44 protein-coding genes are annotated in these 56,876 nt (G+C 64.7%); 18 read left to right on the forward strand and 26 right to left on the reverse strand.

Annotated features, from left to right (window positions below):
• Positions 1-274: 274 nt before the first annotated feature.
• The 4 genes from BDO18943_RS32790 to BDO18943_RS32805 all read right to left on the reverse strand — a co-directional run bounded on the left by BDO18943_RS32790 (position 275) and on the right by BDO18943_RS32805 (position 3,672).
• Entirely contained in the window at positions 275-1,645 is a 1,371-nt protein-coding gene (locus tag BDO18943_RS32790) for an MFS transporter (RefSeq protein ID WP_175025556.1), read from the reverse strand.
• A 557-nt stretch (positions 1,646-2,202) separates the two neighbouring features.
• Positions 2,203-2,517, reverse strand: a complete 315-nt coding sequence (locus tag BDO18943_RS32795) for a hypothetical protein (protein ID WP_043183771.1) — start codon at positions 2,515-2,517, stop codon at positions 2,203-2,205.
• Positions 2,518-2,932: 415 nt separating this feature from the next.
• Positions 2,933-3,196, reverse strand: coding sequence for a hypothetical protein (locus BDO18943_RS32800; protein ID WP_175025557.1), 264 nt, complete (start codon positions 3,194-3,196; stop codon positions 2,933-2,935).
• 191 nt (positions 3,197-3,387) lie between these two features.
• Positions 3,388-3,672 (reverse strand): hypothetical protein, encoded by a 285-nt coding sequence (locus BDO18943_RS32805; RefSeq protein ID WP_175025558.1) that lies wholly within the window; start codon positions 3,670-3,672, stop codon positions 3,388-3,390.
• 337 nt (positions 3,673-4,009) lie between these two features.
• On the opposite strand from BDO18943_RS32805, the gene BDO18943_RS32810 reads away from it, so the two are divergent.
• Positions 4,010-4,852, forward strand: a complete 843-nt coding sequence (locus BDO18943_RS32810) for a hypothetical protein (RefSeq protein WP_175025559.1) — start codon at positions 4,010-4,012, stop codon at positions 4,850-4,852.
• 384 nt (positions 4,853-5,236) lie between these two features.
• On the opposite strand, the gene BDO18943_RS32815 is transcribed toward BDO18943_RS32810, so the two are convergent.
• The 8 genes from BDO18943_RS32815 to BDO18943_RS32850 form a co-directional block, all read right to left on the reverse strand.
• A complete protein-coding gene (locus BDO18943_RS32815; RefSeq protein WP_235996250.1) occupies positions 5,237-5,893 on the reverse strand; it encodes a hypothetical protein in 657 nt (218 codons plus the stop codon).
• Position 5,894: 1 nt separating this feature from the next.
• A complete protein-coding gene (locus BDO18943_RS32820) occupies positions 5,895-6,431 on the reverse strand; it encodes a hypothetical protein (protein ID WP_235996251.1) in 537 nt (178 codons plus the stop codon).
• Positions 6,432-6,463: 32 nt separating this feature from the next.
• Positions 6,464-6,778, reverse strand: coding sequence for a hypothetical protein (locus tag BDO18943_RS32825; RefSeq protein WP_175025561.1), 315 nt, complete (start codon positions 6,776-6,778; stop codon positions 6,464-6,466).
• Between the two features lie 873 nt (positions 6,779-7,651).
• Positions 7,652-8,692, reverse strand: coding sequence for a hypothetical protein (locus BDO18943_RS32830; protein ID WP_175025562.1), 1,041 nt, complete (start codon positions 8,690-8,692; stop codon positions 7,652-7,654).
• Between the two features lie 14 nt (positions 8,693-8,706).
• Positions 8,707-9,174 (reverse strand): hypothetical protein, encoded by a 468-nt coding sequence (locus BDO18943_RS32835; RefSeq protein WP_407649935.1) that lies wholly within the window; start codon positions 9,172-9,174, stop codon positions 8,707-8,709.
• Positions 9,171-9,860 (reverse strand): pilus assembly protein, encoded by a 690-nt coding sequence (locus tag BDO18943_RS32840; protein WP_175025564.1) that lies wholly within the window; start codon positions 9,858-9,860, stop codon positions 9,171-9,173. The genes BDO18943_RS32835 and BDO18943_RS32840 overlap by 4 nt, the downstream gene beginning before the upstream one ends.
• 22 nt (positions 9,861-9,882) lie before the next feature.
• Positions 9,883-12,033, reverse strand: a complete 2,151-nt coding sequence (locus tag BDO18943_RS32845) for a TcfC E-set like domain-containing protein (protein WP_175025596.1) — start codon at positions 12,031-12,033, stop codon at positions 9,883-9,885.
• 443 nt (positions 12,034-12,476) lie between these two features.
• Positions 12,477-12,974, reverse strand: a complete 498-nt coding sequence (locus BDO18943_RS32850) for a CS1 type fimbrial major subunit (RefSeq protein ID WP_175025565.1) — start codon at positions 12,972-12,974, stop codon at positions 12,477-12,479.
• A 553-nt stretch (positions 12,975-13,527) separates the two neighbouring features.
• Between BDO18943_RS32850 and BDO18943_RS32855 the strand changes: the two genes are divergently transcribed.
• Together BDO18943_RS32855 and BDO18943_RS32860 are read left to right on the forward strand one after the other, a co-directional pair.
• The gene (locus BDO18943_RS32855; protein ID WP_175025566.1) at positions 13,528-14,421 is read left to right on the forward strand and encodes an EAL domain-containing protein; all 894 of its coding nucleotides are present in this window, start codon (positions 13,528-13,530) and stop codon (positions 14,419-14,421) included.
• Between the two features lie 66 nt (positions 14,422-14,487).
• Positions 14,488-18,144, forward strand: a complete 3,657-nt coding sequence (locus BDO18943_RS32860) for a transporter substrate-binding domain-containing protein (protein ID WP_175025567.1) — start codon at positions 14,488-14,490, stop codon at positions 18,142-18,144.
• A gap of 30 nt (positions 18,145-18,174) precedes the next feature.
• On the opposite strand, the gene BDO18943_RS32865 is transcribed toward BDO18943_RS32860, so the two are convergent.
• Positions 18,175-18,798, reverse strand: a complete 624-nt coding sequence (locus BDO18943_RS32865) for a response regulator transcription factor (protein ID WP_175025568.1) — start codon at positions 18,796-18,798, stop codon at positions 18,175-18,177.
• Positions 18,799-18,900: 102 nt separating this feature from the next.
• The gene (locus BDO18943_RS32870) at positions 18,901-22,227 is read right to left on the reverse strand and encodes a hybrid sensor histidine kinase/response regulator (protein WP_175025569.1); all 3,327 of its coding nucleotides are present in this window, start codon (positions 22,225-22,227) and stop codon (positions 18,901-18,903) included.
• Positions 22,228-23,132: 905 nt separating this feature from the next.
• Here BDO18943_RS32870 and BDO18943_RS32875 point away from each other — a divergent pair.
• Both BDO18943_RS32875 and BDO18943_RS32880 read left to right on the forward strand, forming a co-directional pair.
• Entirely contained in the window at positions 23,133-23,555 is a 423-nt protein-coding gene (locus BDO18943_RS32875; protein ID WP_175025570.1) for an SRPBCC family protein, read from the forward strand.
• The gene (locus BDO18943_RS32880) at positions 23,548-23,979 is read left to right on the forward strand and encodes a MarR family winged helix-turn-helix transcriptional regulator (protein WP_175025571.1); all 432 of its coding nucleotides are present in this window, start codon (positions 23,548-23,550) and stop codon (positions 23,977-23,979) included. Before BDO18943_RS32875 ends, BDO18943_RS32880 begins: the two co-directional genes overlap by 8 nt.
• A gap of 249 nt (positions 23,980-24,228) precedes the next feature.
• On the opposite strand, the gene BDO18943_RS32885 is transcribed toward BDO18943_RS32880, so the two are convergent.
• From BDO18943_RS32885 to BDO18943_RS32900, 4 genes are all read right to left on the reverse strand, one after another.
• Positions 24,229-25,392: a helix-turn-helix domain-containing protein gene (locus tag BDO18943_RS32885; protein ID WP_235996254.1), complete on the reverse strand. Its 1,164-nt coding sequence runs from the start codon at positions 25,390-25,392 to the stop codon at positions 24,229-24,231.
• A gap of 166 nt (positions 25,393-25,558) precedes the next feature.
• The gene (locus BDO18943_RS32890) at positions 25,559-26,686 is read right to left on the reverse strand and encodes an NAD(P)-dependent alcohol dehydrogenase (RefSeq protein ID WP_175025573.1); all 1,128 of its coding nucleotides are present in this window, start codon (positions 26,684-26,686) and stop codon (positions 25,559-25,561) included.
• A gap of 14 nt (positions 26,687-26,700) precedes the next feature.
• The gene (locus BDO18943_RS32895; RefSeq protein ID WP_175025574.1) at positions 26,701-28,173 is read right to left on the reverse strand and encodes a benzaldehyde dehydrogenase; all 1,473 of its coding nucleotides are present in this window, start codon (positions 28,171-28,173) and stop codon (positions 26,701-26,703) included.
• A gap of 507 nt (positions 28,174-28,680) precedes the next feature.
• Positions 28,681-29,112, reverse strand: coding sequence for a carboxymuconolactone decarboxylase family protein (locus BDO18943_RS32900; protein WP_175025575.1), 432 nt, complete (start codon positions 29,110-29,112; stop codon positions 28,681-28,683).
• 434 nt (positions 29,113-29,546) lie between these two features.
• Here BDO18943_RS32900 and BDO18943_RS32905 point away from each other — a divergent pair, with 434 nt between their 5' ends.
• Positions 29,547-30,788 carry a glycosyltransferase family 9 protein gene (locus BDO18943_RS32905; protein WP_175025576.1) on the forward strand — a complete coding sequence of 414 codons (1,242 nt, stop codon included), beginning with the start codon at positions 29,547-29,549 and terminating at the stop codon, positions 30,786-30,788.
• A 168-nt stretch (positions 30,789-30,956) separates the two neighbouring features.
• On the opposite strand, the gene BDO18943_RS32910 is transcribed toward BDO18943_RS32905, so the two are convergent.
• Positions 30,957-32,546 carry a tetratricopeptide repeat protein gene (locus BDO18943_RS32910; RefSeq protein WP_175025577.1) on the reverse strand — a complete coding sequence of 530 codons (1,590 nt, stop codon included), beginning with the start codon at positions 32,544-32,546 and terminating at the stop codon, positions 30,957-30,959.
• Positions 32,547-32,829: 283 nt separating this feature from the next.
• Positions 32,830-36,606 (reverse strand): O-linked N-acetylglucosamine transferase family protein, encoded by a 3,777-nt coding sequence (locus BDO18943_RS32915; protein WP_175025578.1) that lies wholly within the window; start codon positions 36,604-36,606, stop codon positions 32,830-32,832.
• Between the two features lie 124 nt (positions 36,607-36,730).
• On the opposite strand from BDO18943_RS32915, the gene BDO18943_RS42810 reads away from it, so the two are divergent.
• The gene (locus tag BDO18943_RS42810) at positions 36,731-37,342 is read left to right on the forward strand and encodes a hypothetical protein (RefSeq protein ID WP_235996253.1); all 612 of its coding nucleotides are present in this window, start codon (positions 36,731-36,733) and stop codon (positions 37,340-37,342) included.
• Positions 37,343-37,476: 134 nt separating this feature from the next.
• Here the strand turns inward: BDO18943_RS42810 and BDO18943_RS32925 are convergent, their stop codons facing one another.
• Complete coding sequence (locus tag BDO18943_RS32925; RefSeq protein WP_175025579.1) at positions 37,477-38,475, reverse strand: ABC transporter substrate-binding protein; 999 nt, start codon at positions 38,473-38,475, stop codon at positions 37,477-37,479.
• Positions 38,476-38,525: 50 nt separating this feature from the next.
• The gene (locus BDO18943_RS32930) at positions 38,526-38,870 is read right to left on the reverse strand and encodes a DUF3088 domain-containing protein (protein WP_175025580.1); all 345 of its coding nucleotides are present in this window, start codon (positions 38,868-38,870) and stop codon (positions 38,526-38,528) included.
• A 486-nt stretch (positions 38,871-39,356) separates the two neighbouring features.
• On the opposite strand from BDO18943_RS32930, the gene BDO18943_RS32935 reads away from it, so the two are divergent.
• Together BDO18943_RS32935 and BDO18943_RS32940 are read left to right on the forward strand one after the other, a co-directional pair.
• The gene (locus BDO18943_RS32935) at positions 39,357-40,541 is read left to right on the forward strand and encodes a porin (protein WP_175025581.1); all 1,185 of its coding nucleotides are present in this window, start codon (positions 39,357-39,359) and stop codon (positions 40,539-40,541) included.
• Positions 40,542-40,933: 392 nt separating this feature from the next.
• A complete protein-coding gene (locus tag BDO18943_RS32940; RefSeq protein ID WP_175025582.1) occupies positions 40,934-42,121 on the forward strand; it encodes an LLM class flavin-dependent oxidoreductase in 1,188 nt (395 codons plus the stop codon).
• Between the two features lie 39 nt (positions 42,122-42,160).
• Here the strand turns inward: BDO18943_RS32940 and BDO18943_RS32945 are convergent, their stop codons facing one another.
• The 3 genes from BDO18943_RS32945 to BDO18943_RS32955 all read right to left on the reverse strand — a co-directional run bounded on the left by BDO18943_RS32945 (position 42,161) and on the right by BDO18943_RS32955 (position 45,765).
• A complete protein-coding gene (locus BDO18943_RS32945; protein ID WP_175025583.1) occupies positions 42,161-43,378 on the reverse strand; it encodes an acyl-CoA dehydrogenase family protein in 1,218 nt (405 codons plus the stop codon).
• A gap of 765 nt (positions 43,379-44,143) precedes the next feature.
• On the reverse strand, positions 44,144-45,433 hold the full coding sequence (locus BDO18943_RS32950) for a hypothetical protein (protein ID WP_175025584.1): 1,290 nt from the start codon (positions 45,431-45,433) through the stop codon (positions 44,144-44,146).
• A gap of 62 nt (positions 45,434-45,495) precedes the next feature.
• The gene (locus BDO18943_RS32955) at positions 45,496-45,765 is read right to left on the reverse strand and encodes a hypothetical protein (protein ID WP_059888641.1); all 270 of its coding nucleotides are present in this window, start codon (positions 45,763-45,765) and stop codon (positions 45,496-45,498) included.
• Positions 45,766-46,063: 298 nt separating this feature from the next.
• Here BDO18943_RS32955 and BDO18943_RS32960 point away from each other — a divergent pair, with 298 nt between their 5' ends.
• The gene (locus tag BDO18943_RS32960; RefSeq protein WP_175025586.1) at positions 46,064-46,417 is read left to right on the forward strand and encodes a helix-turn-helix domain-containing protein; all 354 of its coding nucleotides are present in this window, start codon (positions 46,064-46,066) and stop codon (positions 46,415-46,417) included.
• A gap of 21 nt (positions 46,418-46,438) precedes the next feature.
• Here the strand turns inward: BDO18943_RS32960 and BDO18943_RS32965 are convergent, their stop codons facing one another.
• Complete coding sequence (locus BDO18943_RS32965; RefSeq protein ID WP_175025587.1) at positions 46,439-47,833, reverse strand: caspase family protein; 1,395 nt, start codon at positions 47,831-47,833, stop codon at positions 46,439-46,441.
• 639 nt (positions 47,834-48,472) lie between these two features.
• Between BDO18943_RS32965 and BDO18943_RS32970 the strand changes: the two genes are divergently transcribed.
• The 8 genes from BDO18943_RS32970 to BDO18943_RS33005 form a co-directional block, all read left to right on the forward strand.
• Entirely contained in the window at positions 48,473-49,987 is a 1,515-nt protein-coding gene (locus tag BDO18943_RS32970; protein ID WP_175025588.1) for a zinc ribbon domain-containing protein, read from the forward strand.
• A gap of 19 nt (positions 49,988-50,006) precedes the next feature.
• Entirely contained in the window at positions 50,007-50,690 is a 684-nt protein-coding gene (locus BDO18943_RS32975; RefSeq protein ID WP_226112300.1) for a hypothetical protein, read from the forward strand.
• A 28-nt stretch (positions 50,691-50,718) separates the two neighbouring features.
• Positions 50,719-51,978: a zinc ribbon domain-containing protein gene (locus BDO18943_RS32980; RefSeq protein ID WP_175025589.1), complete on the forward strand. Its 1,260-nt coding sequence runs from the start codon at positions 50,719-50,721 to the stop codon at positions 51,976-51,978.
• 162 nt (positions 51,979-52,140) lie between these two features.
• Positions 52,141-52,962: a thioredoxin fold domain-containing protein gene (locus BDO18943_RS32985; RefSeq protein WP_175025590.1), complete on the forward strand. Its 822-nt coding sequence runs from the start codon at positions 52,141-52,143 to the stop codon at positions 52,960-52,962.
• Between the two features lie 56 nt (positions 52,963-53,018).
• Complete coding sequence (locus BDO18943_RS32990; RefSeq protein ID WP_175025591.1) at positions 53,019-56,015, forward strand: FtsK/SpoIIIE domain-containing protein; 2,997 nt, start codon at positions 53,019-53,021, stop codon at positions 56,013-56,015.
• Positions 56,015-56,290 carry a hypothetical protein gene (locus BDO18943_RS32995; RefSeq protein ID WP_175025592.1) on the forward strand — a complete coding sequence of 92 codons (276 nt, stop codon included), beginning with the start codon at positions 56,015-56,017 and terminating at the stop codon, positions 56,288-56,290. Before BDO18943_RS32990 ends, BDO18943_RS32995 begins: the two co-directional genes overlap by 1 nt.
• Positions 56,287-56,559 carry a hypothetical protein gene (locus tag BDO18943_RS33000; RefSeq protein ID WP_175025593.1) on the forward strand — a complete coding sequence of 91 codons (273 nt, stop codon included), beginning with the start codon at positions 56,287-56,289 and terminating at the stop codon, positions 56,557-56,559. The genes BDO18943_RS32995 and BDO18943_RS33000 overlap by 4 nt, the downstream gene beginning before the upstream one ends.
• A partial coding sequence (locus BDO18943_RS33005; protein ID WP_175025594.1) for a hypothetical protein occupies positions 56,552-56,876 on the forward strand: 325 nt, incomplete at its 3' end. The genes BDO18943_RS33000 and BDO18943_RS33005, both read left to right, overlap by 8 nt.

The following is a 56,876-nucleotide window of genomic DNA, read 5'->3' on the forward strand; positions in this document are numbered from 1 at the left end:
TTAGGAGCGGAACGCCATGCCCTGTCGCGACTAGATCGGCCTACCCCGGAAAAATGCACTGAAATCAAGGGGACCCCGAACGGCGCAGCATGCATATCGCGCCCCGTCGTCGGACCTGTTCCGGACTGGGCTGCTCGATGTTCTGCGTCGCCCGGCGCCGTCTCGCGGCGCGGCCCAGCCCTGCTTACCGGCCTACCGAAGGCGCCTCGATGCGCCCGTGACGCGATGGGATCGCGGCTGCGGTCGTCATTGCCTGCCTGAGCTGGCTAATTCGTCAAGTCACCGGCGGCGCGTGCCCATGATCCCCCAAGCCCCGAGCGTCGTCGTATTCCCGCGAAATATCCTTGTTCGTATAGTCGCCGAGCTTCGATGCGGCGACCACGCTCAGCACCGCACACACCAGCACGTACGCCGCGATCGCATAGCCCGAGTGGTAGTAGGCAAAAAGCGCCGTTGCGATCAGCGGTGCAGGGCCACCGGCAATGACCGACGCGAGCTGATAACCCATCGACGCGCCGCTATACCGCAACCGCCCCGTGAATGACTCGGCAATCAATGCAGCCTGCGGCCCATACATCATCGAATGCGGGACCAGCGACAACACGATGGCCGCGAAGATCCATACCGGATTCCGGCTATCGACCATCGCGAAGTAGATGAATCCGAACACGCCGACGGCAGCCGCACCGATGATGTACATCTTCCGCCGCCCGATCAGATCCGACACGTGCCCGAACAGCGGAATGGTGAAGAACTCGACCACGGATGCGACCAGCACCGCCGCCAGCAGCAGTTCGCGCGTGACGCCCAGCGCCGTGATCCCGTAAGTGAACACGAACGCCGTATAGATATAGAACGGCGCCTGTTCGGCCATCCGCGCAAACGCCGACAGCACGATGTCCCTCGGCTGCTTGCGCAGCACTTCGAGCATCGGCGTCCTCTCGATCCGATGCTCGGCCAGCAGCTTTGCGAAGATCGGCGTCTCGAGAATATTCAGGCGGATATAGAGCCCGATCGCAACCAGCACGATGCTGAGGAAAAACGGCACGCGCCAGCCCCACGTGAGGAACGCGTTGCCGGAAAGCCAGCTCATGGCCAGCACGGCAAGGTTGGCGAGGAACAATCCCGCAGGCACGCCGAACTGCGGCCACGACGCGACGAAACCGCGATGCGTATTGGTGCGCGCCCACTCCATCGACATCAGGACCGAGCCGCCCCATTCGCCACCCACGCCGACGCCCTGGATGAAGCGCAGGATCGTGAGGATAACGGCGCCCCAGATGCCGATCGCGACGTAGGTCGGAACGAAGGCCACGGCGAACGTGGCGAGCCCCATCAGCAACAGGGTCACGATCAGGGTGGCCTTGCGTCCGATGCGGTCGCCGTAATGGCCGAAGATCGCCGCGCCGACCGGCCGTGCGACAAAGCCGACGGCATAGATCAGGAACGCCTGCAGCGTGCCGACGAGAGGGTGGGATTGCGGGAAATACAGCTTTGCGAAGACCAGGCCGGTGACCGTGCTGTAGAGGAAGAAGTCATACCATTCGATCGTGGTGCCAATCGTGCTGGCGATGACGGCGCGGTGTAACTGGCGCCGGGCTTCCTCGTCGGAGAGGGGCGTGGCCGCGGATTGCATGGCAGCCATTTTGATATCTCCCGGAAAAGGGCGATAGAGAAATCAACCATACGCCCCGCGACAGGTTCCGGCAAGCGGGCGCTGAGAATGGCTATCACGGCGTTCCGACTTTTGTTCAGCGATCCTTAAATATCATAATATGATATTTAATTGTCGTTCGACGCGGAAACGATCGGGGTGGCGTGATGTTCGAACTGGACGCATGTAGATGCCGGGCCGGGATTTCGCGGATCGTTCGACGACCGCACCTGACGCCGTTACGGCTCGCGCTGCGCTCAGACGGCCCGAACCGCTGCCAGCATGTACTCAAACCCTCGGGCTACGACAATTTCAGCTTTGCTCGTAAAACGTAACCTGGATGCAACGTGTAGGGAAAGATGTCGAACGCGTCTCGGTACCCCGCGAAATCCACGGCAGCCGCCCCTGTTTTAACAGCCTTGCAGCTTGATTCAGTCCGACGCGCGGTTCGAACGCGACGCATGTATATCCGAAAGCGTGCACGGGATATTCGGACCCGGCTCCAGACCAGGAACAACTTTCCCGTCGGCGTCCGCTCCGACCACCATTTACGCGTCTTTGAGCCAGGGCATTTCCACGGGTGACACGACCAGTTGCCGGAATTCGCGTTTCAGATCGAAGATGAACCCAACCAGGATCATGGATTCGGCGTAAGGAATCGGAAAAACATGCGGATTTTCCGGACTACGCAGCGGGCGCTCGGGCGTATCCGCAGTCGCCGCGGCGTTCTCGCGAACGCTTTCCAGTTCGTCGGCCATGGCCGGGTCGCCGGCTTTCAGCACGCGGCTACGCAGGTCGCTGAAGGGCTCGATGCGCGCAGCATCTTCATGGTATTCAGGCACTTCATAAACGAACCAGGACATTTTCGTCTCCTATGAGAAGGGGCGCTATTCTAACGCCGCGCGAGGATCCACCGAAAATCGGCCATGGTGTGCGATGGACTCGGGCGCCGCGAGGCAGTCTACCAGCGGCGATCCTCGTCGATCTCCTGACCACGAGTCCGACTCGTTCGCTTTAGAGTTAAGTCTGGTGCGGCGCAAGAGTGATAGGTATCAACCCTGTTAAAAATGTTGATCATAGGTATTATGTCAAATCATGTTTTTGGCGTGGAAGACGGCCCCACAAATGTTTGCTCACGAACAAGAAGACTCTAAATTCTAGGTGGTGAACATGGATCATGTCTTTCATGGCGAGTGATCCTCCACACTATCCTCGTCAGGTCGAGGCGATCCGTTCAGACTCTTGTTCGCGATGGTGGTAAAGCATATTTCATCCCCCTCAGGATGGCGCTCCACGATCTGCTCCGGGTTTGATTATCAAACAATCATCCATAATTTGACTCCTGCATTTATTCGCAAAGTCATTGGCAAGTATTTTGTCTTCGATAAAATTCTTCAATTGGGATTTGGTTATTTCATAATATTCCTCGCAATCAATCGTGCCATTGCTAACTGGAATCGATAGATAGTGCACGCCTGAGTCAAGTCCAACTCCTATCGAGTATCCATCTTCCGAGGAGAAGTAAATATCATTGAATTTCATGCGTACACTTCAGTTGATATCAATTTGATTTTCTGTGCATTTAAAGGAGGATATTCTGCCCGCAATTTCTCATTAAGAATAGAAACTCTATTCATGTGACGGGCACCTGAAATCTCGAAGCACGATCCCTCTGACGAACTTACACACCCGAACGGTTTCATGGGCCCCAGTGCTCAAATGCATTTCACCTCTCAACTAGGCATGCGCATCAGGCACTCGCGTAGGCGCTTGACAAGCTCTGGATCGTTGACGCAATCGACAGGTCGAATTCCGTCGAGTGCCGGCACATTCGAGTCGATCCATTTTTTGGCCGATTTCGGGCCGGCCACCCAATAGATTGTATAAGCAAGATCAATGTGGCCGTTGAGATCGGCAGCCAACTCCTTGACTTCCGGGAGATCGATGTATTTGGAAAATAAACTTGAGAACTTTTCCCAGGATTCGTCTCCTCCGTAGTATTGCTCGAGTTCAATCATTGGAATCCTCCAAATGAAATTGGATTGGTGCCACACGAGTGGCGGGCGAATGGCGCCAAAATTCCATCGTATCCATTCTGGCTTGCCCAAACACTTGGTTGATGAGTGAAATCGTCACGATCCCCAGCGGTGTCTTTCAGGGAGGCCGGGACATCCATCTCTTCTCGAGTCCGCGACCGATGCCACGTCAGCCGCCAACCGCTCTCGCCTCCCGCCGTAACAAGCACGTTATATTCTCCTCCCAGGCAACGCAAAGCAACACGCGTCGCATCGACAGACGACAACCCGTCATCGCCGCATTTCCGACGCGCTTCTTCACCCCGGGAGACCGAGAAAAATGGACCACGCGCAGTACTTCAGCCAAAGTTCGATTCAGGCCGCGAATCTTCGTCTGCATTACCTGACGCAGTTACTGCGTGAGCAGACAGGCTCGATCGTCCAGTACGGCATCCTCCGGGGCCTGCCCATCGGCGTCAGCCATTGGGCGGAAGTCGCGGTGGGCGGCTACCTGCTCGGCACCTACGAGATCGCCGTTTGCGCGATTCTCGAAGCGCTCGGATCGCCCGAAAAGGTGCTGGTCGACCTGGGGGCCGCCGACGGGATTTTCGGCATCGGCCTGGTTCGGAACAACGTCTTCGCCCGCAGCGTGTGTTTCGAAATGGACGAGCAGCGCCGCCAGGCCATCCAGCATCGGGCCGCGGAGATGGGGCTGGCGGACCGGGTCGCCGTGTTCGGCCAGGCCGATCGCAACCTGCCCGTCATCCTGGCGGAGCACGGCGGCGATCCGGCCGAACGGGTCATCCTGTGCGATATCGAGGGCGCGGAGTTCGAGCTGTTCGACAATGCGCTGCTGGAACAGCTTTCCGGCAGCCAGGTCATCATCGAAATCCACGATTTCCTGCTTGCCGACCCGGAGCAAGCCGCACGCGCGTTCGACGAATTGAGCCAGCGCGCCAGCGAGCATTTCCACGTGTACGAGATTCGCGACGGCTTGCGGGACATTCGCAACATCCCGTTGCTGCGCCACTGGTCGGACTGGGACGCATGGCTCATGTGCGTCGAGGCGCGTTACCGGATGATGCGATGGATCTGGCTCGAGCCGAAAAGCCAGCCGCGGCGTACCGGTCATGACATCGACCGGCTGATCCTCGACTATCAACGCCGGATTTTCACCGCCTGATGCACGCGAACGGGCACGCATCGGAACACGGCGCGCCCGGTTGCCACGACATCACACGTACCGCAGGGGTGTCTTTGATTTTTGTGCCGTTCTCCCGTTACGGACACCTGGGGCTGTAGCGGGGCTCACTTGCGGCCCCATGTCATTCTCTTTTTGAATCAGCCGCTTGCCGACTACTGATTTCGATGACGACGTCATGCCGGAATTTTCCACTTTCAAATGGGACAGTTTTGTGGGCCAGGATCACTGGCCAGATCATCAATACAAGCTCAAACCGAATTCATCTTTCCAGCCATGCAAGGAAATTGCGGTCGAATAGTCACCTCGTCAGACCGTATGGATGACCAAACAACCAGTGCAAATGTAAACAGACCCAGGCAGCGGTCAACAAGCTGAATGGCCGGGAATCGCCACGACTCGCCCGTTCAAAGGCAGCGGCAAGCCGGGATACACATTGAAGTCCTCAAGCGGCTGACCATCCACGGTCGCCCCCTTCACCGTGAACCGTACCGTGCCTGTTGCCGTGAGGCGCGCCGCACCGGGCGCCGTGCACGTCACGGACAGTGCCTCGCGTTCGTTTTCCGGCATCTGGCGAACGAGTCCGCTGAATCCCACGCTGATCACAACACTGCCGGCGGTCGCAGTCGTCCGCTCTGCCTGCATCCTGACCACCGGCTTCACGTTCAGCCGATACACGGTTTCCGATGCGACCGGGCGCAAGGGTTTCAACGTGATGGTTTTGGTCTGCCCGGGCGCGAGACTAAACCGGAATGGAAATGCGTACAGCGCCGGATGCGCGCTGTCGCCGACCTCCTCCAGCCTTTCGTCCTTCAGGGGAACACCGGGGTTGAGCAGGCGCGACAGCGAAATCTCGACATACTCCGGGTGCCAGCCGTTGTTGACCACCCGGGCAAACACGGTCCGGTCGCGAACGACCGCCTCCTTCGGTATCAGATCGATCGCGCCCGCAACCGGCAGCGGCATCGACAGGCATGCGATCGCTATCGCGAGCGCCCTCACACCGATCGTAGCGTGAGACATATCACGGCCCCTTCACCACCGGTTCGAACGTGAGCGACAGAACACCGCTGTAGATGCCGACGGTGCTCTTGAAATCGCCGGCCGGCGGTAGAGCAGATACCTTCAGTGTGTAATAGCCGATCGAATCGGTATTGGGGGCGCTCGGCGCGGGGTTCGTGAACGGCTTGCTTTGGCCGACCGCGAGCGGTATCGGTGCGCCGTTTGCCCCCGCCAGCGTGACGGTCGGCGGCTGAAACGCGAGGCTGCCGTTCGCCTGATTGAGAATCTGCAGCGGCGTATCCATGCGAACCTGAAACGTACCGCTGGACGAGGTCACGCGCAACCCGGCCGCCACCTCGTAGGGCGAATTCCGGGCGCCGGCCTGCAGCATTTTCAGCTGCCCGTCGCCGAACCAACCGCCCTGGTTGTCCGTCACCTCGAACGTGTCGCGTGACGCAACGGTCGCCGTGATCGTGCTTGAGGTCTTGCCGTACAAAATGACCAGCGGATTGACCTGCGACGCCGCCACGAGGGGGAGCAAGGCCGACGCGATCAGCACGCACTTCGCCAAGTGATATTTCATACGGAATCCTATGATTTTGTAATGACCGTGAATGTCAGCACATCACTGTAGCTGCCGGCCTTGACGTCATCACTCACGGACGTCGAGAAGGTTGGGATAAAACAATTGCTTGGTCCGTCGCCGAGTGGAACCGAGGTACTGCTGTCGTTCGGCAGCATCGTAGGGGGGGCCACCATGTCGGCTCTGGTCAAGGTGATCCCGTACGGCACCGTCTGTGTGGTGTCTGCCAGATTCTTGAGCAGATAGCGGTTGCCGACCCGGCCGTTTTCGTTATGTGCATCGATAACGAATCGCGCATTCTTGATATTGATATCCCCGAGCACGTTGGTTGTTCTAAAACAAAGCTGCTCCGCGGGAGCGGAAACACTTTCTCGTTGTTGCCACGCGGCAACTCACCCAGGTTCCAGTCGGGCGCCGTCACCGTGAGCTCGATCTGCGGCCGTGGCGGTGGCGGGGTGACGATTGGATCCGCTATAAGCGTGCACCCTCCAGTCGTATCTGCACTGACATACGCGCCCCCTGTGATTTCAGCTATGTCAAACTCGTTTGTGACGTCTGCCGCGCGGATGGACACGGCTGGCCATTCGGCGATTTTCGCCTTCTGTATTCTGGCCGTCACGGTCGCAGAAAATGGGCGCCACTCTACCCAAGGCGTCTTGGGGAGAGACGTCGGGGGGAACTGTAGATTCGTATATATCGCATACTCTGGGAGGGTTGACTGCCTGTCGGTATATCCTACCCCGTTCAACCAAACGTAATCGGCCACAAAAGTGTTCTGTTTCGGGGCTCCTGTTTTGTCATAGGAATAGAACATTACCCCTCGTGCCTGGAAAACCATTGGCCCTCCCGATCCGTTGACGTTAGGCATATAGTCATAGTTAATCGTCACGCCAACAGTGACGGTGCCGTCGCCGTTGTCTTTCCACGAGCACTGACTGTATCCGCTGCTCACATGGGCAACGCCCATATGCCCCACGTCTGCGGAAGCCGACCTTATGACGAGCAACAACAGCACCAGCTTGCCCCATGACACGACGCTGTCACAAGTGCGATCCATAGGTTTTCCCCTCGCTTAATTTCCACCGAGCTGCTAAATCACGATGCCGTAACCCACGGTGATGAACACCGGCGCAGGTATATGGCTTGCGACGCCGCGATCAGCACGCGCTTTGCCATGCGTTGTTTCATACGGAATCCTATGATTTTGAAAATACGGTGAATGTAAGAACATCACTGTAATTGCCGCCCTTTACGTCATTGCCTACTGACGTCGAGAAGGTTGGGATGAAGCAATTTCGCCCAGCGATGAGCGGGACCGAGATACTGCTGTCGTTCGGCAACATCGTCGCGGTGCCTGTAGCGGCGTTGGACAGCTTGATCCAGTACGGCACCGCCTGGGTAGCATCGGCCGCGTTTTTTAACAGATAGTTGACGCCGACCTTGCCGTTTTGGTTATCCGCTCTGATGACGAACTGCACGGTATCGATACCATCGGCCGCGCCCATGGTTTCAAAACAAAGCAGGCTCGCAGGATCGGTGAACATTTTCTGGCTGTCGCCGCGCGGCAGTTCACCGAGGTCCCAGTCTGGCGCAGTCACCTTGAGCACGAGCGTGTCCAGCGGTGGTGGCGGCGGGGGCTTTACGGTTGGATCGAGATACGTGCATCCCCCAGTCCTGTCTGTCGTGACATAGGCTGCCCCCGTGATTTCGCCAACGTCATTGCCGCTTGTGTAGTTTGCTGCTCGAATGGAGACGCCTAGCCAATCGCCAATTCTCGTCTTGGATATCGTTACCGTCACGTTCGCAGTGAACGGGCGTCCGTCCGTCCACGGAGCCTGATCCAGATTCGTGTAGATCGTGTAGTTACCGGGTTGCGCTGCGGTGCCATGCTTTACTCCGTTCATCGTCACGGAACTGGCCGCCAGACTGCTCGATTGAATGTTTCCGTTTTTATCGTAGAGATAGATCTGTATCCCTCGCGAGTAAAAAAAGGCATTCCCGCCATTGCCTGAGGTGGCCACATCCTTGGATGAAGCCTGGTTGAAACCGATCGTCACGCCGAGCGTGACGGTTCCGTTGCCGTTATCGGTCCACGAGCACTGGCTGTAGCCGTTGCTCACGGGGCCCGTTTCGAGAACCCACGCGCTTGCGCATGCCGACCGCATCAGGAGCAACAACAGCAGCACGAGCCTGCCCCACGGCACGACGCTCCATTTTTTGCCAAACGTGCAATCCATCGTTTTTCCCTCGTCTAATTTCCACTCAGCTGATAAATCACGACGCCGTAACCCACGGTGATGAACACCGGAGCGGGCATATCGCCTGCCGGTGGTGCGTCGATGCTGATGCGTTCTCTGGGCCGAAACGTCACGCGCCACACCTGCGTGTGTGGCGGCGTATGGAGTTCCTTCAGCGTCATCCGGTACTTCTGCCCCGGGGACAGCGCGAGACGATCGGGAACGATCAGCAGCCCGGGCGACGCGACGTTGCCGACCGGTACCCGGCGCTCGGGCATCTGCCCCGGATTGGCCACCCATTCCTGCAGCACGTCGAGGTACAGCGACGTGTCCCCGACGTTTTCGACGATCAACTCGCCGCGCGGCTTGCCGGGTTCCAGCGTCAGTTCGGTGCGCGACAGCTTCAGCACGCCCGCGGCCATGCTGGCCGTGCAGCCCAGTGCGACGAGCAGGCCCGGCACCCATAGCTGCCAGCGCGTCATTGCGGGCATTCCAGCGTCTGGGGCTTGCCGTCTACGCTCAGCGTCATGCGCGTGGTATCGAAGTGCTGCGGCGTTCCGGGATACAAGGACACGGATCGCGGCGGCTGCCCGCTTTGCCAGGAGACATCCGTGAACGCTTCGCGCACGTTGCCGGTGTTCTCCAGTGTCAACCCGTGCTGCTCGCAACGATGGGTCCAGCCCGAGCGCTGCTTGCCGGGCGGAGGCATGTGATGAACCAGCACGCCATAGCCGATGGAGACCGACATCGGCGCGGTAATCTTGTCTTTTGGCGCATCGACCACTTTCAGCGACCTGACCGGCACGACGTAAAGCCGGTATACCGCTTCACTTTCCGGTTCCGCCAACGAGGTGAGCGTGATCTCACGCGTCTGGTTGGGGCCCAGCGTCACCTTGTCCGGGCTCGCGAGCACGCCAGGATGATCGAGTTCGCCCAGGTCGACCTTCTTTTCCGGCCGGATGCCGGGGTTCATGACCTTCTGCAAGAAGATGGACAGATAGAGCGGCGCGTCACCCGCGTTCTTCACCGTGACCTTTTGATCGTAGTGGTGGAAAACGCGGGTCGTGGCCGGCATGACCATGAGTTCGCCTTCGGCCCGGGCCTGCAGGGCAGCCGTGAGCAGCAGCCCTGCCAGGATGATCGCGGTGTGTTTGGGTTTGAAATGCATGTCGTCCGTTCGTTTTTTCGAATCACTGGATATCAAGCGGCTTGCAGGGGAAGTCGTTGCCCGCCTCCGTCTTCAGGTCGCACGCGTACTGGCGCCCGTTTCCGTCGACCGTGATACGGCCGAGCAGCTTCTTGCTGACGATGGAGAACAGGCCGTTTCGATGGACCGTGTCGCCGGTCTCGACGATCTTGCCGCTGACCGGCTTTCCTTCGGTATCCTTGAGGAATCCGCTGTAGATCATGTTGATGTCGACCCTCGCCTTGGCCGAATACACCTGCCCTGGGTGGGCTCGCACGATGTTCGCCGGTACTTCGACGTTCATGTCGAATTGCTCGCTGCTGCTCAGCACGCGCGCGAACGGCACGTCGCTATAGGCATTGAGCGGAACCGCATACCGGCTGTTGCCGCCGACAGGACTCCCTTCGACCATGAAACCGTAGTGCGTGCCGGGCAGGTCCGGCGTGGTCAACAGCATCGCGCTGCCGCTTCCGCTGTAGCGGCCGAAGGCAATCCCGTCCTGGTTCGCGGCGACCATGCCGCGATAGTTGAAGGCGAGGTTGCCGGCCGTGTTGTCCTGCCCCAGGTTCAATGTCGCGTCGCCGCGGGTCCCGGAGCGGCTCGCGTACGCGTTCACCGCGTAATTCGACGCGACGCGGCTGCCCGTGACCCCGACGCTCGTCGTGCCGAAGCTGTCCTGGAAATCCTTGCGGTAATCGCCGCTCACCTGCAACTGTCCGCCGGCATTGGCCACGTTGAAGCTCGCCTGGGTCTTCTCGAGCATGATGGTCATGTTGAAATACACGCCGAACCCGTTGTCGTTGCGGGTAAAGCTGCCTTTCTGAACCCCGAGCGCATAGGTGGTCCACAATCCGTTCGGCCGATAGTTCGAGCGAAACTCGAGCTGTTGCGTCGTGCCGAAATCCGACTTGCGGAAGTTGTAGCCGAGGGTCATCCCCCGCCCCACATTGCGGCTGTAGGACACGCTGGTGCTTGGCGTACCCCGATAGAGCCGCGATACGTCATTGCGCAGGTAGACGCTGGCCGCCAGGTTGCCGAGCATGTCGCTTGCCATCGAGAGGTTGGCGTAGCCGCCGACCGCTCGCTCCCCGCCGAGCACGCCGATCGTCGGCGTGAGGTCGAGTGCGCCCAGTTTCATGGGCCGTGTCGCATTGGCCTCGAACGCCCAGTTCCCGCCATGACCGGCGAGCACGGATGCATTCAGGTAGAACTGCTTGAAATTGTGGCTCAGTGCACCTTCCAGCAGCGCACCGCCCTCGCCCATTTCCCGGCCGGCGGTGATACGCCACATATTGCCGCCCCCCGCGGCGGCGAAGTTGACGTTGTTGATATCGCGAGTTTCGGATCGAATCACATTGCCGTTGCGATCGACCAGGCGAATCTCGACCGGGTAATAGCCGCCGGGAAGATCGGCAAAGCTGATTTCGTTGCGGCCGAGAACAGCGGGCCGCCTCATGATCAGCCGGCCGTTGCGATAGAACTCGTAATTGCCTTCCGCGCTCGCGTAGAGAATCAACGAGCCCGCATTGCGTTCGCCCTGCAGGTTGCCCTGGCTGCCGATGGTGACAAACTGGTCGAAACTCGGCGAGAGCAGCGTACTGACCGATCCCGACGTGTAGTCGATGTTGTCCTGGCGGCCGGCCCGGATGTAGGTGCCGGCGAAATTCTTCTGCAGGTAATACGTCGATACGTCCGCCATGCCGCTGCCGGCGCCACGCGAATCGGTGTGGTTCGCATACCAGTTGACGTAGCCGAAGCTGCGCGACGGCAGGCCGACCCAGCTCGCGCCGTTCACATTGAGCGAGCGATAACCGTTGGTGGACGCGCGGAAGTCCACCGACTGGTTGTGGACGATGCCCAGCGTCGTGGCCGGTTCGAGATAATCGTCCCGCGAGTCGCGGATGGAAATCGATCGCCTCAGCTTGTCGACCGAAACGTAGTAGCCGTCGACCTCGACGTCGCAGCCGTTGCTGCATTGTTTGTAGTCGATCCTGGAAATGACCCGCCGGATCGTATTGACGTCGTCGGGTGAAATACCGTTCGCGGCGTATTTGACGGCATCGAAATCAAGCGCGGCTTCCGTCGACGAGTAGCGGATGAACCCGGGCAGCGTTTTGCCATTGAACGTCCCGACGAAATTCGCGCTGCCATCCATTTCGACGGCATTGAATCCGTCGGGGACGCCATACGATACCTTGACTTCCGCCAAAGCGTGCGACGAAAGGATTGCAGCCAAGCTTAACCACATCGGATTAAACTTGAATGGAGCTTGACAAGAGGCCACGCTACGAATTCCCCGGACGATAAATTATATTATTTTTAAATTGAAACGAATAAGAAACGCGAGACGAGGCGCCGGTCGAGTGCTCGAGTCACACGCCGACGTATCGAAACCGATAATCCTCGGAAGACTTTTCTTGAAATGGCGACATCGCAGGCACGACTATCCGGCACCAGGTTGTCCGGGATAGCCGTGCACAAACAACGGATCGGGTGTCAGACGACCAGACGCATCGAAACAGCCGGCCGTCGGTGCGGCGTGAACCCGCCAGCCCGTATCGGCGCTTCTGCGGGAAAAGCGCCGATACGACACATCCGTTACGGCGTCGGCTCGAACAGCATCACGAGATCGCCGCTGTAACTGCCGTTGCGGCTTTCGCCGGCGGGCACCGTCGGGCTATCGACACCGATTTTCAGGTCATACGTCTGGTCGAACGTGCCGGGGTCGACACCCGGGGTCGTCTGCGTGACTTTGGCGGTGCCTTTCGAGAAATCCTTGTCGCCCAGCACGACCGACGGGTTGAGCATCATGTACTTGCCGCTCGTCATTTGCAGCGGCTGAGCGAGCGAGACATTGAAATCCGCCTTCGTCGAATAGACACGGACCTGCAGCGTCTTGCTGAAATGGTTCTGGTGGTAGTCGTCGGCACTCAGTTCTTCCGTCGAGTACCAGGTCGAACCGTCCGGCTTCGAGACGAAAATGGCGTCGTTGATTTGCGCGGTCAGCGTGATCGTCTTCGATACCGGATCGGCGTGGGCCGCACCGACGAGAGCGGCACCCATGCACAGCGCCAGAACGATTTTGGTTGCATTCATTTTTTAAAACCCCGAAAAATTAATTGTAAAAAACAAAAAAGCGTGAGCTTAAAATATTTCTTCAATCCCTCCGATAACAAAACAAGACGAAATAATTTGGTCGCCTTTAATCCGGCTTGCCATGGGGAGCAATTTCCCGGTCGGCCCATTTCTCGATTTGGTCAATATTGTTATTTTATTTAATTCTATTATTTGCCGTCATTATCGGAGGTGGGGTGAAAATGCGAAATGAGACTAATCTGATTGCGGCGCCGATGTATCTGATGTGCGGAGTTGATATGCAAGGGACACGGGAAGACGCGCAAGGTAAGACGACGCGCTTCGGGTGTGATCTGCCATGGAAAGTCTGGGCCGCAATGAGGGCGGGCACTTCCAAGTGAGGTTCCCCATGTGATCGGTAGCGGGGGCAACGAAACCGGCTGCCGGCTCACCGCCATCCACCGCCCTGCTTTCCGCCAGACGGGTTCGATCAGATTTATCTGAATCGAATTGAGATATTTCCCGTCCAATTTGGGATGTGTCTCATGGCAGTGGGACGCGGAGTCCACGGATCATGTTCTCTTTTGGACATTGCCTCGCCGTGCAAAACTCTCCCCCTCCCGACAGCGACATCCGGATCGCGCATCACCATTCGCTTCCTGGGCCAACCACCGGCGAAATCGATCAAGGCCTCGCCAGCAACGCGTTCAGCCCTTACTACCAGCCCATCTTCCGTCTGCTGGACGGTTGCATTTGTGGTGCCGAAGTCCTGGCACGCTGGCACCATCCTCGGTTGGGGCTGCTGACACCCGTCAGCTTCCTGCCGTTGCTGGAGGCTCACCGCCACGCCGACGCACTGTTTGCACGGATGTTCGAACAAGGTCTCGCCTTGCAGCAGGAATTGATGATGAGACGGGCGCCGCCCGTTCGCCTTGCATTCAACGTCCAGCTCGACCAGATCGCGGGCGCGACCTTCGTTGACGACATTCGCGAGGCGTTGGCGAAGACCGGTTTGCCGGCGGCAGGACTCACGTTCGAAGTGATCGAGAGCGGCCCTGGGCTTGCACCCGCGCAACTTGCCCCGCTCCTTGCGAACATGGAGCGGCTGCGCAGCATGGGCTGTGGCCTGGCCATGGACGATCTGGGTCAGGGCCATTCGTCGCTAGCTCGCCTGTGCCGGTATCCATTCAGTCAGTTGAAGCTGGACGCCGTCTTCGTCCGCGCACTCGACCATAGCAGCACGAGTCGCGCCGTGGTGCGGGCAGCGCTATCCCTGGCGCGCGAGCTGGGCATCGAACTGGTCGCCGAGGGGATCGAAACGGACACACAGCGCCGGTGCCTGATCGACATGGGGTGCGAGGTTGGCCAAGGCTTCTTGCTGGCACCTCCATTGCCGCGCGACAAACTTGTGGCACACCTGCGTCGCGACGATACGACCGCTCTATCGGCCAGCTTATTGGCCAGCTGACACACGCCTGCCTTCGGCGCGTCGCGACACGTCAACGACGCGCGCCCTTCATCACGATTCCGAGCGATGTCCACTTTCCGCGCCCCGCTTTTACGCGTATTGCTTGCCTGCGTCCTGGCGATGCTGACGACCGATGCGTGGACACAACGCGCGGACGGTGTGCAAAAGCCGCTGGATAGCCAGCTCCAGCTCGAAAGCCCCGCGGTCCCGCTGTCGGCGCGAGACCGGGACTGGCTTCGGGAAAAGCACACCCTGGCGATCGGCGTGACGGCCCCTGGTGTACCGCCGCTCGATATGCTCCACGGCACGGAATTCGAAGGCGTCACCGCCGACGTGATCGCCCTGATGCGGCAGCAACTGGGCGTGGATGCCGAGATCCGCGTCTTCCCCGACCGCGAGCAGGCATTGCATGCGCTCGAGGGCGGGCGGATCGACCTGCTGGCCAGCACCAGTCGCGCCGATCTGCCTCGCCGGTCGCTCGTCGTGAGCCGTCCCTATGCGTCGGACCAGCCGTCGTTGTTCAGGCGCCAGGGTGACGACCGGCGCCTGCCCGCCGACATGGCGGGCCTGACCGTCGCCATGCCGCAGGACTACCTGCGCGACCTGAGTACGATGCTGCACGCGCGTCATCCGCGCGCGCGGTTCGTGCGCTATCCGTCCCGCGATCAGGCCATGGCGGCGCTCGCTTTCGGCAACGCCGACCTGTACCTGGGCGATCCGCTCTCCGCGTCGTTGCTGATCAACCGCAGCTTCTTCAACTACGTCCGGTTCGAGCGCTTCTATTCGCCCGCCCCGGGCGGGTTCGGGTTCGGCTTCGCCATGCGACGGGACGGTACGCCGCTTGCACGCATCGTCGACGCCGCCATCGCGTCGCTTGGCCAGACGCGGCTCGACCGCATCGCCAAGCGATGGACCGGCGAAAGCGTCATACTGCCGGGCGAGCGCGTGAGCCTCGATACCCACGAACAGCGCTGGGCCATGCGCCACCCGGTGGTCAGGGTGATGGTCAACGACGACTTCGCGCCCATCGCCTTCTTCGATGCCGGCGGGCATTTCAACGGTGTGGTCGCCGACCTGCTGCAGCTGATTTCGCTGCGCACCGGGTTGCGATTCAAGGTCGAGCGCGCAGGCAGCTTCGATAGTCTGACCCGGTCGCTGACTGCCGACCAGGCCGACCTCACCGTGCTCGTCCCGAGCATCGAGCGGGAGGATCGCCTGCGTTTCACGCGCTCGTTCCTCGCGACCTCCTTCGTCCTGATCGCGCGCACGTCGGCGCCGGTGACGGCCGACACCCTCGCCGACATGCCGGGCAAGCGCGTGGCGATCGCCAAGGGGCACATTGCCGCCGAACGGGTCCGCGCCCGCTATCCGAAGGCCCGGATCACCGAGACGTCGACCGGGCTCGATGCGTTGCGCATGGTGGCCGATGGCAAGGCCGATGCCGCGGTGCTGTCGCTGATCACGGCGCGCTACTACATCGCACGGCTCTACGAAGGCAAGCTGTCCGTCAGCGGCATGATCGCGGACGACAGCGCACCGCTTACGTTCGCGATGCGGCGCGGCGACACCGAACTGCAGTCGATCCTGAACAAGGCGCTCCAGACCTATGCGCCGTACGAACTGCAGGCCATTGCCAACCGCTGGCGCCCCAACGCCGCGATGACGGGGCAGACTTGGCGCGACTACCGCCAGACCATTGTCGCGATCGTTGCCAGCGCCGTGGCGCTGATGACGCTCTTCGCGGTCTGGGTCGCCAACTTGCGCCGACAGATCCGCCAGCGCCTGCGCGCGGAGCGCGCGCTGTCCGACCAGTTGCAGTTCATGCGGACCTTCACCGACGGGTTGCCGGACCCCGTCTATGTACGCGATACCGAGGGCCGGCTGCTGTCCTTCAATCGCCGCTACGAAGCGGTGCTCGGCATCACGGCGCACGACGCGCTGGGCAAGACCGCGGCCGCGTTGCCGGCGGGACTGTTCGAAGCTGCCCCCGACGTTCAGGCCTGCTATCTGCGCGCCATCGCCGAGGACAAGCCGCTGCGCCGCGAGCTGGCCGTCAACCTGCGTGGCGAGCAGCGCTGGATCGACCATTGGGTGCAACCGTTCCGTGATGCGTCCGGCGCGATGAAGGGCGTCGTCTGCGGCTGGCAGGACATCACCAGGCAACGGCATATCATCGACGAACTCATGACGGCCCGCAGCCAGGCCGACCAGGCAAGCCGCGCCAAGACGACCTTCCTGGCCACCATGAGCCACGAGATCCGCACCCCGATGAGTGCGGTGATCGGCACGCTGGAATTGGCGCTGCGACACGCGCGCAACGGCGTGTTCGACTATGCCGCGATCGAGACCGCCCACACGGCGGCCAACGGCCTGCTCACGCTGATCAGCGACATCCTGGACATCGTTCGCATCGAGTCGGGCCACCTGAGCCTGACACCGACGCGGGCGAAGCTGCGCGATCTGGCCGAGTCCGTGGCACGCGTCTTCGAGGGACCGGCGCGGCAGAACGGCATTGCGCTGGCGCTGGAAATGGATTCGAGCCTCAACGCCGACGTGCTCGTCGACCCGATGCGCTTCAAGCAGATCCTGTCCAACCTCGTCAGCAACGCGGTCAAGTTCACCGAGCGCGGCTTCGTGCGTATCCGGCTCGGCGGCACCCCCGCCGGCCTGGAGCAGATGCGTGTGTCGCTGTCGGTGGAAGATAGCGGCATCGGCATCGCCGCGGCCGACCAACGGAATCTGTTCCGCCCGTTCTCGCAGGTCAATCCCTCCCGCAAGACCGGTGCGCAGGTGAGCGGCGCGGGTCTGGGTCTGGCGATCTGCCAGTCGCTGTGCGAGATGATGGGCGGCACGCTGGCGCTGCGCAGCGCGGAGGGCAAGGGTACCCGGGTCGACGTGACGCTCATGCTCAACGTGCTGCCACCCAGCCACGGCGCCGACTCCGACGCCGGTGCCGTCATCGCGTCGCCCATACAGTCACATGCCGGCAGCCTGCGCGTGCTGGTGGTGGACGATCATGGCGTCAACCGCCTGCTGCTGTGCCAGCAACTCGCGTTCCTCGGCCATCAGGCCATCGCCGCCAAGGACGGGCGCCAGGCCCTGCGGGCATGGCGTGCCGACCCGTTCGACATCGTCGTCACCGACCGTCACATGCCCGGCATGAACGGCTCGGCCCTGGCGCGTGCGATCCGCCGCGAGGAAGCCGGGCGCGCGCTTGCACCCTGCCTGATCCTGGGCCTGACTGCGGACGCGCGCAAGGACGAGATCGCCGACAGCCTCGCGGCCGGCATGGATGACTGCCTGATCAAGCCGGTTGGCCTCGATGACCTCGACAAGGCACTGCGCGCCCGGCGGCCCGGCGCGGAAGACGCGAATCGCACGGTTGCCGAGCTGATGCAGATGTCCGACGGCAATCCGGAGATGACGCGCCGGCTGATCGACGAGATGCTGCGGGCCAACGCCCAGGATCGGGCGTCGCTGGCGGTACTCGGCGACGCCCTCGACCTACCGGGGCTCGCCATCGTCGCGCATCGCCTCAAAGGCGCCGCCGAGATACTGAAGGCCGACGCGCTGGCGAACTCATGCTCGCAGTTGCGTGTCGCGTGTCGCGTGCCCGGGGTGTCGGCCCTGCACGTGCGCGTCGCCGTCGCGGCGGTCCGGACGCAGATCGACATCCTCGACGATGTGCTCGGGCAACTCCGGTCAACCCTGCCCGTTATCTGACGCGGCGAGCGTCCCGACGGCGCCAAGCGATCAGGCGATGCCGTTGCGCTTCGCGAATTCGACGAGGGCGACGAAGTTCGGTACGTTGAGCTTGCTCATCAGGCGCACGCGATAGGTGCTCACGGTCTTGTGGCTGAGCATCAGGTCCTTGGCGATCTCCTGGTTGCGCATGCCGCGAGCGAGCATGCGCAGCACGGAGACCTCGCGATCGGTCAGGCCGGCCAGCACATGTTCTTCGCTGGCACTGACGCCGCTCTCCTGCAGTTGAAGCAGCGTGCTTTCCGGGAAATAGGTATAGCCCGACAGGACGGCGCGGGCCGCGCCGACCATTTCGGCCAGGTTATCGTCCTTGCAGACAAAACCGGCTGCACCCGCCTGCAGGCAGCGCATCGCGTTGTAAGCATTGCTCGACGTAAGAACGAGAATCTTGACGTTTTGTCCGGTGGCTTTCAGGTGCGAGATCACCGCGAAGCCGTCGATCTTCGGGATCGCGAGGTCGAGGATCAGCAGGTCGGGGGCGTGCTCGCGCACCGCCTGGATGCAGGCGGTGCCGCTGTCGCATTCGGCAACGACGCTGTACCCCTCCTTCTCGAGCATCAGACGCACGCCGAGGCGGACCACCGGATGATCGTCAACGATAATGATTCGGCTCATTTTTTTGGACTCCTTCGTATATTCTTAACTGTGCGAACAGCACCATGGCCAACCCGTTTTCCCTGCCGCTCGGCACACGAGACTTTGCCCCCGGCTCCACTTCTACAAGTGCATCACCGCCGACTCGATTCGCACGACCAGCGTCCGCAGTGCCTGATTGCCGGCCAGCGGTGAGCCGTCGGCCAGCGCCTCCTGCTGTCTGCTGCAGGCGTTTGCGAGCACCTGGCCGCCAACCACCGACAGCCCGCCATGCATACGATGCAGCAGGGCTCGCACTTGCACCGGATCGTCGCGGTGAATAGAAGCTCGAACGGCATCGAGGTCTTCGCGCATCGTAGACACGAATACCTCGCGCATGAGTGCCGGCACCTTCAGCCCGTCGGCGGACGGTGCATGAACGGCGCGCACGTCCGGCGCGTACCCGCCCTTGCGTTGCACGCAGCCGCGCTCGATCGCGTTCGTCGTTTCCGGCCGTACAGCGATTACCGAGCCATTTGCGCGTGCCACCTTGCACAATTTTTCGTGCAGCGTCTGCAAACGCATCGGCTTGGTCAGCCACGCGTTCATGCCCGCGGCGAGGCAGCGCTCGCCCTCGTCGCGCATGGCGTTGGCGGTCACGCCGATGATGGGCAGCGCGGCATCCTGCTCGCGCAAGGCGCTCGCGAGTCGATAGCCATCCAGCACCGGCATGTTTACGTCGGTGAGCACCACGTCGCACGGGCTGGATCGCTGAGCGTGCAACGCCTCTTCGCCGTTGGCCGCCACCGTTACCGTGCAGCCCAGTTGCTCGAGCTGGGCCGTCAGCAGCATGCGGTTGATCGGATTGTCCTCGGCTACCAGCACACGCAGGCCGAGCGGTTGCCACGCCGGCGCAGGCACATCGTCTTCGTCGGCCGACCAGGCACTGCCCGCGGCCACGGCCAGTGCCTCCAGCACGCCCGCCCGGCAGTGCAGGTTGACCTGCCAGCCCTCGGCGCACGGCTGCGGCCGGAGTGCCGCGTCATGTCTGGCCTGCACGCGAACGCCCCGCCACGTCATCGGCGGCAGCCATTCGGGCAGCAGCTCCAGCAGCAGGTCCGTATCGTCCGCTGCCCCGTCTCCTGCGCCCGGCGGCACGGCAACGGCATGCCCGCCCTGCTTCGCGAGCCAGCGGCAAACGCTATCGGTCAGCTCCGGCGTGGGGGCGCGCACGTAGATGGTCTGGCCGGGCGACGGCGTCCCGGCGGGCGCCGTGTCCGCCAGCGGCAGGTCCAGCGTGACGCTGAAATTGAACTGGCTGCCGAGGCCGGGCACGCTGGCCACGTCGAGCGCGCCGCCCATCAACCGGCACAGGCGCCAGCAGATCGACAGTCCGAGCCCCGTGCCGCCGACCTGCGGGCGACCGTCCTCGACCTGATAGAACGGCTCGAACAGCCGCGCCTGTTGCGCCTTCGACATGCCGGCGCCGGTGTCCACCACCTCCCATTGCAATCGGACCTCGCGCTTCGCGTCGCCTGCATCGTCGTGTACCCGGCGCAGACGCAGCACCACACGACCGGCGCTGGTGAACTTGATCGCGTTACCGACAAGGTTGCCGAGGATCTGGCGAATACGCGTGCTGTCGCCGATCACCCGTGCCGGCACGTCGGTATCGATGCAGCCGTACAGCTGCAGACCCTTCTCGTGCGCCCTGGCCGCGTAGCTGCGCAAGGTTTCGTCCGCCACGTCTTGCGGACAAAAGGCCTCGGCTTCGAGCGGCATCTGGTCGGCCTCGATCTTGGAGATGTCGAGGATGTCGCTGATCAACTGCAGCAGGATGTCGGCCGAGTGACCGATGGTCCGGACGTAACCTTGCTGGCATACATTCAGCTGCGTCAGGCCGAGCAGCTCGAGCGTGCTGACCACACCGTACAGCGGGGTACGGATCTCGTGGCTCATGGTCGCAAGAAAGCGGCTCTTCGCCTCGTTGGCGGCGTCCGCCGCCGCGCTGGCGCGCCGCAGCGCGGACTCCGCCACGCGGTGGGCGGTGATGTCGTGGAACGCGCAGAGCAGCACGCTGGCGCCCTGGTATTGCGTGGGCGCGTAACGCGCGTGCAGGAACAACGGACCGACGACCGCGCAGGCCTCGCCGGAAACCGGTTCGCCGTCCTCGAACATGTGCCAGTGGCGCGTCAGGGTCCTGATGTCGTCGGGGCCGCCCAGCCATTCGGTCGCCAGCGCATTTTGCGTGACGACCTTGCGCCCCCCGTCGCCAAGCACGCACAACGCAACCGGGGCGGTCTGGATGATGGCGTGATTGAAGGCATGGCTTTCCTGCAGTGCCTGATGCGCGTCGCTGGCCGGCGTGACGACGTGCTGACGGTACCAGCGCGTGAGGAGCCAGCCCGATCCGAGGACGGTCAGCAGCGCCAGCAGCAGCTTGGCGAGGGACCAGTACCCGTCCAGGATCAGTTGCTGATACGGGATGTGATAGACCGCCTGCCAGCCCCGTCCGGTGCCGCCGGTGCGCTTGACGATGAGCCCATCGGCCAGCAGATGGATGCCGTTCGCATACTGCCGGACGTGTTCGCCGTCGCCCAACAGGGCCTGGCCGTCGGGACCGGCCAGATCGATCGATGGAACGGCCGTCACGCCCAGCTCCCGGCCGATACTCTCCAGATCCAGCACGACCGCCGCGACGATGCGACGCGGCGAGTCGTCTTGCCACCACATGCTCTCCGGCACGGTATCGTAGACGTACGCCAGCAGTTTCGGCGTCGTGCCGCGGACGAAGTCGCCGCCTTTGCGCCAGTGGACCTCCGGCATGCCGGGCGCCGGCGGATCGTCGTGCAACCGATCGCGGACGCCCTTGAGCACGCGCAGCATGCCTTCGCGCGCCGGGATCGGCTGGTTCGGCCGGGCATCCATGGCCGGCACCGCCATGCCGGCCGGGCTGTCCAGGTCGATCATCAGCATCTGCGGGGCGGGGTATCGAGAACCGCTCCAGAAGCCCGAGTAGAAGCTGGTCGACAGCACGCCGAGCTGGAATTGCCGCGCGCGCGCCTCGGATGTCAACGGTACGGAAGGGCCGCCGGGCAGCGCCAGCGCGAACTTTTGCGAAAAGACGAACTGCTGCCCCTCATAGACATCCACGTCGCCGTGGGGCATGACCTGAAGCAAGGCCAGGTCCACGCGCGGCTGCCGGCGCTCCGTCTGCGAGGCCGATTGCGGCGCCGGCTTGGTGGCACGGACGTACTGGAGCAGAAAGCGCTCATGCTCGACGATATTCCCGATGAGCCGCTCGAAGTGGCGATCGATCTTCGCCTGCTCCACCTGCAACACGCGGGATACGGCCCAATAGGTCGTGCCGAGGAAAAAGAACGCGAGGACGATGACGACCAGCAGGCCGACGTTCAGCCGCTGCGCGCTCTGCGCCAGTTTCTGGACATTGGTACTTCGATTACTTTCCATGGGCAACGCCTCTGATCACGCGCCCTTTCGCCCGTAAATTCATCACAACAAGCCGCATTGTAACATTTCTGAAAGGTTCGTGATCCGCAGTCAGGCCATGCGTTCGTGACTCGCGAGAACAGTCTCGTGTCTCCAGGCACACGAGGTTGACGTGGCGGCCACCGATGACCGGGTGCCGGCAACCGTGCCATCACGTACGCAGTTCACGACCCGGCGCTCGTACGTGAGTACCTTGTTCTGCGGCTTCAGGGCATGGCCGATCGCGAACCGGGCAAATCGCGGCGGTTGCAAGCCGGTTGCTCGATGAGCCATCGGTTCGTTCGCGATGCCGTCGCCTCGCGGCGACGCCACGCCCAAGGTCGGGAGTGGAGGTGTTCGTAGACGATTCAGGCAGGCCAGCGAATTGTCGGCGGCACGGAATGTCTGCGGCATCCATGCCGATTCGCTGCACTCACGCTTCTGCGCTCCAACCCGTTTGAAGGTCCACGCCAAAGAATATTGATTGAATGATCAGTGGATCGCGATTCCGGGTCAATGAGACGGATCCTGGTGCAAGCGGGAAATATCTCAATTTCGCCGGAACAAGTCTGATGGCGGCTCGTTGGGTCTGGACGGTTCAGTTAACGTCAGCTCGAAAAACAAGGCGTTCTTGGCAATTCCACCGACTGTTTATGCAAGCGTTCCTCACTACGCGCCACGCCGCTTCCACGAGATCGTGCCCGCACTGCACGTCAGCAACATGGTCGTCATCAAGCCGTCGGAGTACGCCAGCATCGGCACGCTGAAAGTGGTGCGCCTGACGAACGAGGTACCGTGGCTCACGACTGCCGGCCGTGAGATGGTTGACGGCGGAACCCGTCTCAGAATAGTATGCGCGCATACTATTTAGAAAAAAAGGAGCGGGCATGTGGACAGTTGAGGTTACAGGCGAATGTGCCGCGACACCGGCACGGGTCTTCAGCGTTCTGGCGGAGCCGGAGAAGTGGTCGGAGTGGAACGAAGGTGTCCTGAGAATCGAGATGCACGGGGCGTTTCAGGCAGGCACGACTGCTGTGATGGTTCTGCCGGACTCGACGAGGTTGCCGTTCCGCTTCGCGTGGGTTGAGGCTGACAAGGGCTTCGAGGATGTCACCGAAGTACCTGACGCTGGCGTGGTTGTTCGCGTTCGTCACGAACTGTCGCCGACCGAGCGCGGCACGAAGATCACATATCGCTGCGAAGTCGATGGACCCGAGCCGGTAGCCGGGACGGTGGGTGCGGCTGTCACTGCTGACTTCGCAGACGTGATCGCTGCCCTTGGTTTGCGGGCGGAGCAGCTGGGTGAGTGAATCCCTTCACCCTGGCGAAAGTCCCGGACTTCTGCTATGGCGAGCGACGCTGGGCTGGCAGCGTCGTATTACTGCAGCGCTGAGGCCGTTGGGGCTGACGCACGTTCAATTCGTCCTGCTGACCAGTACCTGGTGGATTACACGCGTTGCCGGGGAGACGCCAAGTCAGCGCCGCATTGCCGAGCACGCCAATACCGACCCGATGATGACCTCGCAGGTCCTCCGCGTACTCGCCGAGCGGGCGCTGCTGACGCGAACGCCTGATCCATCTGATTCGCGAGCGCAGATCATCGACATCACGCCCGCGGGCGCAGACCTCGCCGTTCGGGCGGTGAAGGTTGTCGAAGATGCAGATCGTGCCTTCTTTGAAGTCGTTGAGGACCAAGAGGCGCTGATAGCCGTGCTAAAAGCGCTGGGTCGATGATTCATGCCAATGCGGCGTTTTGGCCTCGTACCGCTAAACGTCCTTTATTTACGGTTTTCTCAAGCGCCCCCTTACGCACCTCGACTTTGCGCCGGCCCGATTGCACGCCAAATCACGTCGAACCGCTCGCACCATGTGCGACGACGGCTGGGCGCATCCGCATCCCTGCATCGAGAGATCGCCTGTCGTGAATCGATGCGCATGCCGCGGCGCGAACGCGCCGGTCTCTTCCGGCTAATGCACGATGCGTCAGTGCGGCCCGCCGTGCTTGAGTCCCGCTGCATCGAGCTGCCTGAGCTTCGCGTACAGCGTGGTGCGCGAAATACCCAGCTGCCGCGCGGCGGCCGACACATTGCCGTCGTGCTCGTCGAGCGCCCGGCGGATTGCATCGAGTGACTGCTCGTGCAGGCTGGCCTGCGGACTCGCAGCCGGCGTCGTGCTGCAGACGTCGGCTGCGTATTCGAGCGTATCGGACTGGCGCGGCGTCGTCGCCCGATCGAGCGGCGCGCGCACGGTGCGCACCCAAACGTGACTGCCGTCGTCGCGCGCGATCCGCTGCGGCGTGCGCGACGGTGTCAGCAAACGACGCTGTTGCGCAGGCGTCGCGCCGGGGAACAACTGCCGAACCTCGCACGCGCCGATCGGCCCGGACGGCGCGAGATCGAGCATCTGGCGCGCCAGGCGGCTCACCGCGCGCACGCAGCCTGTTTCGTCGAGCGCGACGACGCCGGCGAGCGGCGTGCCGAGCCAGCGCGGATCGTATTGCACCTGCAGCAGATGGCAGTCGCGCAGCATCGCATACAGCCGCTGCTCGGCGGACAGCGCCGCATGGCGGAACTGTTCATGCAGCTGCACGACGTTGCGCCGCCCGATGCCGGTGATGTCGAGCGCACCGATCACCTCGCCGTCGAAGCCGACCAGCGGCACCGCGAGACAGAAGACCCGCGAAAGTTCGTCAAGATAGTGCTGGGCGCCCGCGACGACCGCCTCCGCACCGTCGTGAATCACGCAGCTCGGCGCGGTCGTGCCGATGTTCGGCTCGACGATCCGGCGCCCGGCAACGATCGGCGTCAGCAGCGCTTCGTCGCAATGCGGGCTGCGTCGCACATGGACGACCGTGCCGTGCGGATCGACGCAGAAGATCGTCCAGTCGCTGCCGCCGAACGCGGCCCACAGCGATTCGATTTCCTGCGCGACGCAGCGGTACAGCCGCCGGCCGGCGCGCGAGTCATCGAGCTCGCCGAGCATTTCGTAGTGGGCGGTTTGCCACGGCAGGAGCCCGGCGTCACGCGAACGCAGCCACGAGCGCGCGACGCTGGCCGGCAACGCCGTCTCCGGCAGCGGCTCACCCGCCGCGAAGCGGGCGCGGAGCCGGTCGAGATCGACGGGCCGTGAAAGGGAGTCGGAGGCCATCTTCACGCTGCGTTCCATATGGGGTCGAATTTCCGGGCCGGGCGTACCGGCCCGGCGTGTCGCGCGAATTCGCAATATAGCCCAGGGTCCGAAGCAGCGTGTTTTCCACGGGGGGGCCACCGCGTGTGGTCGACTCGGGGTCGCCCATGGCGGCGGCACCCCGCGCTCAATGCGGCAAACGCAGGATCGGCTTGAGCGTCAGGCCGTTGCTGCTGTCCTCCGCTGCCTGGTTGATCTGTTCGAGCGGGTAGAACTTCACCAGGCGGTCAAACGGAAACCGCCCTTGCAGATGGAGCTGCACGAGCTGCGGAATGAACGTCTGCGGCACGCTATCGCCTTCGACGATACCGCGGATCGTGTGGCCGCCGAGCAGCAGGCTGTTCACGTCGAATTCGGCCTTCGTGCCGAGCTTCGGCGCGCCCACCACGCCCATCGTGCCGCGCGAGCCGAGCGCGTCGATCCCATGCGACAGCACGGCCGGCAATCCGGTCGATTCGAGCGCGAAGTCGACGCCGCCGCCGGTGATCTCGCGAATCGCGTCGACGACGTTGACTTCCTTGCTGTTGAGCGCGTGCGTCGCGCCGAGCTCCAGGGCCAGCGCGAGCCGCGACGGGACGATGTCGACGGCGATGATGGTGCTGGCGCCCGCAATGCGTGCGGCCATCACGGCGCTCATGCCGACCGCGCCGGCGCCGAAACTCGCGAAGCTGCTGCCCGGGCGCACCGCGAGCGAATGAATCACCGCGCCGGCGCCGGTCTGGATCCCGCAGCCGAGCGGCCCGAGCAGTTCGAGCGGCGCCTCCGTCGGCACCTTGATCGCATTGTTCTCGCGTGCGAGCGCATAGCTCGCGAACGACGACTGCGCGAAGAAATGATCGTGCAGCGGCTGTCCGGATGCGTCACGGATCGCGGTCTGTCCGTCGGCGTCGGCGCCGCCGAAATTCAGCGGAAAGAACTGCCGGCAGTACGCGCCGTGACCGCCGACGCACGACGTGCAGTGGCCGCACGCGCCATAGGTGAGCACGACGTGATCGCCCGCGGCGAGCGTCTTCACGTTCGGGCCGACGGCCTCGACCACGCCGGCGCCCTCGTGACCGAGCACGGCCGGCAGCGGCACCGGGTAGTACTGGTCGCGCACGATCAGGTCGGTGTGGCACAGGCCCGTCGCGACGACGCGCACCAGCACCTCGTCGCCGCGCGGCGCACGGATCCGGGCGGATTCGATCGAGAAGCGCGCGCCGGCTGCGCGCGCGACGGCTGCGGTCATCACGCGTGTATCGTTTTCGGTGTACATGGTCGGTCTCCTTGTCAAAGCGGGTACAGCGGCGCTTCACCCTTGATCGTCAGCCACTGCCACTGCGTGAATTCTTCCCAGTTCGCGCTGCCGCCGATGCTCGAGCCGTTGCCCGATGCGCCGACGCCGCCGAACGGATTGATCACTTCATCGTTGACCGTCTGGTCGTTGATGTGCAACAGCCCGGTGTTCAACCGCTCGCCGATCCTGAGCGCGCGACCGACGTCGGCGGACAGGATCGCCATCGACAGCCCGTATTCGCTCCGGTTCGCGAGCGCGATGGCATCCTCGTCGGTATCGAACGGCACGACGACCGCGACCGGCCCGAATATCTCGTTGTCGAACGCCGGATTGCCCGGCGCGACGCCGCTCAGCACGGTCGGCTCGAAGAACAGGTCGCGATGGCCGCCGCCCGTCTCGACGCGTGCGCCGGCGCGGCGGGCCGCGTCGACTAGGCTCGCCGCATGGTCGCGCTGCGCGGCATTGATCAGCGGGCCGAGGCCGACGTCCGCGGTCGCGGGGTCTCCCACCCGCAGACTTTGCGCCTTCTCGACGAGCTTCGCGACGAAACGATCGTGAATCTTGCGCTGCACGAGCACGCGGCCGGTCGCCATGCAGATCTGGCCCTGGTGCAGGTACGCGCCCCATGCGGTGTTGGCGACGGCGCGCTCGAGATCGGCGTCGTCGAGCACGATCAGCGAGTTCTTGCCGCCGAGTTCGAGCGACACTTTCTTCAGGTGGCGGCCCGCTGCTTCGCCGACCTTGCGCCCGGCCGCGGTGGAGCCGGTGAACTGGATCATCGCGACGTGCGGATCGGCGACCAGCGCCGCACCGGCCGCGCCGTCGCCGGGCAGCACGTGCAGCACGCCTTCCGGCAAGCCGGCGAGCTCGAACACGCGGGCGATCGCGACACCGCCGCTCACGGCAGTACGCGGATCGGGCTTCAGCACGACTGCGTTGCCGAGCGCGAGCGCCGGCGCGACCGCGCGCATCGCGAGGTACAGCGGGAAGTTGAATGGCGAGATCACGCCGACCACGCCGCGCGGGCGGCGGCGCGCGAGCGACAGCCGGCCCGCCGTCGACGGCAGCACTTCGCCGGCCGCGCGCGAGGGCAGCCCGGCCGCTTCGTGCAATGCCTTGATCGTGATGGACGTCTCGAACGCCGCTTTCGCGCGCGTCGAGCCGCTTTCGCGCACGAGCCAGTCGACGATCGCATCGAAGTGCGTTTCCGCGACGGCTGCCGCGCGGCGCAGAACCGCCGCGCGTTCGTCGTACGGCAGGCCGATCCACGCGCGCTGCGCGCGATGCGCGGCCACCGCCGCGTCGGCCACGGCCGCACCGTCCGCGACACCGATGCGGCCGAGCGTGTTGCCGGTCGCGGGTTCGATCACGTCGGCCACGTGCGGGCTGGCGTGCCAGCGTCCGTTGAAGGTGTTGCCGTGCCAGAGGGCGGCGTCGAACAGTGCCGTGTTGTTGCTGCTATCCATGTACGCTCCTGAAGAAATCGCGACCCGCCGAATCGGGATCGTGATCGCCCCGACCGGCATCCGCGCGACGGTAGGCGACCGGGAGGACGCGGCGCTATCCGGGTTTGTTCCCACCCGCCGCACCCGCGCCGGTCGGTGGGGCGAGGCATCGACGTGTACGGAAACTGAACACTCTGGTACGCCGCGCGAAGGGCGCGTCGACTCCACACTCACGGTCCATGCCAAAGCGGCTCTGGCGGCAGTCAAGGGCGACCGGACACGGGTCGACCCGACGCACCGATCGATGTGCGTCCAAACCCGATCACGGAATGGGAAAGGTGGTTGCGGGCGTGCGCTGTCGACGTGTCCGGCACCGCCGGCCCGAAGTCGAACGAGCCGTCGGCGGAGGTGAGGCCCCGGCAAGCCTGGGGAACGATTTTTTAAGCGGCCTGCTCGACGTCGGTTCGGCAAGCGCGTTGCCGGACTGGTCCGGCACTTCGCGGGTAGCGAATGCGACCCATCCGAACTTCACTGACGCATGCCGATCGCCAAACGATTGAAGGCACTCATCAGTGCGACAGCGAAGCTCAGGTCCGCGATTTCAGCCTCGCTGAAATGTGCTTTCAGCGGTTCGAAATCCTCATCGGGCGCGTGGCTTTCCGCCACGTCCGCCAGCGATTCCGTCCAGGCCAGCGCCACGCGCTCGCGTTCGCTGAAATGCGGACTCACGCGCCAGCCGGCCAGACTGTCCAGCTTCGCATCCGGCACACCGCCGGCGCGCAGCGCCGCCGCGTGCATCTCCAGGCAGAAGGCACAGCCATTTATCTGCGAAACCCGCAGGTAAACCAGTTCGATCAATTGTTTCCCGAGGCTGCTCTTCTCCAGCGCTTTCTTGGTGGCGCCGAAGCCTCGGTAAGCGTCGGGCGACAGGGTCTGGTAGGGCAATCGAAGTGTGTTCATGTTGATTTCCTTGTCATGAAGCCTGCATCTTAGGAAAATCTTGCCCCACTATGAAGGTGCAAAAAATGATCGAATGAATGGGACATTGCGCGAACGTACGGCCGTTGAAACCGAACCAGCAGCACGATGTGCCAATCCATATGCAACGGTATCGGCGCTTTCGGGACGCAATTGCCGCCTACTCGTTTCGATTGGCAACCGGCTTGCCGGGAACGCACCGCGTCGTGCAAGCAATGCGAGATAATCGGGATCGTTCCGCAACACAGGCCGGCGTGAAAGCGAGCGCCTATCACCGAGGTCGCCGCCCTCGCTGCGCCAGGTTGAAGCGCCCGTCGCAGCGCAAACCGTGCCCGAGACAGAAACAGACGTCGAGCATATGATCGCGCCTGGGCCGGCTCCATTTCACAGGGGATAAATTGACAAGCGACCACTCCGTGCTCGACAGCGCGTACCAGGCCTACCTGCGGGACAAATCCGCGAGCACCGGACTTGCGCTGTGTCGCGCGCTCAGACGCTCGGGTCACGCCGAAGAAGCGATCCGGGTGGTGAAGGAAATTGCAGACCGGGTTGACGATCCGTTTCTGCGCGCGCAGATCGGCATCGACATGAACCATCTCGGCCTGTTTGCGCAAGCCGAAACGCTGTTGATGCAATCGCTCACGGAGCTTCACCACGAACCGGACCTCCGGGTGTTGAGCGCCGAATTGGTGATCGCACGCTATGCGCAAGGTCATTTCCGCGAAGCCCACGCGCTCAATCGGAGATCGCGCGATGCATGGGGGCGAGCCGGCGTGGTTTCAAACATTTATCCCGCGCATACGAGCGAGTACGGGCGAATTATCGACAAGCTGCTTCGATTCGACGCGTCAGTCGCCGGACGGCGCGTGCTCATCCTTCAGGAAGGCGGTCTTGGCGATGTCATCATGTTTTCCCGGTATCTGCACTTGTTGCGGGACGAAGGTGCCTCGACCATCGTATTGCAGGTACCAGGCATATTGGCACCGGTATTCGCCGCCTATGACTGGATCACGATCGTCGAGAACGCCAGCGATGCCATTGATCAAAGCGACTGCATCCTCTGCACGTTTGACCTGTTTGTCCGGTATCAGACGACGCCCTACTTCCCCAGCTGGACGAATTCATACGTACAGGCGCCAACCGGACGAGAACTGACGCCACGTCTTGCCGACACGTTCAACCATCGACGCGATGGCGTTCGCGAGATCGGCTTGATTTGGCGCAGCAATACGTCGGTGCGCCACGAACCGTATCGATCCATCTCTCTGGCGCAACTCGAGCCATTGTTCGGTGCGCCGGCGACCCGATTCCACGCGCTGCAGTTCGGCAAGATCACCGACGAAGAGCAAGCGCTGCTGGATAAATACGGCATTGGCGTCATTGGCGACGAGCTGAGCGATCTCGGCGATACCGCCGTCGTCCTCAATGCGCTGGATTTGTTGATTGCGGTGGATACCGGGCCGGCTCACCTCGCCGGCGCACTCGGGCGGCCCGTGTGGGTGTTGCTGTCGGCCGCATGCGACGAGCGCTGGTCCAACAGCCATCGCGATACGCCGTGGTACCGATCGATGCAGTTGTATCGGCAGGCGACGTTGGGCGACTGGAGCAGACCGGTACGGGAGATGGCGGATGCGTTGTCCGGCAATGACTCGGCGTAGTAGCCGATACCGAGGTTTGGCGCCGCGGCACGCGCACCTGTCGGTACGATTGCCCACGGCGTCGTGATTGCACCGGGATGCCCGGCACCGCACACATCACTCGTCAAAGCGACGATCACCGCGCCGGGCGTGCGTCGATGATCCGTTGCGACCGCAACGTGTCGCCCGTCACTCCACTCGGCGCAAGGCCCCGCGCTCCGCTTTCAGTGCATCACGCACCGCCTCGGTAACGCTACGCCAGTTACCGGGTGCCGCCTGACGAAAGGTCCGAATCTGCGGATACCAGGGCCCCGTATCGCCCTGCGCGCCCCAGCGCCACTCCGGCGCACCGAGCATGACCCACGCGGGCAGGCCCAGCGAGCCGGCCAGGTGCACGGGCGCCGAGCAGATCGAGAGGGTCAGGTCCAGGGATGCGGCAAATACCGCCGTATCGTAAAGATCGTTCCACTCATCGGATCGATTCAGGATAGACAGTCCGCTACGCGTCGCGAAGTCCGGCTCGAGCGGATGTTTCTGCAGCACGAACCAGTCGACGTTTTCAATCTCGGCCAACGGCTGGAGATCTTCAGGCGCAAGACTGCGAGCGCGCCCCGCAAAATAATTGGGTGACGTGTCCCAGCACAAGCCGATTCGCAGCCGATCGGATGCGCGACGGCGGTCATCCAGTGCCCTGGCGGCATCCGCGGCCTTCAGCTTGATATAGCCGTCCCGGTAGGTGGGTACCACCCCTTCGCTCGCGCCCAGTCTCGCGGGCAGCAAGTTTTCGAAGATCCAGTAGTCGTAGCTGCCCCAGGTCTCGACCGGCCAGGCGCTCAACAATTCATCGACGCCTTCGAGTTCGCGCAGCAGCTGCATCAATTCCGGCTTGACGCAGAGCGTGACATGGGCGCCCGCTGCCTTCAGGTCCCGGGCGTAACGTGCGTACATCAGGCAATCGCCAAGGCCGAGATGGCTGATCACCAGAATGCGCTTGCCTTCGAGAGACTGCCCGCGCCACAAGCGGTCGTGATGGGTGGTCAGGACACCGGGGCCGCTGCCGAGCGACGCAAGATCGGCCAGCATTTCATATCGGCGCCAGCCGGCCTTCTTGTCACCCAGCAGCAAGAGCAGATTCGCGAGGGGAAACAGGACGTCGCCTCGATAGGGATCGTGTTCGGCGGCCCGGTACAGATAGCCCAGGCTTTCTTCGAAGCGCCCCAGCAAGTAGAGCGAGATGCCGCCCTGCACGAGCGCGCCGATTTCCGTCGGGTACTGCTCCAGGATCGCGCGCGCGATGCGTACGGCACCTTCATGATCTTCGAGGAATCGATGACGTGCCCGCAACGCGATGGTCAGGTCGCCGAATTCGGCCGCCTTCAAGCCATGCCGGCGTGATGTATCGAAGTCGAGCATCTGAAAACTCGCATCGGCAAGCATCAGATGCAGCTCCGCATTGGACGGAAATGCGGCCAGGCCCTCTTTCAAACTGGCGATGGCGGCGGTGCGATCGTTCAGATGATTGAAGTAGATCAGCGCCCTTTCGCGCCACGGCACGGTCGACTCGGGTGTCGCGGCGATGGCGCGATCGCAAGCGTCGAGCGCCTTTTCTGTCTGCCCCTGACGCAAGAGTGCGTCCAGATAGGGTTTCAGAACGAGGTCGTGACGTGGATATTTTTCAAACAGGACCTGGAAAAGATCAACCGCCCGGTCGAACTGCCCGGCCGCCTCCGCGTCGCGCACCTGTGCAGCGACGCCATTGAAGTCCTCATCAAACGACATCCCGTTCCCCGATAGTAAGTTATGCGATGCGATAGCATCGATCTGTCCATCATGCTTCTGCCGCTACGCCACATTGCTCGACGCAACGCACGATTGCCAATCGGCGACACCAGTTCGGTGTGGCGGCGACTCGATCTCATGGGCCGACAAGGCCCGCACACCGGCTTTTTCCGCAGTTTTCGAATTTCGTTTGGCGGTGCGAGCGCCAGGTTTTACTGTGTCGCGCATTATCCAGCAGATTCTTTTTCCCCCAATATTCGTCGCGCCGGCGCATGTGGCGTGGTCAATCCGCGTTCGTCAGGTCGAGGGTGTCCGGCGGTAATCCGCTGGCATAGCGTTGCACGACGATGCGGTAAGCGTGCTCCAGATGATGCACGAAGCGACGCGTGTCGAAGAGCGGTGACCGATCCCGCGCGTCACGGAGCTTTTGCCTGATTGCGTCGAGCCTGCGCGGCGAACGTGCAAGATCCACTGCGCTGGCCTCATAAGCGTCGAGATCCGGCGCGATCAACTCCGGCAAACCGAGCGCCGCCAGCAGGCTCGCGCCATACCGGCTGGCAAACGTGTCGCCCGGCACCGTCAGTACCGGCAACCCGCACCAAAGCGCGCAGCTTGCCGTGGCCCCGGCGTTGAACGGAACGGTATCGAGGAAGAGATCGGCGCAGGCCTGCCGTGCGAAGTGTTCGGCCAACGGCACGCGTGGTGCAAAGACGATCCGGTCGGGATCGAGCCCGCGCGCGGCCGCTTCGCGCCGCACGTTGTCCTGTGCAATTCCGCTGTCTCGACAGTGGAGCCAGAGCACACTGCCGTCGACCGCCTTGAGGATGCTGACCCAGCGTTCGAACATGAACGGCAGCAGCTTCACGGGATCGTTGAAGCAGCTGAATACGAATCCGTGCGCCGGCAGCCCATAGGCCGAACGATCCAGCTGCCTGCCGGGCTGCTCGCGATGGCGATCGTTGGGCTGAAACGACCCCGGCAGGTAAATGACCTGCTCTGAATAAAAGTGCCGGTGCGTGCGCGGAATCACGACCTCGTCGGCGAGGATGTAATCGATATGGTCGGCGCCCGTGCTGGCGGGATAGCCCAGGTAGGCGATCTGTACCGGCGCGACGCGCGCCGCGAACACCGTCGGTCGCGCGCCCATGGTGTGTCCGTTCAGGTCGATGGCGATATTCAGCGTCTCGTTCAGCGCGGTGGCAACGATCTCGTCGGATGTCATGCCGTCGACATCGTGAAAGCGATCGAAGGCCGTTCGAGCCCGCATCTGTGCCGGGTCGCGCGGGTCGTTGAAGAACGAAAATGCATGGATCTCGAACTGCTCCCGATCGTGCAGCTCGAACACTTCCGCCATCAATTCCATCATCGGATGCGTGCGGAAGTCCGATGAAAAATAGCCGATGCGGATCTTTTCGCGCGGCATGCCTGCAGCCCGAAAGACCGAATGCGTTGCGGGCCTGGGAACGCGGTGGGCCACATAGATCCGGGCCGCATCCAGTTGCTGCTGCGGGTCGGCACATACGGCCAGGTAGCGAAACGGTTCGATGGTCGGGCGGCCCTCGGCCACCCGGGACGCGATGTCCTGCTGTAGCCCGTCAAGCCCGTCCCAGTCGAACGTGCGCAATTGTGCGGTCAACAACGCGCCCAGCACCCAGGGCTCGTCGGGATTGACCGCAACCGCACGTTTGTAGCGCCGGGCCGCTTCGTCGTAACGTGCCAATCGGTCGAGCATGACCGCACTGTTGTTGAGCGCCCTTGCGTCGTTCGGGTTCTGCGCCAGGATGCGTTCGCTCGTCTCCAGCGCAGCTTCATTGCACATGAGCCCGGCCAGTGCAGCGGTCCGGTTGTGCAGCAGTTCAATTCGGTCAGGATGGAATGCCAGCCCCCGGTCGCAGCATTCAAGACACAACTGAAACTGTTGCTTCAGCAACAACGCGTAAGCACGGGTGCATAGCGCACTCAACTGGGAAGGATCGAGTTGCAACGCCTGATCGGTCTGCTCGAGCGCTTCGTCGACGCGGCCAAGACCGTTGAGCGACTGCGCCCGATAGCCCAGCAGGTAGGCTCGAACGGACGGATCCGCCGCGGTTGAGAGCACCGCATCGTAATAGGCGACGGCCTCCGCCAAACGGCGCTGCTGACACAGCTGCAGGCCCTGCGAAAACTGCCGATCCAGTTCTTCCTGAGATGCCGCCGATACGCGCGACGCATTCCGTTCGTCACGCAGGTGCTCGAGCGTCCCCGCAACACGCTCGACGACATCGCTCCACTGCCCCGGTTCCGATTGACGGAACAGCCGCGTGCGCGGATACCACGGCGAATCGTCGCGATCCGCGAGCCAGCGCCAGCAGCCGTCGAAGCGCGACAGGATCCAGACCGGCTTGCCCAATGCGCCCGCCACATGCGCAACCGACGTATCGACGGTAATCACGAGATCCAGATGGGCGATGATCGCCGCCGTGTCTGCGAAGTCGCGCACGTGCGCCATCGGATCGACAGGACGCAGCGACGGCGGAATCGTGTCGATCTGCCGGCGGGTCGTTTCGCCTTTCTGCAAGCTCACGAAACTCACGCCCGGAATCTGCAGCAGCGGCAGATACGCGCTTGCCGGAAGCGAGCGCCGGCGATCCGTCGCGTGTGCCTGCGGCTGATCGGGGCGCGGATCGCCCGCCCAGACCAGCCCGACCTTCAGGCCGGCGGCCGGCACGCTGCTCCGCCAGTGCTCGACGAGCGGTGCCGGCACGTGCAGATAAGGCACCGTTGCAGGTATCGTGTCGAGCGTCGTGCCGCAGCGCAACGGAAGACTCATGATCGGGATGGCGTAATCGTGTGCCGGCAGCGTTGCCGCCTCGTCAATCCCGACGCAACGATCCACGCCATCGACCGTTGCGATCAAGCGCGTCAACGCGGCCGGACACACCACCGTCAACCTCGACACTCCGCGCTGCCTGAGCAGCGGCAGATAGCGCGCGAATTGCACGACATCGCCGAACCCCTGCTCGGGCCAGACGACCAGCGATTTTCCGTCGAGCGGTTCGCCCTGCCAGCGCGGCGCCGGCAGGCAGGCCAGAACGCGATACGACGAAGCGTCGCCCCAGTGCGAGGAGGGCTCGAAGCGCGCTTCGTAGTGCCGCCACCCGGCTTCGTACTGCCCCATTGCCAGCAGCACCAGACTCAGGTTGAACGTGGTCGGCACGCGGTCGTGATCGAGCGTCAGCGCGTGTCTCAACGCGGCGGCGGCCTCGTCCAGCCTGCCGACCTCATGCAGCAGTCGGCCCAGGTTGTTCCATACCTCCGCGAACGACGGATCGTGTGCGAGCACGTCGCGGTAACACGCTTCGGCCTCGCCGTATCGCTGCTGGGCGAACAGCACGTTGCCGAGGTTGCCTCGCGCCTCGCGCGCGTCGGGTTGCAGCGAAACCGCACGCCGGAAACAAGTCTCGGCTTCCGGCAACCGTCCGAGCGTGTGAAGCAGCGTGCCGAACCGGTTGAGCGTCGCGGGGGCATTCGGCTCGTGCACGAGCGATTCCCGATAATGCTGCTCCGCTTCGCCGGCTCGCCCGAGCACTTGAAGCAGCATCGCCAGATCGGCATGCACCACGGCGTCGCCCGGGCGGGCGCTCACCGCCTCGCGCAACGTGCGTTCGGCTTCGGCGTGACGGCCCGTGACCTGCAGCAGCAGGCCGAGCCTGCGCAACACCGGACCATGACCGGGATGCAACGTCAATACGCGGCGGTAGCAGGCCTCCGCTTCATCGAAGCGATGCCTGTCATGAAGCAGCAGGCCGAGATTGACGCACGCGTCCACGTTCTCGGGGTGAACCTCGATGGCTCGCCGGTAGCAATGCTCCGCCTCGCCGGCATTTCCTTCGTCTTCGAGCAGAATGCCGAGATTGTTCAGTGCCTCGGTGTGATCGGGGTAAAGCGCAATCGCCGCCCGGTAATGCCGCGCCGCATCCGCCGCCTGCCCGGCATGATGCGCGGCGACACCGGCTGAAAATTCCGCATTTGCCGCGCCGACGCGTGGCGCGTCGCTGCCCGTAACGTTGTGTTCGCTCATGTTCGACTGGATGGGTGACGCGTCGCCATTGCCATCGGTTCATTCGACCCGGTGCCCCGCTCCGGAACAAGCCCGGTAGATGCTTCGGAAACCGATCAGGGTCATATTTCGTGCCGGAACGGCAATGCTGCGACTGCGGCCATGCCGGAGCGCGGCATTCACGCACGCCACCGACGACAAGGTGCCCGATTATTATCACGGCGCGACATCCCGATGCAGCATAAAAATGCGTCGCTGCCCGCGACATTTGTTAAATAGCTTGAATGACCGTCAACGGGCCAATGATTTGCCGTACTATCCGGCCGTCATCCTGGCTGATGCCGAACACGGTCGACCGACCTCGGGCAACGGCCGTGGTTTTTATTTTCGGGAGCTCGAGCCGGGCGCCGATTTCATTCGAACGCTAGGACCGATCATGTTTCAGTCCCCCGGAGATTCCTTCGTCAATGGTTCGTTGCTGGGCCTGTGCGTCGAGGTTCCGCTTGCCGCGATCGTTTCGCTGGCGATGCACGGCGTCGACTGGAACGGACAGCGCATCGCGATGCTCATCGCCACGCCGGTCCTGCTCGCGTGCATCGCCCTGCTGACCCGGCCGGTCGCATTCAGCACGGTATGGAAGCACAAACGCTCGCCGTTCGAGCTCGACGACAATGTGCGCGCGTCGATTTACGGCCGACTCTGCGGGATTGTGATCGGCGTCGTGTTCGGCATCATGGTGGCGACGACGTTCGCCTGATCCGGTCACGCAGGCATTTACGGCGAGGCTCACGCCGCGCGTGAAGCCTGGTTCGCGGACGGATAGCCGCGCTTTCGACAGCGCGTGTTCGCCCGAATTTCCCGCTTACCTGAGCGTCTTCTCGTGGCTTCCGATCACGTCGCCGCCAGCAGCGCGTTGAACGACGTATCCCAGAGCGGCGCGACATTGGCCGGCCCATCCAGCACACCGATCCGCGCAAACACATCCGCGACCTGCTGATGCTGCGCCACCACGTCGGGCGTGACCGGCAGCAGCGCATAGTCTTCGCTGCGCTGGTCGAACATCGCGACGAGATCGGCAACCGGCACGCGCGTCTCGCGGTTCTGCGCGAGCGCATGGTCGCGGACATGCCCGTTCGCCCACGCATACGCGCGCCGAAACCGCAGCAGCAGATCGCCCGTCGCCGCACGACGGCGCGCATCGTCGAGCGTGCGCGGGTTCGCATAGACCGGAAAATTGCCCGACAGATAGCCGTTCCCCGTCTTCAGTACCCGCGCACCGTAGCGATTGCGCGCGAGCTGGCCGTTGTAGCCGTAGATCGCCCATGCGTCGATATCGCCGCGGTCGTAGGCGGATAACCCGTCGGTCGGCGACAGGTTGATCGGCTGGATGTCGTCGAAGCCCAGGCCAGCCTCCGTGAGCTGGCGATACAGGAAGTAGTGCGATGTCGTTGCACGCACGTACCCGACGCGCTTGCCCTTCAGATCCGCAATGCTGTGGATCGACGTATCCTTGCGCGCGAGCGTGACCTGGTTGTTGAGGTCTTCGCGCACGCGGGTGATGAGCCGGACGTTGGCCTTCTGGCGCGCAGCGAACACGGCCGGAATTTCGCTACCCGAACCGATGTCGAGCGCATCCGCATTGAGCGCCTCGATGTGCAGTACGCCGTTGTTCAGCTCGCGCCAGTCGATCCGATAAGGCGTGTCGGCCAGCCCGGCCGCCTGCAGCAGCGCGCGCCAGCCGCCCTTGTAGGTCGCGACGCGCAACGTGGTACCGGCGAGATCGGGAGTGACGGCGGCCGCCGCGAATGCGCCCTTCGCGGCGAACGGGGCCGCCACGACCGCGGTGCCGGCCAGCAGCAAACGGCGGCGTGCCGCCGAAATGGACGACATCGGATACTCCTGTGTGTCGGTCGATCGGATGGGACGTGAAAACCGCCGCGTCAATGCAGCGCTGGAAATCCGTGGCGCTCGGCCAGCAGCTCGAGGATGCGGCGCGCGTCGGTGACGAAGCGCACGTCGCCGAGCGTCTGTGCGTCGTCCGGTGCCGGCTGATCGCGGCCGAGCACGAGGACCGGCAGCCCCTGGTGCGCATCGTCGAGCGCGTCGATCACCGCGTGCCGCGGCCGCTCGAAGCCGACGCGTTTCACGTCGATGCGGCCTGCGCGATCCGGCGTGCTCGCGAGCAGCCCCTCGATCGACAGCCCATGCGGACAGACGAAGCGCCGGCCCGGATGCTTCGGATCGGCAAAGCCCGGCTCCAGCAAAAACAGCACATCGCGACTCATGTGAAACGGCTCCCGTGTTCGTTGTTCAGCCGGGACGAACGCGCGCTTGCGCACCCTTCGGTTCCCGGAGCATGCCGGCACGAGGCCGGATGCCCGACTCTACCGTTACCCGTCTCACGGCCCTACCAACGTTTTGCGGAATCGATATGCGGATGCACGTAGCGCATCGGCCACCCGCCGCACAGCGTGCGTTGCATAAAAACATCGTGTGCCGGTCCAGATGTATTGCGGATATCGAACCATTTCATCGATCGATATGACGACGCCCGTGCGTTTCCGGCGCTCGACGTTCGCCGTTCGCGCGACGCGGCCGCCGCAGCAGGGGTACCGGACGCAATCGCGACGCCCATGCCGGGCTAGCGGCAACGCACATTGCAAATCGGCCGCGCCGCGATTTACAAACCACGGATCGGCCGTTCGCCGGCGCGACCGTCGTCCATAGCATCGTGATCCTCGCAGACGTACCCATAAAAACAGAGGATAGTCATGATCAAAAAATCGGTAGTCCTGGGTTTGGTTTCGATCGCTTCGGTCAGCGCGCAGGCGCAGAGTTCGGTCACGTTGTACGGCGTCGTCGATGCCGGTTTCGCTTATACGAACAATCAGGGCGGCGCGAGCAACATCCAGCAGACGAGCGGCAAGCTGAGCGGCAGCCGCTGGGGCCTGAAAGGCGTGGAAGATCTCGGCGGCGGCCTGAAGGCGGTCTTCACGCTCGAAAGCGGCTTCCGGCCAAGCGACGGCGGGCTCGGCCAGGGTGGCCGCCTGTTCGGGCGCTCCGCGTACGTGGGTCTGGCCAAGTCGGGCATCGGCACGCTCACCTTCGGCCGCCAGTACGAGCCGATCACCGACCTGGTCGCGCAGTACTCGGGGTCCGGCTTCTGGTCGCCGGCCACGCATGTGGGCGACAACGACAACATGAACCAGAGCTTCCGGCTCAACAACGCGGTGAAGTTCCGCAGCGACACGATCGCCGGCTTCACGGCCGACCTGCTCTATGCGTTCAGCAACCAGGCCAACGGCGGCGCGGGCACCGGGTTCTCGAACAACAACGCGTGGGGCGCGTCGGCGAACTACGTGAACGGCCCGTTATCGGTGGGCGCCGGCTATGTGCGCTTCAATCATCCGAATTCGACGTCGAATACCAGCGGCGCCGTGGGCGGCGCGACCTCGACCACCGGCAACGACTACAGCGGCGCGTTCTTCTACGGACTGAACGGCGGCGTGCGCAAGCAGCAGATCGGCGTGGTGGGCGCGAACTACGCGCTCGGCCGGGCGACGCTCGGCTTCGCGTGGAGCCACACGCAGCTCGACTATCTCGACGGCTCGTCGCGCAAGTTCAACAACTACGACGTGAACGCGCGTTACCAGATCACGCCGGCGGCCACGCTGATCGGCGTCTATACGTTCACCGACGGGCGCGCGAGCGGCCTGCCGGGCACCGGCGGCCAGACGCTGAAGCCGCGCTGGCACCAGTTCACGCTCGGATTCGACTATGCGTTGTCGAAGCGCACCGACCTCTACCTGTCCGGCATCTACCAGCTCGCGGCCGGCGATCCGAGCACGGCAACGGCGGGCGGTTATCGCACGATCGCTGCGATCTCGAACATCGGCAGCGCGTCGTCGACCAACCGCCAGGTCGCGCTCGTCAGCGGGCTGCGCGTGAAGTTCTGACGGTATGCGCATCGGGCACGGCGCAGCATGGTGCGATAAGCAAAGCGGGAATCGTTGTTTGCCGCGCCGTGCCCGGTTGTCGAGAATGGGCGTTTCCCCGCGTGCGGTACGCGTTTGACCATGATCGACGCTTGTTTTCCTCTCCGCGCACCGCTCAGCAACCGGCGGGCGGTACTACGCCGGCTCGGCAGCGAATGGGCGGCAGCGATGCTGACTGCCGGCGGTGCGCTCGCGAGCCAGCCGCCCGCCCTGCTCTATCTACTCGACGTGCCGCGGTGGACGTGCGCGCCCGCGCCACCCTACGGCGTACCGGGGCCGCACGAACGCGACGCGATCCGTCGCAGCGCCCATCGTTGTCGTCCGGTGCGTAGCCAACCCGCAAGGAAGCCCTCATGAGCGTCACCTCCCTCGCCACGCTGGTCGCGCCGACGCCGTTCGTCGACGTTCGCTCGCCGGCGGATTTCCCCGACAGCCCGGTGTCGCGCGTCCTCGCTCAGCCGTTGATGCTCGGGCTGTTCCTGCCGATCCAGGCCGGCGGCTGGAGCGCGTCGACGCTGCCGCGCACGACCGACTGGACGTTCGACTACAACGCCGACCTGGTCGCGCGCGCGGAGGCGCTCGGCTTCGATCTCGTGTTCGCGCTGTCGCAGTGGCTGCCGAAAGGCGGCTACGGCGGCGTGTTCGACGGCCACGCGCTCGACTCGTTCATGACGCTGGCCGCGCTGACCGCGCGTACCGAACGGATCATCCTCGTCGCGACGAGCCACGTGCTCTACGGGCCGTGGCATCCGCTGCATTTCGCGAAATTCACCTCGACGCTCGATCACATCTCGCGCGGGCGCTGGGGCATCAACGTCGTGACCGGCCACCGCGCGGTCGAGCACGAGATGTTCGGCTGGAACCGGATCGAGCACGACCGGCGTTACGACATGGCCGCCGAGTTTCTCGATGCGGTCCAGCAGTTGTGGGCGCAACCGGACAATTTCAGCTACACGCCCGCGCTGTCGAGCTGGCGGCTGGGCGGTGCATTCGTGACGCCGAAGCCGTGCCATGGCCGCCCGCTGCTGATCAACGCGACGGGCTCCGACGCGGGCATCGACTTCGCGGCACGCTATTCGGACATCGTGTTCGTCACGAGCCCGGCCGGCCCCGACGCCGAACGCGCGCTCGATGCGCTGCCCGCGCATACCGCACGCGTGAAGGCCGCCGCCGCGGCGCGCGGCCGCACGATCCGGACGCTGCTCAACCCGCTCGTGATCTGCCGCGAAACGGCGGCCGAAGCGCGCGCGTACCGCGACGCGATCGTCGCGCATGCGGACGAAGGCAGCTTCCACCGCTTCGACAGCGATGCCCATGCCTGGCGCGGCGGATTCGAGCAGCGCTCGCAGGCCGCGGCGCGCGCGATCGGCGGCAATATCTCGATCACGGGCTCGCCGGACGAAGTCGCCGATACCATCGTGCGACTGCACCGTGCAGGCATCGACGGCATCCAGTTGAGCTTCTACGACTTCAAGCCCGATCTCGACTTCTTCGGCGAGCGCGTGCTGCCGCTGCTGCGCGACGCCGGCCTGCGGCGCTGACGTCAGGAAGGCGGGGCGGCGCGCGCCGGCACGGCTAGGTCAGAACACCCGGCCTTCCGTCAGGTGCGTCGTCACGCCGTTCAGCTCGTAGTCGCCGATCACGCGCGCCTTGTGCAGCAGCGGGTTGTGACTGAAGATCGTGCGCAGGTTGCGCCAGTGCCGGTCGAGGTTGTGTTCGCGCGCCGTCGCCGATGCGCCGCCGACTTCGAACAGCCGCTCCGCCGCATGCAGCGCAAGCTTGCTGACGATGAGCTGCGTGCGCGCCGTGGCGAGCGCACTGTCGAGCACCAGCGCGTGCGCATCGGCATCGCCGGCTTCGATCGCGTCGGCGGAGCGGTCGAGCGCTCGCGCGTTTTCGCGGACGAGCCCGTCGATCGCGTGGCTGTGCGCGGACAGCTCGCCGACGACCTGCTGGATGAATTGATCGTCGCGCGCGGTCGGCGCCGGGCTGTGCAGCGCCGGGCGGCCGTGCGCGAGCACGTAGCGGCGCGCATCGGCGACCACGTTGCGCACGATGCCCGCGCCGGTCGCGACGAGATGCAGTTGCCGCAGCGCGCCGCAATGGCGTCCGACGAGCGTCGAGCCGTCGCGCGCGGCCACTTCATCCGCGAACACCTGCACGTCGTCGAGCAGCAGGCTGCCGCTCGCGGTCATGCGCTGGCCCATGCCGTCCCAGTCGTCGAGCACCTGCACGCCGTCGCGCGCGACCGGAATGATCACGGCGACTGCGTCGCCCTGTTCGTTTTCCACATTGACGCGTGCGAAGTCGGCAAACGCGGTGCCGGTCGAGTAGTATTTGCGGCCCGTCACGCGATAGTGATCGCCGTCCCGGCGCAGCACGGCGGTGTTCTCGCCGGGCCGCGACGTGCCGCGTTCGGTCGACGCGCCGCCGAAGATCGCGCCGGCCCGCGCACGTTCGAGCTGCACGTCGTTGAACGGCGTGCGCGGCGACAGCCGCAGCGTCTCGGTCTGGTCGTAGTGGATCCGCAGCGCGTGCGCGAGATTCGAATCGGCGGCGGCCAGCGTCGCAATCGTGTCGAACAGATCGACGAGCGTGCCGCCGAGGCCGCCGCGTGCGACCGGAATCCGCAGCACGCCCAGCGCCGAGCGGCGGAAGATCGCGAAACCCTCGAACGGCAGCTCGCGCCGCGCCTCGCGTGGCGCGGCATCCTGTCCGATCGCATTCGCGAGATCGGGCAGCGCGGCGAGCGCGGCGCGCAACGCGGCGCGCGGATCGACGGCATCACGGGCAGTCATTCGGCAGGTCCTTGTTCGAGAAGATCGGGCGCTGCGTCGCGCGATCGCGGCATTCGCGAACCGCCGCATGCGCAGCATCGCAAAGTATAGGGACGCGCCCGGCGCGCGCGAAAAACCGATTTCAGCTTTTGTTATGCGTGTGCCGGGAATGGTCGTGCACCGTCGCGTCATGGTCGGATGCGCCGGCGCTGGCGCTGCGCGGTCGCGCGTGTCGAATACGAACCGGGCCGATCGCGGCCGTCGCGACGCCGTCGACGGGGCGGGTACGTGCATCGCGTCGTCCGGATACCGGATGTCGATCAGCCCGTGCTCGTCGCGGATGCGTATCGGTGGCACGACCTCCACGCTCGCGCGGCCGGCGCCTTCGCACACGGCCGAGTGCGGGCCACATCGGCCTTGACGGCGGGCGGCCGGATGGCATTGGCCGCGATCGAGATCGAGATCGGATGGGTCGGGCTCGACGTGGTCAGCATGACGTGCATCGCGTACCAGCCGCCGTCCAGCCCCACGAATGAATGTCCCGAACAGGGGAACGTGCGTTTCCGCCCGCATTGCGGCGTCGTTCGTCGCTTGTCCCCCAAGGGGACTTCCTTCGGGGCGTTTGGCACGGCCAAACGGCGCTCCTCACTTCTTGCACTGCGAGCGGAAAGGCACCTTCGCAAGCCCGTTATTAGCGTGAACAGGCCCTAGGCGAGCACGTCGAGCAGACGTGCCCGCCCGGGCCTCCCGGCAATCATGGCACCCGCGGCCGCGTATCCTGCCGCGTTACTGCTTGCTGCACAGCCCCATCACGAAGAAGCCGGAGCCGTTCGGCTCATCCAGCCAGTACATCGTCGAATGGTTGACCGGCAGCAGCACCGTCGTTTCCTTTTCCTTCGCGAGCTGGATCTGGGCGGCGATCAGCCCGTCGATCCCCTGGGCGACGATCGGGTCGCTCTGGGTACGCGCGGCGGTATCGAGGTCGAACGCCGCGTTGAAGTAGAGCGGGGTCTTCGTCTGGCCGTCCGGGCTCACCATCTGCGTGCCGCTGATCGTCGACTGGACCACGTCGGCCTTGCCCGTCAGACGGTTGCCGACGGTGGTGTCGGGCTCGACACACACCCACTGGCCGTCATAGGCGCCACTCGCGAGCGTGCGCGTCGTCGTGAGCACCATCGAGCCGGTACGCGGGGTGCCCTCGGGCGACGTGCCGAAGCGGTCGACCAGCAACGTCACGTTGCCGCCCTGCCGCGTGACGAATGCACGTCCGTTGATTTTCCCGCCCACCATCATGTCGAACGCGCCGGGATACGTCGCCTGGTCCGGATCCGGCACGAACGTCGCGGTATCGACGAGTGCCGCCCCGGTATCCGTGTCCAGGTTCGTGCAGGTATCGGCATACGGCTTGCCGAAGCAGAAGCGGGCGCTGCCGTCCGCGTTGATCCGAACCTGCCCGGCCTCCGGCTCCTGCGTGCCGACCGGCACGCCGTCCTGGCGGCGATCCCCGGCCAGCGACACGAAGCTGTACGCGCCGGCCAGCGACGCGACATCGGTCACGCCGTTGTTCGTCAGTGCGAGTTGCCCCTGCAGCAAGCCGCCGCCGCCGAGCAGGTTCGGCACGTTGGACAACGAGCCACTCAACAGGCCCGCGCCGTTGTCGTCCTTCGTCAGCGCAAGCGACAGCGACAACGCGGCGATCTGATCGGGAGACAGCGTCACGCCCGGGCCCGCAGCCAGGTTCGACACCACGAACTGTCCGTTGCCCGCGGTCCGGTAGGTGCCGATTACCTGGCCGGCCAGGCCGAATTGCGAGTTGACGAACGTCAGCGTCAACTGGCCGGCAGCCGGCCGATCGACGTCGATGCGGATCGTGTCGCCGAATCCGACCGTGCCGACATAGCTCGAACCGGACGCGAGCGGCGTCACGGCCGCGCTGGTGGCGCCCGACCCGTTCGTCCCGCCGGGGCTGGTCGTGGCCGTCGGGCTGCCCGAGTCGCCGCCGCCGCCGCCGCATGCGGCGAGCAGGATCGATACGCTGGCGCTGATGCCGAAAACGAGGAGTTTGGAAGATTTCATGGTTTTAATGGGAAGGTGACAATTGGACAGACTCGATGAACAGGTCGATGCCGGCGCGCCGCTCAGGCCGGCGAGCCGGCATCGAACGCGCGAAAACGCGCGCGCAGCAGCGGATGCGCGTCGACCATCCGCGCGCAGAGCTCCGGGAAGCGCCGCAGAAACGGAATCAGGGCCGTGTCGTCGCGGGAAAACATGCCCTGGTTCGTCGGGCAATCCAGCACGACCTTGGTCTGGCCGTCGCTGATCTCGATGCGCGGCCAGGCAAGACAGATGAAGCATCCGCCGATGAATATGTTGGTATCCGAATGAAATTCGCGCGGAACGGACTTCATGATGAATTGCAGTGCCCTGGATTCCATGGATGGTCGCAGCCTGTCAGTGACTCGTCCGATTCGCACGCACTCGTCGAATGCATGCGGCATCGACGCTCCGTTCGGGCGTCTTGCCTGTCTATTCGGATCGCCACGGCATTTGTTCGGTCGATGAGCACTTTTTTTTCGTGTCACGCCCAACCGACGACGTCGCGTTGAATGCCATGACACTACCTTTTGGGTTGCATTGAAACTTATTGAGACCTGTCTGTCAACAAGTAGCAATGCGACTATTCAGGTCGTGTCATGAGGTGAGCACATGGACCAAGAAGAAGCACAGGCCCTGGCGGAGTGCGTCGGGCGCGCGATTGCCCGCAAACGGGTGGAAGCCGGCCTGACCCAGGAACAGGTGGCCGAGCAGTTGTCGCTCGGGCGGGAGGCGATCGCGCGGATCGAGCGTGGCACGTCGATTCCGACCATCGTGCGCCTCGCCGAATTCGCGGCGCTGTTCGGCTGCGCGACCGAGGAATTGCTGACGGGGGCGTCACCGAGAATCGACGATCAGACGTTGGCGATCATGCGCAACCTGCGCGAATTGGCGCCGCGCGACCGGCAGATGCTGGTCGAATGGGTGGAAACGTTTGCACAACGCCTGCGCCGCCATCGCGACTGACCACGTGCCGCGCCGGCAGGGCTATTGCGCCGGGGAGCGCCCGGCGCGATGGCCGGCATCCCGCAGCATCAGGTTCAGCGCATCCGACCAGTTCTGCACGTCGTTGCCCTGCCCGCGTTCCGCCCGCAACTGCGCGAGATCGAGCTTGGCGCGCACGACGTCCTGCGCCGCCGCACGCGCCAACCATTTCTCGGCTTCGCCGTAGTCGCGCGCGACCAGCTTGCCCTCGAAATAGGTTTCGCCGAGAAGCGTCTGCGCGATCGGGTAATTCATCTGCGCCGCACGCCGGTAATACGCGAGTGCCGCGCGCGGATCGCGGCGCGTGCCGAATCCGCCCTCGGCAATCCTGCCGAGCGTGGTCAACGCGGCCGCGTCATTCGAGCGTGCCCGCAACGCGCGGATCGACGCACCGTCCGCGTGCTGCGCGGCGGCTTCGATCCGGTGCTCCGCGTCGGTCCACGAGTCCTGCTGCCGCTGGGCATCCGCTTCGATGCGCGCAGCCGCGGATCCGGGTGCGGCAGCGGCCGGCCACACCGGCTCCCCGCCGGCCCCGCGCACCGCGCCACGCTGCGCCGGCGGCGCAACGGCGGGCCGCGCGGCGGCGGTTCCCGGCTGCGCGATCGTCAGGTCGCCGATCAGGCCGCTTGCGATCCACGGACGTTGCTGCCCCTGGGTCACGTCGCTGACCTGTTGCTGCGTATGCTCGAGCGCCTGCTTGAGCGTCGCGCCGGGAGCGGCAAGATAGGTCGCCAGGTAGTACGCGAACGGCCCGTTGTCGACCGGCTGACCGAACGTCCGCATCGAATCGTAGGCGGCAGCCTGGTCGGCGGTCGAATACGCGATCAGCTCGCCGCGCGCCGCCGGATCGCGCTTGAGCGACTGGCCGGCACGGCCGCGGGACGGCACGCGACACGCGTCGATCAGCGCGACAAACGCGTCGGGCCGCGACGCCTTCACCTGCGCGCGCACCGCGTTGAATCGAATGCCCCGTTGCAGCAGCGTGGCACGCGTCATTGCCGCGATCGGGATGCCGGTCTTGACCGGTACGAGAAAATTGTCGCCGCCGGATTCAAAGCCGTGACCCGCGTAGTAAAAAATCGCGACCTGTGCGCCACGCGCGCGCGTGGCAAGCCAGTCGACCGACGCGTTGAACTCGTCGCGGGTCAGGTCGGTGCCGATCCGCGTTTCGAATCCAAGCTGCGTGAAGGTCCGGCCGATCAGCGCCGCGTCGTTGGCCGGCGAACCCAGCCGGTCGGCGCCGTCATAAGCGGCATTGCCGATCACGAGCGCGACTTTCGCCCCGGTCGCGCGGCCCCCGTCGATCGTTGTGCCGGCCCATCCGGCCCGGGACTGCAACGATGCAACCACCAGAACGGCAACGCACGCGCATGCGCGGCCCGATCGCAAGAAAAACATCCGCCCGTTTCCCCGTTGTTGTTTTGGAGCGTCATTCCGAATATCGGAACGGCACCGGTTGACCAACGTCATTCCGGCCGAAGAATACGGCAATTGCACAATGCAATGTCGATCGGTTTGGTTGAAACCGGCATGACCGGCCAGAGCAATCCAGCTGCGGCACACCGAGCGGGGCGCCGCCTGGTCGAATGAAGGATTTCAGTGCGGCCGCATGCGAACCGGACGCCAAATCCGGCCCGTATTCGCGTGCAATGAGATGTTCGATGACAAAATTTGCGGATGGCGAAACTTCATAATTTCAGTGTAGTATCCGCTGCAGAAGACCATTAGTAATAGCAATCGAAATAATGAAAGCAGTTTGTCAGTTTAAAGCTGACGACTAAAGCGGGGAAAGCGTGAATTCGCCATTCAAATCCGGGGCATTCAGATTCGTTACGTCGTACGCGTCCATTCGTGTCGACGAGACCTCCTCTTCTCCTTACCGACCCAATCACGACTGATATTCCGCGCTAAGCGCGCCGCGCCGTTCATTTGCGTGACGAGCGGCCGGTGCAGCGCGACGCCGTGGTTCGGACCAGGTTGCGCATACCCGCGCGGCGTCGTCATGCCGATCGACGAAAAGAAGAGGATTACTTATTTATGACGCAATGTACGCACTGCGAGAGCGAACTGCCGGACGGCCTGAAGTTCTGCATCAAATGCGGCACCCCCGTCGCAGCCGCTCAGCCCCGGATCGAGGCCGCCGCCCCCCCCTGCCGGCGCTGCCACACCGAACTGACGCCGAACCAGCGTTTCTGCAACAAGTGCGGGACGCCGGTCGCAACGGCGAACGACGTCGACGTGATCGATGTCGAGTTGCCCGCACCGCCTGTCGAGCCGGTACGGGCACCTGAGCCGGTTCAGCCGTCCGGACAGGTCGCTGCCGAAACGGCGCGCGGGATTCCGCACGGCGCCGCCGAGGTGTCCAGCACGCACGTGGCGCCCGTCGTCGAACCCGCGGAGGCGGATGTTGCCGTGGATGACGCGCCCCCCGTCACGGACATTGCCGAAACGGCATCGAACCAGGTGAGCGCGCCGGTGTCATCGCCCGAACCTGCGATGCCCGCCGCGCGTGCGGCCGAGGCCGACGATCGCGACGCTGCAACCGGCACGTCGCATGCGACGCCGGCCGTCGCGGATCCGCAGCCCGCGAGTGTGACCGCAGCAGCGATCGCCGAAGCGGCTGTCGAGCGTCACGACGTATCCCGCGACGTACCGGATGTGGACGCCCCGCCGGCGTCGGCTGCGGACGTGCCCGATACCGCCGTCGCACACGCCGGCGAATCCGATCCTCCCGTCTCCGTGGTCGAGGAAACGATCGTGCTGCCCGCGTCCGCGCAACCCGAGCGACCGGCATCCGGCGCGGCACCGCAACCGGTCCCGCCGGCCGCCCCGACGAACCGCGACACGTCGGCCACGCCCAAGATCATCGCGGCCGGTGTCGCACTCGTCGTCGCCTGCGCAGGCGGCGCATTCTGGTGGCATGGCCGCCATGCGAGCACGCCGTCCGCCCCCGAACCTGCCGCCGCGTCCGCGGTTCCGGCCGTGACGGCCGACGCCGCCTCGGGTCTCGCGGCATCGGGTTCGCTCGCCGCCAGCGCGGTCGGTGCAACGGCTTCGACCGACGTTCCGGCATCCGCACCGATCAATGCGGCCGCGATCAACGCAGCCGCGCTCGCCGCCAGCGCGACCGCGCCCGCCTCGACGCCGGCCGTCGTCACGAATGCGGCGCCGGTCGCCTTGCCCGCGACGCCGCCAGCGTCGAATGCGCCGCCGGCATCCGTGAATGCGCAGCAAACGTCGCCGTTTGCAAACTTGCAGGACAACGCGCCCGCGCCGTCCGAACCCTCAGCCATTGCCGCTGCGCCGCACGTCAAGCCGCGCCCGACGCCGCCCGCCCGCACGGCCGCCGCAACGGCGCCGGCCTCGCCCGCGATCGACGGCCTGCTGAAACGCGCGCAGGGCGACCTGTCGCGCGGCCAGTACGACAAGGCGATCGCGACAGCGGAAAGCGTCCTTGCGCTCGAGCCCGGCAACCGTCCGGCGAAGACGCTCATCGACAAGGCGAAGGCGCGGCAGATGGATGCCTTGCGCAACAACAGCACACTTGAATAAAGCGCCGGAGAAGACCGACATGACAATCCAGAAAACCCTCGCCGCGGCCTGCGCGGTCACCTTGCTCGCCAGCGGCTGCGCTTCCCAGAACGGGGCCGGCGGGATCTCGTCCGAATCCGTGCTGCGCTGTACGGCGCTCGGCGCCGGCGGCGCGATCGTCGGCGCGCTGATCGGCGGCACCAAGGGCGCGATCGGCGGCGCGGTCGCCGGGCTCGCCGCGTGCGCCGTGATCGAAGTGGCGACGCGGCAGACGAAGACGGCCGCCGAAGTCGATCGCGATTACCGCGCGAGCAATCGCAACAACCTGCCGCCGTACGCGAAGATCGACGCCTACAACACGGTCGTGACGCCGCGCTCCGCCGTCAAGGCCGGCGATCCGATCAAGCTGGAATCGCAGATTCGCGCGGTGTCCGGTACGAACGAGCCCGTCCAGGAGGTCAAGGAAGTCGTGACCGTCTACGCGCCGTCGGGCGAGCAGTTCAAGCGCGGCGAAAAGGTCGTCAACGCGACGCCGGGCAGCGGCGAATTCGACAACAGCTTCACGCTGAAACTGCCGTCGGGCGCGCCGCAAGGCACGTACACGCTCAAGAGCCAGGTCTACCTGAACGGCAAGCCCGGCACGATCCGGCAGTCGAACATCCAGCTCGCGCAGGTCGACGGCGTCACCGTCGTCGCGCTGCTCGACGCCCCCGCCGCACACTGACCGGCCCGTCCTCGCAAGGAGATCAACGATGTCAACGCTCGATCACGCACCCGAGGCGGGTAAGTTCGGCCTGCTGCGCGCCGCCGAGGCGGTCACGAACTGGCGCGCGCTCGCCATGTGCGCTTTCGCGATCGTCGCCAGCATGCTGATGGGCATGCTCACGATCCAGGTCCTCCGTCACAGCCCGGTGCTCGGCCTGCTGTTCGTCATCGCGACCTTCGCCACCGCGCTCATCGGCTATTCCGCGGTCGGTATCGTGCTGATGCGCGATGCGCAGGGCGAATCGGTCGGGTTCGTCGATGCGGTGCTGCAGGCGACGTTCACCGCCCACCGCCTCCTCGGGATCGGCGTGCTGCTCGCCGTCGGCTGGATCCTGCTGCTGCTCGCGCTGCTGATCGTGTTCCTGGTCTGCAAGATCCCGGGCCTCGGCCCGCTGCTGTATGCGATCGCGTATCCGCTCGCGGCAATCGTCGCGGGCGCGATCTTCGCCGGCATGTGGTACGTCGGCTATCCGCTCGCCGCCCCCGCCATCTGGCAGGGCAACACGACGCTGCAGACCGCCGCGCGCCTGCTGCATATCGGCCGCCGCCAGCTGCTGGGCGTGATCGTCAGGATGTTCGGGCTGCTGCTGCTCGTCGGCGTGCTGTCGGCGGTCGTGTTCGGCATCCTCGGCACGGGCGCCGCGATCGCATCGTCGATCTCCGCGGCGACCGGCACCAGCCCGTTGGGCGGCTTGCTGGGCATGCTCGGCGGCATGGGCGGCCTGGGTGGCCTCGGCGGGTTCGGCCGCCACGCCGGCGCGTACGGCATGGGCGCCTACGGTCTCGGCGCGGATGCCGCGGGTGGCGGTTTCGGCGGGATGGGTGGCATGGGCGGGTTCGACTACCGCAGCATGGCCTACCTGGGCGCGTACGGCTTCGGCAACGGCCTGCTGTTCGCGATCGGTCTCGTGATTCCGTTCCTGACGTTTGTCAACGGCACGTGCCTCATCTACCTGCAGACGGTCAGCGGCGTCGACTTCTCCGCGACGGAAGAAAAGCTGAGCCAGCACGTCGCAGACGCGAAACGTCATGCCGAACAGGCACGCGAGCGCGCCGCCGATCGCCTCGCGAAAGCACGCGACGCACACACCGCCAGCACCGCCGGCGCGGCGGGCGCCGCTCCGCTGACGTCGCCGGGAACGGCGTCGCCGGCCGCGGACGATGCCACAGCGTGTGCGCAATGCCACAAGCCCATGGCCGCCGACGACCTGTTCTGCGGCGAATGCGGTGCGCGCCGTTCCGCATGACGGCCGCGTGACGGCCTGCCGGCGTACCGCCTTCCGGGCGGGTCTGCCGCAGGCCTCGATCGCGGGCGAACAAATTGCACACTCACGCGAATGAAGAGACGAACGGCGCGCTGCACATGGCCACCCATGCCGGCGCCCTTTCGTCCACTTTCGGAGAACCCCATGTTCCGTCGCCCTCTGCTCACCCTCTTCGCCGCCGCGCTGGCGGCGCTTCCGCTTCTGTCGGCCCATGCGCAGATCCCGCCCGACGTGCGTGCGCGCTATGAAGCGACGACGAGCCGCTTCAGCCACCCCGACGGGCTGCGCCCCGAGGCCGACCAGGCCTACACCGTTTCCGCCTTTCCGGGCATCTACGCGATCCGCGTGTCGAAAACCGGCAACGCACCGCCGCCGCTCGTCGGCATGCCCGTGATGTTCTTCGACAGCGACGCATCGTGGCTGCTGTCGCCGTTGGGCGACGACACGTCGAGCCCGTACTACCAGCACTGGCGCGTCGCGAACGTGAAGCACTGGAAGGGCTGGGAGAACGTCGCGCAGGATTCTCCGCTCGTCCAGCAACTGTTGCGCTCGATGCCCGTCGACAAGCTGATGCACCAGGGCGCCGACGCCCCCGTGTTCGTCTACCTGGCCGCCCCGGACTGCCCGTATTGCCGGCGCGACCAGGCCGCGATGGAGCGCAGCCCGTACAGCTTCGCGATCCTGCCGATCACGCTCGACCCGACGCGGATGCCGGTCGTCGAGCATCTCGCCTGCGCCGACGATCCGCTCGGGGACTGGAACAAGCTGATGCGCACCGGGCGCGGCAGCACCGCGCCGTGCAGCCGCTTCGACCGCGCGGCATGGTGGGACCTGAACCAGCTGTTCTTCCCGCGCTCGTCGACACCCGCGTTCCTGTTTGCCGACGGCACCGTGATTCGCGGCAACGTCGACGCCGCGATGCGCAAGGCCGCGGACATGAAGGCGCGCGGCCTCGTATTCCAGTGATTTGCCCGGCCGGCCCGCGAGGCCGGCCCCGTCATCCTCCCTCTTCGGAATCCGCCATGTCCAACAAACCGGTTCCCTTGACACCCCAGGAAGTCGACGCGCTCGTCGCACGCTTCAAGGACGTCGATACCGTTCAGAAGCTCGATCTCGCCGCGAAGCAGGCGGCCACGCTCGCACCGCGCCTGCGCCTGCGCGACCTGAAGACCGTGGCCGGCGTGATGCAGCGCGTGCAGACGGACATCGAGACCGGGATCGGACAGCTCAAGCAGAAGCTGCGCGCGACGAGCGACGCGATGCGGGTCCAGCGTGCGAACCTGCGCCGCGATGCCGCGCAAGAATCGGGGCCGCTGCTCGACACGTTGCGTGCGGCGTCCGCCGCGGTCGATCCGGCCGAAACGCTCGGCTGGGACGATCCCGCGTGGGACGCCAGCGATCCGGCCGCGCTGCACGCCGCCTATGCGGCCGGCCGGCCGTTGCCGGACCGCCTGTACGCCGGAACGATCGGCGTGCGCACCGCGAGCGGCCTCGTGACGATTCCCGCCTTCGTGCCGTTCATCGGCCGGCAACGCATCGTCACGCTGCGCAGCGACAAGCCGGAGAGCCGGCTCGCGATGCTGCAGCTGCTCGGCGCACTCGCGTTGCGGATCCACCTGACGCTGCCGAAGATGGCGGAATTCGTGTTCCTGGATCCGCACAACAGCGGCAACACGTTCCGGTGGGCCAACAGTTTCGCGAAAGCGGAGAAGACCCGCGACCTGCATCGCAGGCTCGACGCGATCGAGGCGGAATTCGGGCGCATCAGCAGCCAGTACCTCGACCACAAGGTCTCGTCGTTCGACCAGCTTGCCCCGTCGGTGCGGCAGCGGGAGAAGCTGCAGATCGTCTGCGTGGCCGACTTCCCGCGCGGCTTCGACGAGGTCACGGCCGCCAAGCTGCTGCGCTTCGCGCGCAACGGGATGGCGAACGGAACGTACTTCCTGATCCACTTCGACGAAACGGCGCCGATGCCGCGCGACATCGACCTCGGCCAGTATCCGCTGTGGGCGCCCCAGCAGCCCGCGACGCTCGGCGCGCGCATCGGCGAAGGCGCGCCGGACGTGCTGCCGACGCCCGCGCGGCTGGAAAGCCTGCTGTCGCGCGCGGCCGCGTTCGAACCGGAGCGCGCGGTGCTCGACATCAGCGCGAGCGGCATCGGCGCAACGGACAGCTGGTGGAGCGAAGACGCCACGTGGCACGTCAGCGCCCAGATCGGCCACCGCGGCCAGTCGGATCCGTTGACCGTGATGTTCGGCGAGAGCCGCGAGTCGTTCTCGATCCACGGCGTGCTGAGCGCGACCTCGGGCGCCGGCAAGTCCACCCTGCTCCATGTCCTGATCACGACGCTCGCGTGCCGCTATTCGCCTCGCGAGCTGCGCTTCTACCTGGTCGACGGCAAGAACGGCGTGGAATTCGCGCCGTACCGTTCGCTGCCGCACGCGGCCGTGATCTCGCTGAATACGCCGCCGGACCTGTCCCGCAGCCTGCTGGTCGATCTCATCGAGGAAATGGAGCGGCGCAACGCGCTGTTCCGTGCGCACGGCGTCGACGGCTACCGCGCGTTCCGCGAGCGCTTCCCGAACGAGACGCTGCCGCGCCTGATGCTCGTGATCGACGAGTACCAGGAAGTCGTCGAGAAGGATCCGGACGGCGACGGCTCCCGCCGCCTCATCGAGCTCGCCGCGAAGGGGCGCAGCGCGGGGATTCACCTGTTCTGCGCATCGCAGCAGTTCGCGCCGCGCGAGATGATCGGCGCACGCGAGTTCATGAACAACATCCACCTGCGCATCGCGATGAAAGCGACCGCCGGCTCGACGGGCGGCATCACGGAATTCGACGCCGAAGGCCGGCAGATGATCGAGAGCCTCACCGCCGCCGGGCAGGTGCTCGTCAACGCGGAAAGCGGCCGTGCCGGCCACAACGTACAGGGGCAAGTCGCGCTGCTCGATCGCGCGACGCGCGACGACCTGATCGGCAAGCTGCGCGAGAAGGCCGCGCAGGCAGGCATCGACGCCGTGTGCGTGACGCTCGACGGTGTCGAGCAGCCGGTGTTCCTCGAGACGCCGGCGATCGCGCGGCTGCTGGCCGGCGCACCGCCCGACGACGACGCACTCGCGCACCTGGCGGCGACGCCCGAACGCCAGGGCGGCTTCGGCCTGCCGGGATGGCATCCGGTCGATCGTCCGGTGCCGGTCTGGCTCGGCCGCGCGCTCGATGTCCATTCGTATGCGGCGTTCGCGCTGCGGCGCGCCGACGACGAAAACGTGCTGATCGTCGGCCAGAACGCGAACGCGCGGGTCGGCATGATGCTCGCGACCGCCCTGTCGGCACTCGCCGCGCGCGGCCGCGCGGATGTCGGCATCGGGGTCGTCGACAACGGCCTCGCGCCGGTGTGGCGCGCATTGCGCGACACGGTTTGCGCGCCGGCCGGCATCGAATTCGACAGCGGCGAAGACGAAGCGGGCACGCTCGCGCTGTTGCAGCGCTGGGCCGATGAAGCCGCGCGCCGTGCGTCGCTCGATCACGAGGGCCAGCACCGCGAACCGACCCGCCTGCTGTTCGTGCCGGATCCGTTGCGCACGGCGGGACTCGTCAGCAATCGCAGCGAGCAATGGGGCTTCGAACCGTCCGATGCGGGTCGTGTGCTCGCGCAGATCATGCAGAACGGGCCGCGCGTGGGGCTGCACGTCGTGATGGCGATCGAACAGCGGCGCGCGTTCGAGCGCGTGTTCGACATCCGGCGCCAGCTCGACCTGTTCGGCCATCAGGTGCTGATGCAGATGTCGGCCGACGAATCGCTCAAGCTGATGGGCCGTCCGGACGCGCACGCGCTGCAAAGCGCCGGCGATCGTCCGGTGATGGCCCTGCATCACGCGCGCGGTGCCGGCACGTCGACCGTCTTCAAGACCTACATGAGCGGCGACGCGCCCGCCGTTTCGCCGCGTGAAAACCTGTCCGGCGCGCTCGGCGCATTCGCCGCGGCGCTGGCACTCGATCGCACGGAGGAACCCGCGTGATGGACGGTCCGATCGCCGAATGGCTCACGCAGATCGAACGCGCGCGGCGTCAGCTCGACAACGCGGCATCGGTCATGCATCACCTGCGCCGCGAGCTCGACCAGGCGCTGTCGCGCGCGCTTGCGTCGGCCGACCCGGACGACTCGTCGCGGCCACAGCTGCAGCGGCTGTGCGACACCGCGGCGGGACCGCTGCGGCAACGCGAACAGCGGCTCGCCGATGCGCTCGACGACACCGCGCTGCGCCTGCGGCGCTACCTGGGAGGAAACGGATGACGACCTCATCGGACGACACGCCGCAGCGCGTGGCCGACGCCAGCATCCGGCGCGATATCGCGCGGCTGCGCGCGTGCGCGGACGATCTGTCGCGAACGGTCGCGCACATGACGTCCACGATTCCCGACGACAGCGTCGCACCGATTGCGCATGCCGCGCATTTCTGGGGCCGCGAGGTCGACGAATGGCTGCGCGCGATGGATACGTGGCTCGCCAGTATCCCCGCGGCGGCCGAGCCGCGCACGCACGAGGGCGAATCGCATGAGTGACACTGGCTTCGGGCCCGCGCTGCTCGTGCGCGTCATCGAGGACCTGCTGTACGACCTGCGCAAATGGCGCGGCTCGATCGACGGCACGCGCGACGGGATCGTGAAAGGCACCAGCACGTTGCATACGTCCCACGCGCGAATGCGCGACCGGATCGCCGACGGCAACGCGGGCTTCGACGACGATGTGCGCGCGGTCGCCCAGGCCGCGTCGCGCGATACGGAACGGACGACCGGCGAAGCCGCGTTGCGCGTGCGCGTCGAGGACGCGCAGGCCCGCACCACGGCCGGCGTCGCAGCGGCGCAGGCGGCGCTCGCCA

The organism is Burkholderia aenigmatica (assembly GCF_902499175.1).
Taxonomy (GTDB): Bacteria; Pseudomonadota; Gammaproteobacteria; order Burkholderiales; family Burkholderiaceae; genus Burkholderia; species Burkholderia aenigmatica.

Coding starts and splice junctions, on each gene's coding strand:
- BDO18943_RS32855 (WP_175025566.1), top strand. CDS start 13,528: ATGTTCTCTTTTGGACATTGCCTCGCCGTGCAAAACTCTCCCCCTCCC.
- BDO18943_RS32900 (WP_175025575.1), bottom strand. CDS start 29,112: ATGAACACACTTCGATTGCCCTACCAGACCCTGTCGCCCGACGCTTAC.
- BDO18943_RS32810 (WP_175025559.1), top strand. CDS start 4,010: ATGGACCACGCGCAGTACTTCAGCCAAAGTTCGATTCAGGCCGCGAAT.
- BDO18943_RS32930 (WP_175025580.1), bottom strand. CDS start 38,870: ATGAGTCGCGATGTGCTGTTTTTGCTGGAGCCGGGCTTTGCCGATCCG.
- BDO18943_RS32815 (WP_235996250.1), bottom strand. CDS start 5,893: ATGTCTCACGCTACGATCGGTGTGAGGGCGCTCGCGATAGCGATCGCA.
- BDO18943_RS32830 (WP_175025562.1), bottom strand. CDS start 8,692: ATGGATTGCACGTTTGGCAAAAAATGGAGCGTCGTGCCGTGGGGCAGG.
- BDO18943_RS32885 (WP_235996254.1), bottom strand. CDS start 25,392: ATGGCCTCCGACTCCCTTTCACGGCCCGTCGATCTCGACCGGCTCCGC.
- BDO18943_RS32790 (WP_175025556.1), bottom strand. CDS start 1,645: ATGGCTGCCATGCAATCCGCGGCCACGCCCCTCTCCGACGAGGAAGCC.
- BDO18943_RS32910 (WP_175025577.1), bottom strand. CDS start 32,546: ATGTCGTTTGATGAGGACTTCAATGGCGTCGCTGCACAGGTGCGCGAC.
- BDO18943_RS32965 (WP_175025587.1), bottom strand. CDS start 47,833: ATGTTTTTCTTGCGATCGGGCCGCGCATGCGCGTGCGTTGCCGTTCTG.
- BDO18943_RS32990 (WP_175025591.1), top strand. CDS start 53,019: ATGTCCAACAAACCGGTTCCCTTGACACCCCAGGAAGTCGACGCGCTC.
- BDO18943_RS32985 (WP_175025590.1), top strand. CDS start 52,141: ATGTTCCGTCGCCCTCTGCTCACCCTCTTCGCCGCCGCGCTGGCGGCG.
- BDO18943_RS32890 (WP_175025573.1), bottom strand. CDS start 26,686: ATGTACACCGAAAACGATACACGCGTGATGACCGCAGCCGTCGCGCGC.
- BDO18943_RS32935 (WP_175025581.1), top strand. CDS start 39,357: ATGATCAAAAAATCGGTAGTCCTGGGTTTGGTTTCGATCGCTTCGGTC.
- BDO18943_RS32865 (WP_175025568.1), bottom strand. CDS start 18,798: ATGAGCCGAATCATTATCGTTGACGATCATCCGGTGGTCCGCCTCGGC.
- BDO18943_RS32800 (WP_175025557.1), bottom strand. CDS start 3,196: ATGAAATTCAATGATATTTACTTCTCCTCGGAAGATGGATACTCGATA.
- BDO18943_RS32970 (WP_175025588.1), top strand. CDS start 48,473: ATGACGCAATGTACGCACTGCGAGAGCGAACTGCCGGACGGCCTGAAG.
- BDO18943_RS32995 (WP_175025592.1), top strand. CDS start 56,015: ATGGACGGTCCGATCGCCGAATGGCTCACGCAGATCGAACGCGCGCGG.
- BDO18943_RS32925 (WP_175025579.1), bottom strand. CDS start 38,475: ATGTCGTCCATTTCGGCGGCACGCCGCCGTTTGCTGCTGGCCGGCACC.
- BDO18943_RS32945 (WP_175025583.1), bottom strand. CDS start 43,378: ATGACTGCCCGTGATGCCGTCGATCCGCGCGCCGCGTTGCGCGCCGCG.
- BDO18943_RS32895 (WP_175025574.1), bottom strand. CDS start 28,173: ATGGATAGCAGCAACAACACGGCACTGTTCGACGCCGCCCTCTGGCAC.
- BDO18943_RS32950 (WP_175025584.1), bottom strand. CDS start 45,433: ATGAAATCTTCCAAACTCCTCGTTTTCGGCATCAGCGCCAGCGTATCG.
- BDO18943_RS32860 (WP_175025567.1), top strand. CDS start 14,488: ATGTCCACTTTCCGCGCCCCGCTTTTACGCGTATTGCTTGCCTGCGTC.
- BDO18943_RS42810 (WP_235996253.1), top strand. CDS start 36,731: ATGCTGCGACTGCGGCCATGCCGGAGCGCGGCATTCACGCACGCCACC.
- BDO18943_RS32915 (WP_175025578.1), bottom strand. CDS start 36,606: ATGAGCGAACACAACGTTACGGGCAGCGACGCGCCACGCGTCGGCGCG.
- BDO18943_RS32840 (WP_175025564.1), bottom strand. CDS start 9,860: ATGCATTTCAAACCCAAACACACCGCGATCATCCTGGCAGGGCTGCTG.
- BDO18943_RS33000 (WP_175025593.1), top strand. CDS start 56,287: ATGACGACCTCATCGGACGACACGCCGCAGCGCGTGGCCGACGCCAGC.
- BDO18943_RS32955 (WP_059888641.1), bottom strand. CDS start 45,765: ATGAAGTCCGTTCCGCGCGAATTTCATTCGGATACCAACATATTCATC.
- BDO18943_RS32980 (WP_175025589.1), top strand. CDS start 50,719: ATGTCAACGCTCGATCACGCACCCGAGGCGGGTAAGTTCGGCCTGCTG.
- BDO18943_RS32870 (WP_175025569.1), bottom strand. CDS start 22,227: ATGGAAAGTAATCGAAGTACCAATGTCCAGAAACTGGCGCAGAGCGCG.
- BDO18943_RS32835 (WP_407649935.1), bottom strand. CDS start 9,174: ATGACGCGCTGGCAGCTATGGGTGCCGGGCCTGCTCGTCGCACTGGGC.
- BDO18943_RS32875 (WP_175025570.1), top strand. CDS start 23,133: ATGTGGACAGTTGAGGTTACAGGCGAATGTGCCGCGACACCGGCACGG.
- BDO18943_RS32850 (WP_175025565.1), bottom strand. CDS start 12,974: ATGAATGCAACCAAAATCGTTCTGGCGCTGTGCATGGGTGCCGCTCTC.
- BDO18943_RS32960 (WP_175025586.1), top strand. CDS start 46,064: ATGGACCAAGAAGAAGCACAGGCCCTGGCGGAGTGCGTCGGGCGCGCG.
- BDO18943_RS32940 (WP_175025582.1), top strand. CDS start 40,934: ATGAGCGTCACCTCCCTCGCCACGCTGGTCGCGCCGACGCCGTTCGTC.
- BDO18943_RS32795 (WP_043183771.1), bottom strand. CDS start 2,517: ATGTCCTGGTTCGTTTATGAAGTGCCTGAATACCATGAAGATGCTGCG.
- BDO18943_RS32845 (WP_175025596.1), bottom strand. CDS start 12,033: ATGGATGGCAGCGCGAATTTCGTCGGGACGTTCAATGGCAAAACGCTG.
- BDO18943_RS32805 (WP_175025558.1), bottom strand. CDS start 3,672: ATGATTGAACTCGAGCAATACTACGGAGGAGACGAATCCTGGGAAAAG.
- BDO18943_RS32975 (WP_226112300.1), top strand. CDS start 50,007: ATGACAATCCAGAAAACCCTCGCCGCGGCCTGCGCGGTCACCTTGCTC.